This is a genomic window from Priestia sp. TRN 1309 (assembly GCF_050846875.1).
GTDB lineage: Bacteria > Bacillota > Bacilli > Bacillales > Bacillaceae_H > Priestia > Priestia zanthoxyli.
On the sequence record NZ_JBOZGM010000001.1, the window covers coordinates 912,277 to 967,073 of the forward strand.

Sequence of the window (54,797 nt, forward strand, 5' to 3'; positions counted from 1 at the left end):
ATAAAATGTTCCTTGTCTAATGTTCAATATTTTTTATAAAAAACAAGATACATAATCTTTTAATATATGTTAGTTATTTTTATATCAAAAAATCAGGCTGTTCGTTATACAGCCTGATAATTTTACGATTTAGACAACTGGAAATGAAATAGCTTGAATTTTTTCACAGTCAAGAACCATTATAGAGCCTGAGGGGCCTCCAATTGGATCAAAAAAATTCACACAACAAGTATCAAAACAAACACCCGCGAAAACTAATGTTAGTGGTGTGTCTATTCCAAATAGTCTAACCGTTACTAACCTACCTAGTGTGGTGTCACGTAACTGGTCACATACACATCCTTCACATTTTTTCTCATACTGACAATCATCGTCCTTATCGCAATGATCCCATTTTTTTTTAAGATAAGGATCTGGATCACCTTTAAGGTATTTTTTACGATAAGGATCTGGGTTACCTTTAAGGTATTTTTTACGATATCCCATTTTTTCCTCCTTAATTATTAAGAAATTCCTGAGTATTCAGGATAATGTATTATATTAAGTAAACATTAACCTGGCATAGCCTCAAGCCTACCATTCAAAAAAAGTTTATGTCCATCATAGTCATGTATTTTTATAACCAATTCCTCTATAATCATTTTGTTGAAAGTTAATTAATTTTATTAAAGAAGCCAAACTAAGGGGAAAAGTCTAATCGCTCATACAAAGGTTGATAAATAGGAGCTTATAAATACATAAGGATTGAAATTATAGAAGCTTAATAGGAAATTATGTTTTAAACGCTTCATGGACATATTTATAATTTAAGAATATAAAATATGTTCAGAAATCCATCATAGTTTTAAATTTTTATTGTTTGAGATATTTACATAAATCTAATTAAATACTAATCATTTGAATGTGCAATACAGGTCACCTAAAATAGTTGGGTTTATTAATTCTGAAAGATGAGAATAATCAACTACCTTCACTAAGGAATTAGTAACTCGGTCGATAAAATAAATATTCGGATAAGTTGAATTTAACAATGTAAATAATTCTTTTGGATTAACACCTGGGTTAAAAGTAGAAATAGTTACTGGATTGAACTCTATTATCAAATCTGGTTTCCATTTATGAAGTGTATCCATAGCACCGTTTAGAGCTTTAATTTCTGAACCTTCAATATCCATTTTTATAAAATCAATATTTGTAATTCCTTCGCTCTCAATCCAATCATCCAATCTCACGCAAGTAACAACTTCATTCGATGTTAATGTTTCTGAATATTCATCCACATGTGACCAGCCTCCGCCATTACCAGTTTCCATAAACTTGATATTTGAATTTTTGTCGTATAACCCTAAATTTATTGAGACAATGTTTTGAATCTGGTTTTCTACTATCGTTTTTGACAAATAGGAGAAATTAGTATTTGAAGGTTCAAATGAATAAACAAGTCCGTTATTCGCTAAATGGCTAAGTGTAAGGGAAATCAATCCAATATTTGCCCCGATATCTAGACAAACGCTTGTAGGATTGATGATTTTTTTTAAGAAATTCATCATAAAAGGGTCATAGTATCCATTTGCTTTAACTACAGGTTGAAATATGCTAATATCCTGTTCACTTCCAAAAATAGTGAATGACTTTTGATCGAACGGTAAATTTAAAGTGGATTTTTCCAAATACATCAGTCCTATCTTAATTTTAATACGGTAATTAATTGTCTTCTTATATATATGTAAAGATAAGAGAAATGTTAACTCTAGATACTTATGTGCTGACACGTATTTACTAATTTTTATTTTTAACGTTTCCCTCTGTTCTTTATACAACTATTGTTCTTCAATAATAAAGATAGCCGTTAGGGTACATCCTCTTGCAAATAGTTGTAAGGGCTTTGTTAAAGCGTTCATATAAAAGTATACTAACTAACTTCAAGAGAAAGCGTTGAATCGCATGAATTAAAAACAAATGCAAAAGCTAAAAAAGCACTCACCAACGTGAGTGCTTTCCTCATTATTAAATAAACAATCCAACCATAATACCTGTTAAAATCGATCCCATTGTTGCCACTAACAGCATCTTCAAGCCAAACTTCGCAACGCGTGAAGCTTGTTCGCCGTTGATTGCTTGGATCGTACCAAGAACGATACCAATTGAGCTGAAGTTTGCAAATGAGATTAAGTAAGCTGATACGATACCGACTGTTTTTTCAGAAAGGTGAGGCATCATTTTTTGGAAGTCAAGCATGGCAACGAATTCGTTTGCTACTACTTTTGTTCCCATTACGCCGCCGGCTCTCATCAGTTCGTCTGCCGGGATACCCATGATAAAGGCAATTGGGTAGAAGATATAGCCTAAAATGTCTTGAACCGTTAATCCGATGACACCGTTTAATACGTAGTTCACTAATGCTAAAAGACCAACGTACGTTACAAGCATAGCTGCTACGATTAACGCAACGCGTCCGCCGTCTAGGGCACCGTCACCGATTGCTTCAAACAGCGTGCCTTGTTTAGCAGGCGCTTTAATATCGACTTCGTTTTCATCTTCTACTTTTACAGGTGCAACGATAGAAGAAACGATTAAACCAGAGAATACGTTTAGCGGAAGAGCAATTAATACGTATTCCGCCGGAATCATCTGCATGTATGCGCCTAGAATCGAACAAGAAACGGATACTAAAGACGTTGTTGTAACGATAAATAAACGGTTTGGTGTTAAACCTCCGATGTGGTTTTTCACCGCAATTAGTGCCGTTGTATCACCAAAAATCATAGCGTTCACGGCTGTGAAGCTTTCAATTTGGGGAAGTCCGGTAATTTTTGAAACAAGTCCTCCGATATATTTGATCCCAAAGGGTAAAATACGAGAGTAGTTTAAAATACTTAATAATGCTGAAACGAATACAATCATAACTAACGTTTGGATAAAGAAAATGCCTTTTCCTGCAAGATCTCCAAACACGAACGAAATTCCGTCGTTACCAAATGATAAGATCTTTGTAAATACACTTGTGATAAAGTCAAGCACCTTGCGACCAATCGATGTATTCATCATAAAAGCAGAGATAGCAAGCTGGATGACAAGCATAACTGCGATGCCTTTATAGTTGATAAGTTTCCTGTCGTTTGACATGAGGAATGCAACTGCTAAGATAATTACAATCCCGATAATTCCCATTAAAATTGACATTTACTTTTCTCCTTACATGTATCCTATATTTATAAAAGAGGGACGTGCATAGAAATGACTATGTAAATCGGCCTCTATTTTATACAAAAACGGAACTTCTACGCCAATTTTGTTAAAAATGGGCAAAATTTTTTAGGCCATTATAAAAAATGACGTAATTGTAAAATAATATTTACTATGTGCTAATATGTAAAAAAACATGCAGAACTGACATAATAACTTATATTTCGACAGCCTCTACTATCTTAAATCATTTTGAACAAAAGAAAAAGGGGAAATGAAGATATTTTTAATATAATTGTGAAATATTTTTAAAAATTTATGATACTTCCGGTTCTTGGAATTACAGCATGAGAAGTAAAAAAGAGACAAAATCACTTATCATATGCTGTTTAAGAGAAATTTTTCCTTTTTAATGGTAGAATATTCACGAGTAATGACAAAATAGTTGTATAAAGGAGTTAGCAATGAATAGTATTCAAACCTTTTTTTCAAAGCATCCGAAATGGTCGTATACCGGAAATTTTGTGGTAACACTAGCGTGCGTAGCGGTCTTTCCATCTTTATTTATGCCGACCGTTTCAGGAGTGCTGCTTGGATTTGTCGCAGCTACCGCTATTACTTATGCATTAGGACTTAAGTGGAAACCGCTGAGACAGCTCATAAGTACATCCAGTAAATAAAACGCTCTATAAATGTGGTAAACTAGTAAAAATGATAAAAGAGGTGTAAACATAATGACAACACCCGAGAGAAGGCTGATTCATTTAGCAACCGCCATGCCTGAACAAATGGCATACGGCTCTGACAAAGAAATGCGGACAGGTATATGCAAAAAGCAAGTAGACGAAACGTTTTTAGCAAAAGAAGGGTTTCAAGGCGACGGCGTAGCTGACTTAAGGTATCACGGCGGACCGGATCGTGCGGTGTGCGTGTATCCGTATGAGCACTACAAAAAATGGAACGAAGAGTTTGATACGGAGCTGCCAATGTCTGCGTTTGGAGAAAATCTTGTCTTAGCGGGCATGGTTGAAAAAGACGTATGTATTGGAGACGTTTATCAAGTGGGAGACGCCGTTATTCAAGTGACGCAAGGGCGAAACCCATGTGACACGATTACAAAGAGAACGGGCGTTAAAGGGATTTTAAAACGAATGATTGAGACAAGCTATACCGGCTATCTTTGCCGCGTGCTGAAAGAAGGTACGATTACGAAAGACGCGGAAGTGAAATTAATTCAAGCTCATCCGGACCAAGTATCCGTGTGGTTCACGCTTGATTTATATTTCCATCATTCAAAAGATGTAGAAGGAATGCAGCGGGCTTTAGAAGTGGCTGAGCTTGCGGAAGACTGGAAAAATAAATTTCAAACGCGGATTGAAAAGGCGCTTTCTGTCGCGCAGCGATAAAAAGTAAATGCCCTCCAATCGTTAGAACGTATCTAACGATTGGAGGGCATTTTTTTCTTAGAAGCGTCCGTATCCTAAGAAATGATCTTGATAGTAAGAAACATCTAGGTCAGCTACAGCTACACCGTGTGAACCAGCATGAATCATTTGGCCGTTTCCGATGTAGATTCCCATGTGAGATGGGCCGCTTGTGTATGTGTTTTGGAAGAATACTAGATCGCCTGGTTGTGGAGACGAAATTTTTGTCGCCATGTTCCAGTAGTTAGCTACACTTGTACGTGAAATGCTGTGACCGCTATGGTTGAACACGTATGCGATAAAGCCTGAGCAGTCAAATCCGCTTGGTGTGTTTCCTGCCCATTGGTAAGGTGATCCTACTAAACTACGTGCAACATTTACTGTGCTTCCAGAAGCCGTGCTTGTTGTTGGAGCAGGTGCTGGTGTGCTAGTTTCTTTTGCTGCTGATGTAGATGCAGATGCTGTAGAAGTAGAAGGAGTTGATGTGCTTACACCTTTTACTTGGCTTGCGCTTGGTTTACCTGATGCAATTGTTACGTAGCTTGAGCTTCTTGAAATCCATTTGTTTGGTGCAATTTCAACTAAGCCGTTTGCTTCTTTTAAAATAGCAAACTCTTGACCTTGTGTTGCAGTTCCAACAACTGGAGATGAAAAGCTAGCTCCTTGACGAATATTTAACGCACTCACGTTTACGATGACTTTTTGATTAGTAGTAGTTGCTTGTTGTTGAGGTACGCTTGGCGTTACCTTTTCTTGTACGGGTGCTGGTGCAGCGCCTCCGTCATTTGCACTTGCTGAAGTTGTGCTAAATGTTAGGGCAGCGGGAACAAGTAATGCTGCTAACCCCATATTCATAACTGTACGATTTGCTTTCTTTAGCATGTTCTTTCTCCCTTTCCATAACTTGTTTTATTCACAACTGTGAGTCTATCAATCCTGACAGGAAAAGTAAACATCTAATTCCAAATTACGACATTTTGTAACATAGTTTTAATATTAAAGAGCGATATAAGTAGAATTGTCACCTTCTCTGTAATAATTCTGACAATTTATCTAGGTAGAAATGTTTAGGAGATTCATAGATTTATTAGAAAATATGTAAGCTAAATGAAAAAGGGGAGCAGAAACCCAGAAGCTGAATGGCTTCAAGGCTTTTAGGATATATAAAAGCTATAGGTAAAAAATGATATTGTTCACTAGCGATGCATTTTATTTTTTTCTAAATGAACACATAGAGAAGAAAGATACGCTGTCATAAAAGAAGCTCAGTTACTATAACTGTTATACATAAATTACATCAAAAGCATCCAGTTGAAGTGAGTAAAAAAGAAGCGTAGTATACAAGGAGGAATGAACGCGTGAATCATTTACATTCATATATGTAGGAGTGGTTGTTGTATGAAACAGTCATCATCTTTTATTAATGGAATTCTTTTAGCTGCTCTTGTACTGATTTGGGGATTAACGTGGCCGATGTCGAAGCTGGCGCTTGACTATTCATCGCCTATTTTGTTATCTGGACTGCGGTCGTTAAGTGCGGGAATCATCTTATTAGCAGTCGCACTGCCAAGAGCTAAACAGCTTCACTGGAAGCAGAACTGGCGTAAATATATGGTGTCAGGTCTATTTAATTCAATCTTATTCTACGGTCTGCAAACGATTGGACTTATGTTTATGCCAGCAGGGGTCTTCAGCGTGATTGTCTACTTGCAGCCGGTGCTCATCGGCATCATTGCATGGATGTGGATTGGAGAAAGCATGAACGCTGTCAAGATAGGTGGCTTGCTTCTTGGTTTTGTAGGTGTAGCTACTATCAGCATGGGGGAATTATCTGCTAATGCTTCAGCGGTTGGAATTATTCTTGCTGTCCTTACAGCGCTGAGCTGGGCGATTGGAACGGTCTATATCAAACGTATTAGCGACAGCGTAGACGGCATTTGGCTTATTACCATTCAAAGTCTTGTCGGCGGAGTGGTTATGACAGCGACAGGCAGTGGAGTAGAAGGGTGGTCTCATATGGTGTGGAATTCATCATCTGTGCTGCTGCTTTTATTTTTAGCACTGTTTTCCGTTGCCGTTGCGTGGCTCATTTATTTTTATTTAATCAGTAAAGGAGAGGCCAGCAAAGTGGCGTCCTTTAATTTTCTTGTGCCCATTATTTCAATTGTCATTGGCACGCTCTTTTTAGACGAACCGTTTACGTCGTCACTTCTTGTAGGGCTGGTGCTTATTATTATCAGTATTTATTTAGTGAATAAAAAAGCGAAGAATCAAAAGTTAAAGCCCTCTGATGGAGGAGACCAGGCAGCTTGAAATCACCCATAGAAAAACCGTATTCGCAACTCGAATACGGTTTTTCTTCTATTCAGCAACTTCTGTTTCATTTGCTTTTAGCTTTTCATAAAAGACGCCAAGCGAAGTCGTTACATACGGAACAAGCCATAATAACCCGATGCCAAGCGTAATCAAGCTTAAAATTCCCCAGCCGATAAAGCTTAAAACGAGTAAAAAGTAGGTCCACTTGTAGCCGTTCATTAACCGTCTGCTTTCAGTAATAGACTGGTTCACCGAATAATCTGGGTTATCGCGGAATACGTAGTAAGCCTGTGAATAGGCAAGGCTTTTGATGATGCCGGGAATGATTAGTAAAATACTCCACAGCACGGTATAAATAATCGTTAGCAAGTAAAGTCCGAGTGTTCTAAAGTATAATCCCGCAGATGAAAATGAATCAAACACGTTTCCTACACGTACACTTTCTCCTCGCACCAGACGCAATAGTACCCAGTAGTAAGAAAAAAAGAGCGGTACGAGCAGCAGAGATACAATATTAGCTAAGGTAGACTGTGAGTATTCGGTTTCAGACCCGCTTGGAAATCCGTTAACAAGAAAGTCAATAAGTCCTGGAATACCGGCAGCAATTAGATACGTAACGAACGTAAGCAGTACGGCGAATCCCCAGCGGTTTTTCAGCGCTGTGAGTGCACCTTGCTTCACTTCTTTTATTCTCATAACTTGATGTCCCCCTCTAGGTGAGTTTATACAGAGAATTTAACCTGTACATTAGTCAATATATTAGCGATTTTTAAATATATGAATGCTTGCACTAATAAGTTGGATAAAGTTTTTTAGAGACTTGAAATTTATGGAAAGTCCTTTAAAATGGAAGTATAAGGATATTTTAAGTCGGAAGGAGGGACGGAAATGACGCTTGTGTATTTGCTGATTCTGGCAGTCGTTTATATCTTTCTGGATCTTGCCATGCGAAAGAAGCTGAATACAAAGATGAAAAAAAGCTATTGGAGAAGCTTTAAGGGAAGGCGTCCGCTGTTTATCACACTTGAAATGGTGATGCTTGCTGCGTTTTTAGTGCTGATCTTTGTTATACCTCCAGCCTATACCTCCGTTTTTATGTTTCTTTTCTTTTTTTTCCTGTACGTAATTCGAGGATTTGAAGAATGGAAGTTTGAAAGAAAACAAAAAGAGCACTATCACTCGTGGTTTGGTGCAACTTTTTTCTTGTTTGGGACGTTTATATTACTGATGACAGATATGTAAAACAAAATTGTGAAACGACGAAATGAACCGCGGTTGATTTCGGTGCAAGACTTCGCTTTCCGCGGGCGGCCGGTGAGCCTCCTCGTCGCGTACGCTCCTGCGGGGTCTCACTTGTTCCGTTTTTCCCGCAGGAGTCTTCGTCTTGCCCTCCAATCAACCATTAGAAGCACCTACATATATGAAACAAACCTACATGCACCATATCCATAAAAAAATCCGAACGAATTGGATTCTGCATCAAGAATCAAGTTCGTTCGAATTTTTCTTCAATTAAATAAACTACTTATATACAAGCCTCTTTTTTTACGTAAAGCATTGAACAACTGTGCCTTTATTCTTCTCTACGTTAACACGAGCATACGCGCCGTTAATAAGCGTGAGCTGAGGAGGAAGGTGGCCGCAGTCGATGTCATAGATAACTGGAATATGTAAGTCAGAGGCGAGGTCATGATACACGTCTTCAGCAGTGTAGGAATCAACGGGTTCATTAGCTATGCTTCTGCCAAATAAAATACCCGAGCAGTTATCAAACCAGCCCGCTAGCTTAAGCTGAAGAAGCGAACGGCGAAGGTCTACAGTCGTCAGTTCACAGTTGTCAAAATACCAAATGACCGGTTCTGAAGGAATATGTTTTTCTCGAAAAGCTTTGACGTCTCCAAAAGAAGTGCCGGCTAAGTGTCTGATCACGTCGATACATCCTCCAAGCAAGCGCCCTTCGAGGTGAACGTCACGTGACTCTGTATGTTTCCAAGCCGTTTGCTCGGTTAAATGAAACACGCATGGTGACGGGTTATCGTGCTGCCATTCTGTTTGATAGGAATCAGAAGAAACTTGAACCACGCTTTCGCCTTCTTTGGTCGTTAATACCTGCTGCCACATCGCAGTCGTTGGATCCCAGTACTCTCCGCGTAAATCCACAAAATTCGTTCCATGAGCCGTTGCGATTCCCGTATTAAGTGTAATAGCCAGCAAAAGAACGCTGGTGTCAGAATAGCCAAGCACCCATTTTGCTTTCCATTTTGTAAAGTCGAGGTATTCAAGAATTTCAATCAGCAGCTCGCCTCCCCAAGGCGGGATAATGATATCAATGTTTTTATCTTCTATCATGGCTTGAAGCTCATTTGCACGTTTTTTAGGAGAAGCGGATTTTGCTTTATGCTGCGTCCACACGGTTTCTCCGGGTATAACAGAAAAACCTTTTTCCTCCATTCGTTCACACGATAAAGAAAACATGGAGTGAAGAGGCTTCGGTACACCAGAAGACGGTGCGGTTACGCCGATGGTTGGGTTAGATGTAAGAAAAGGATAGGTAATCATAGCGGCCTCCTTCAAAGGTTTTAGCTTATTTTACCAGCGAGGGAAATGCTAAACAAGCTTATTTTTAATTTAGGAAGATTGATAGGTTTTGTAAAAAGAATCCGTATTAATAGATGTAAAAGCAAGGAGAAAGGAGCAATGTCATGGAAGATGACTGGATTGTTGGGTGTATAACGCGTAAAAAAGAAAAAGGATTAGAGCTGTTAATTGATCAGTACGGAGGATTAATTACGGCCATCGTCCGCAAGCATTTAGGCACGTTAAAAAGCTATGAAGAAGAGTGTATAAACGACGTATTATTAGCGGTATGGCACCATATTCACCGCTTTGATTCGGAGAAAAATACGTTTAAAAACTGGGTTGCGGCTGTTGCTAAGTACAAAGCCATCGACTATCAGCGCAAATACATAAAAACGCAGCATGAATCGCTTAGCGAAGCGGAGTTTGGTGAAACATCAGGAGTTCATAACGTTCAAAGGGACGACGTGGAAGAACTTTTAGGTCACTTAAGTGAAGGAGACCGCGAGCTGTTTAAAGCGTATTACTTACAGGAAATCGAGCTGAAGCAAATTGCGAAAAAACAAGAGACCACCATCAGCAATTTATACAACCGGCTGTCGCGCGGACGAAAAAAATTAAAAGCGATTTTTAAATAAGAAATAAGGAGGGACAAAGATGAAAAATGAGTACGACTTTTTAAATGGATCTTCTGTAGACTTTGATGAATATGAAGAAATCGAGCTAACGGCAAGCGAGAAAAAACGAATGAAAAAGCGCTTAAAACGTGAAATAAAGCCCGCGCGGAAAAAAGCGCGTCCGTTGATTGCCGCTGCGGTGCTGCTGCTTGCTGTAACACCTGTGATGATGCAAAACGAAACGGTATGGGCATCGGTTGCGCGAATTGGACAGCAAATTGAGCTGCTTATGAACAAGCCTGAAGGCAGCTTTAGCGGCTATAAAAAAACGGTAAATGAAACCGCAACGGATCAAGGCATCGAAGTAAAAGTAAATGAGCTGATGCTTGATGACGGACAGTTGCTGCTTGGGTTGACGATTAGCGCAGATGAATTTAGAAGAACGGCACTAGGTCTTAACCGAAACACCCCAATTCGACCGGGAGAGCTGCGCGTGAAAATTGGCAATATGTCGTTTTTTGATTCTGCTTCAAGTATTAGAGAGGAACCAATCAAAAACAAAGACGGAAGCTGGGACTATCTGTACGCTTTAAAATTAACGCAAGCGGACACGGACGGAGACGGGGAAATTGATGTTGAAGGCTACAGCGTGCTAGATCACATTGATCCGAATAAAAACTATCAAATCAGCGCGCAGTTCACGAGCCTCGAATTTGAAAAGAATCCTGGTCAGACGAAAAGCGGGAACTACCGGGATTCGTACGGAGAAATTAAAGGGAATTGGACGGTTCATACAAGCGTAAACGGCTCAAAAATCATTGCTGATACTAAAGTGTATCCGTTAAACAAGGAAATTCCGATTAGCGAAAAGGGAATAGAAGGCGTATTGTCTATTAAAGAAGTTCGCGTATCGCCTGTTTCGATTAAAATGCACTATACGTTTACATCATCAAACGGAAGCATCCGAGGCGGAACGGATGTTGGTGTAGACATAAAAGATCAAAATGGAAGAAATCTTTCTGAAAGCGGCAGTGGAGGAGGAACAGACACAGTGATAGAGATGGACGGAGAGTACCGAAATGATAAGGACGTCACTATGCTTCGATTTATTCCGTATGTAAGTGATCACGAAAAAGACTGGTCAAAAGACTTAACTTCAGACGCCTTTAATTTGAAGGTAAATGACAACTAACACAAATAAAAACCAGAGGCCTGCTTAGCGGGCATCTGGTTTTTTATTAAATATCCATTTTATTTAACAAGCGAAGAAACGTTTGTAATTCTTCATCCGTAAAATGGCTAAGCTTTTCACCGTATTCTTTAGTGAGCACTTTTTCCATTTCTTCTGCAAACGCTTTTCCTTTATCCGTAATCGATAAGTAGACAACGCGGCGGTCTTTTTGACTGCGTACGCGCGTGACAAATTCTCTTTCCATGAGACGGTCGCTGACGCACGTCATGCTGCTGTTTGAGATGTGCATATGCTCGGCAATCTCAGAAACGATATGATTGCCTTCTTTATACAGCAGGCGAAGCGCTAAAAATTCATTTAAAGGAATATATGATTTTAAAGTGGGGATAACCGATAGCTGCATTTTTTTCGTTTGGTTTCGCATCGTGGAAACCACATTTTGGATAAGTTGATCTCGTGTATTCATAGAGGTTGCATGCTCCTTTTTCCGTTCAAACAATTCTTTTTCTTTTCTATTGTACCATATTGTACATAAAGAGAAGCGGCAGGTTTTTTAGAGGGAAAAAGAGAAGTAGTAGGTATCTGTTGCGATAGAAAGGGGCTTGAGTGATGGGAAAGGTAATTGAATTTAAAACGACGCTGCTTCCTTTTGATGGAGCAAAAAAGCTTGTGAACGCAAATAATTCGGAAAGTGACTTACTATACAAAGAATATTATGACCTTGGAGACGGCAAGCAGCTGTGCACACTTGTGTTTGAACGCTATTTTTTCCGCACCGGCGGCAGAGGATCACTAACCATTATTCTAGAAAATGTGTCGGGTCCAAACAAAGTTAAGTGTATTCCTTCAGGAAGCGCAGAAGGGGTATTAAATATTGACTGGGGAGCAAGCAAAGATTTTGTACGATGGGTCGAAAACGCACTGTCTGCTTATACGCTAGAAGAACCGCAGAGATAAAGGTAAAGCTGGAGAAGGCAATACGCTTCTTCAGCTTTTTTGTGAAGGAAATGACGATTAGAGAAATGAAAAGATGCAAAAGCTACTGTAGAAATAAGAACTTTATGTGGACAATAATCATTTTTTCTCTTTTTACCGGATAAATGAGTATAATATGAAATTGCAGGAAGACTTCACATTTACATAACAAAGGAGAACAACATAATGAAAAAACTCAGCATCGTATTATTCGTTTTAATGATAGCTATAGTAGGCTGTTCAAAGGCAAATGATTCACGTTCAAAAGAAGTAAAAGGAACGATTGAAGTACCGGAATCCATTCAAGCAAATGAACAAGTCAAGCTTAAAGTCCTTGTGACGCAAGGAGATAAAAAAGTGGAAAACGCCGATGACGTGCAGTTCCAAGTTGAAAAAGAAGGCTACATCAATCAAGAAATGACAAAAGCACCGCACGAAGGAAAAGGTGTATACAGTACGGACTATACGTTTAAAGAAGACGGCGAATATATGATTACCGCTCATGTTACGGTAGATGGTGACATGAAAATGTTTACGAAAAAAGTAGAAGTAGGTAAGTCTAAAGAGTAGTACCTTATATAGCCATTTAAAAAGAGAATGCCTTGTGCATTCTCTTTTTTTCATAAGGTCGCTTCTTCAATGTCTTTTACCGCCAGCACAAAATGGTTTAATTTTTTAATCATTTCGTTTCTTCCTAGACAGTAAACCAAACGTTAGGAAACCTATGTTAAAATTAGGATAATAACAGTAATCTTATTCAACTAACGGGACAGTCAAGTTGAACAAACCCTTTTTTCTAAAAAAGAATATTCTCTTTCCTTAGGGAATTAACAATTGGGGATGAAAAGAATGAACCATTTTCTGAATCAAATTGCCAAGGACTTAACTAATACGAACGTAGAAAGGTATTGGCCAAATTTTGAACTTGTTGCCTATGCATTGTACGACCAAAACAGTGTATTCCTGTTCAATCATCCTAGGTATAATGACATTCCTCCTAAATCATATGAAATTTTAAAACGGGACGAGCAGTTTGTGGGAAATACGCTTATTCTATTTGATGGCTATCCTACGGCTATTGCTGATATGGAACTGTACGATGACTATGAAGGACTTTTTTCGATATTGGTTCACGAATTATTCCACGGAAATCAATATGTAAAAGGGGAAAAACGCTTTCCTGATGAAATGCTGGGAATGACCTATCCCTTAACAAAAGAGAATGTAGAAATTCGAAATCGGGAAAGAAAAAATCTTTATAATGCATTGTTAGAAACTGATATCAGTAAAAAGAAGCAGTATTTGAACGAATTTATCAGCCTAAGGGAAAAAAGGACAGAAGGAATAAAAGAGCATTTAACATATGAAAACTTAATTGAATCTGTTGAAGGACCTGCCTGGTATGTTGAAATAAAGGCTTTTTCAGAAAAATCTTCGCTCGCTAATGATTTGATTTTAAAAAAATATGGGAAAAATCTAATAGACGTAGTTGAATCCACTTCCAATATAAGGCGGAGCTGTTATAGTTCAGGCTTATTTATGTGTTTGCTGCTGGATGAATTGTCACCTGATTGGAAGGAAAGTTTTTTTGATATTAATGTAACACTATTTGATTTAATTAAACGTCTTAATATTGTCCCTCGAAAACAGGCAATTGAAGATGTTCAAATAAGCCATGAAACAGAAGAAGCAGTAAATTTTGCTGTTGAATCAAGGAAGAAAGAACTTGATGAATTCGAAGCACAGATAGGAACCCATCTTTTCATTGAAGGAGAAATCATTGCTGTATCCTTTGATCCAATGAATATCATCCCTTTGGAAGGCAGGTTATTACATAAAAATTATATAAAAGTAAGGATAAATAACCAAGAATACCTTATTCAACAACCATCCCTTGCCTATTGTGCGGTTGGATTGAAAAATATAAATAAATTACTTATCGTATTACAGGATAAACCATTGGAAACGGGTGATTCACTTTTCATCACTGGTATTGGAGAAATAAAGGGTCAGTATGAAATACAAAAAGATACGATCAATTTGGTTGTTAATTAGATTGTAAGGACGCAGTTTATAAGAAGCGGGGTCCCTTATATAATAAAGAAAACTCGCAAATTTCTACTGCGAGTTTTCTTTTGAACCTCTATAACATAGCAATAATATTTATGAAAACAGCCTTTTTTAAGAAGGTCGCCTTAATCTACGTAGTTCGACAGCTCAATCAAATTGTAATCAGGATCTCTTATGTAGACAGAAACGATCGGACCTAAAGCACCTGTACGTTTGACCGGCCCTTCTTCAATGTTTACATTATGTTTTTGTAAATGATGGATTATGCTTTCGATCTTTTCTTCTGTAATAAAACATAAATCAGCGGAACCTGGAAGAGGATGCTTTGCTTTAGGCTCAAATTCATGCCCTGCTTGATGTAAGTTTATTTTTTGATCACCAAAACGAAGCGCTACTCTTCCTTCTCCGAAAGTTTCTTTTTGCATGCCTAAGATAACCGTATAAAAGTGAATGGTTTTTTCAACGTCTTTTACTGTTAACACAAAATGGTCTAGTTTTTTAATCATTTCGTTTCCTCCTAACAAGGTACACTTTTTTCTTCTGACGGTAGGGTAAGTACTGGGTGAGATCTGAGAGGTTTTTCTATACATAAGTATATCATTTGTAAAGTGGAGAATAGCCAGAGACAGCTTTATGTTCATTTTTAGTTCAAAAGAGCGTTTTATAAATAGCCTGTTTTAAAATATTATGGTTTTACACAATTAAAGGTTTGTGGAATTTTATGTTAATATTGGATGAAGAGTAGCATTTATTTTAATAACTTATTCGGGAAAGTTTGTTGATTAAATATGTTAAAAAATTTAAATACATATAAGGATGGAGATGCTCGTATGTCTATGGGGATTCTTTCTTTAATCACTTTTGTTATCTGGTTTGTAGCCATTCAAGAGTTTTTGAAGCCCGAAAAGAATCAGAGTAACCGAAAAATAATGATGTTAACATCCGCAGGCTCCTTGCTGACGTTAGTTTTGACCATTTCACTTTTTCAAACGCTATAAAAATACCTTAAAAAGCGTTTTTTCGTCTGCTACAAGAAGCGTAATACATGCGGCCCTGAGTTCTTCCGTGGTTGTATGATTTGGTTTTCAGAAAATGATGAGGAAGGGGAGAGTAGAGATTGTGAAGAGGAACTACACATTACTGTTTTATTTTCTGTTTGTATTGTCAATGATAGGCGGCCTAGCGTTAAGAGATACGTTTTCCTATTCAATGATGGTTGGAGGCGGAATAGGGCTCACCTTTCTTTTTTGCTCCGCTTATTCTGCAGAAAAAAAGAAAAAGAAGCATGTGAACTGATGGTTCGCATGCTTCTTTTTTTATGTTTTTTTGTACGACTATCTTATTTATAAATGGTGGACGGAATTTTAAACGTATGAATGCCGTTAGAATACGGGCCGTACTCATACTCACCAAATATAATAGCAATGCCGCTACTTGTATAGTAAAACTGATCGTCTTTTAAATTTACAGACTTAAATTCATTAACCCAGAACTGAGCACCTTTTTTATTACGCGCAATCATTTCATTCCGGATATAGTTATTAACTTTATTCAACTTCGTATTATTGTTAATAATATCTTTTAAGCTAATTTGTCGAGCTTTTAACAAATCGTAATTGTAAGTATCAATCCAAGCGTTGCCGTGAACGCCGCCAGCGTACGCATCATTCGTAACAGCAACACTTAAAATATTATCTTGGTTGTAAGGTACAGAGTATGTCATATTACGAGAATAAGGACCTGGCGTCCAGCCGTTTTTGCGGTCTTCCTTTTCTTGTTCTTTTAGCTCGTTATGTTCTTTTTGTGCTTCTTTCGCAATATTTAAGAACTTTCGATTATAGCTAGCTTCAAATGGTTTATTGATAAGAGCAGATACCTGAGGGTAACTAATGTTGCTTGCTAAAGATTTCTTCGTAACTGTTACCCCTAAGGCTTGAATTTTGTCAATAGGGGCTTTTTCATACTTAATACTTGATGACTTTTGAGCATAGGTACCCTTTGATACCCCATAAAGACCACCAAATTTGCTAGATTCAGAATACACGCGGAATACTTGCCCTTTTGTCACTTTTCTAGCCGCTGCTAACTTGTTGTTTTTTATGTTGTAAAGATTCGTGTTCTTTAAAACGGTAACGCGTCCTATTTGCCCTTTAACCAGTTCCTGATTCCCCCACACGACTTTTGCTTCTGCAACTGTTTGCGGAGCAAGCGGTGAAAATAACAAAGCAAAACCTAAAACAACTGCGCTAACCCTTTTGAACCTTTTCATAAAAGCCCCCTAAAGTGATTTTTGTAGGTTTTAAAACTAATACATACTTTATTTTCCAAAAAAGCTCATTCACTAGTATAGCACAACTTTACATTTTTTTACTTTTATTAATTCCTTTTTACGTAATTATTTTTTGACTTACTTTTATTAGAAAAAATAGACCAGCACTTACCACTTTATGCCTTCAGTAAAAAGAAGAAAAAAGTCAGTTATTTACCCTGGACTAAAAAAGTTTCCTGTGGTAAACTTTCGGTATTATTATAAGTGAAAACTAAAATTTTTAAATAATTGATGCAGACAGGTTCACTTTTCTGCTTAAGCAGAATAGCCTATTACAAATCAACGAGTATATTTTTTTACCTTAAAAGTTGGTCTAATGAAAAAAATATAACCTTGTATAAAAAACAAGAAGGGGTGAAAAATAGATGGCTAGTGTAAAAAATTCTCCGCTGTCTACATTTACGACAGGTGAAACGGTGCAGCTAGAGCGAATTGAAATCGAAGGTGCCTTAAAGCGTCGCTTGTTAGATTTAGGGTTTATTCCAGGAGCCATCATCAAAGTGCTTCAAAAAAGCCCGTTGGGAGATCCTGTTGCTTATCAAGTCAGTCATACAACGATTGGTCTCAGAAAAGAAGAAAGCTCAAAAATTTTTGTAAAAAAAGTAGGTGACGACGGTGAGTGAGTATCGCATTGCATTAGCAGGAAATCCGAATACAGGAAAAAGTACGTTATTTAACGGGTTAACCGGTCTTAAGCAGCACACGGGAAACTGGACGGGAAAAACCGTAGCCAAAGCAGAAGGGACGTTTGAACATCACGAGCAGCTCTACACAATCGTCGATCTGCCTGGAACGTATTCACTTTATTCAAATTCGGCAGACGAAGAAGTAGCGCGCGATTATATTTTATTTGAAAGACCTGACGTGACGGTTGTTGTGGTCGATGCAACGGCGATGGAACGAAATCTTAATCTAGCTCTGCAGGTAATGGAAATGACGGAAAACGTCGTGATTTGCGTGAACTTAATGGATGAAGCAAAGAAAAAAGGAATTGTGATTAATGAAAAAAAGCTGGCTGAATCGTTAGGGGTACCGGTTGTGCCTATATCAGCTCGCAATAAAAAAGGGATTACGAATTTGCTGGATGCGATTGAAGGAGTCGTGCGCGGGCAGGTAAAACTTAACCCTTACCAGGTGCAGTACACAAAAGAAATTGAAGCTTCGCTAAAGGAGCTAGAACCTCAAGTTGCTTCTATTGTGGGAAATCAATTTCCTCTCCGCTGGATTGCTTTACGAGTTCTTGATGGAGACACCTCGTTTTTAGAAACAATTCAGCAGCATCAGCAGCAAGATATCAGCCACACAGAAAGGAGGAACAGCGCATATGGGAAATCCGTTAACTCCTGAAAACTCATTAGCGATGGAACAGCTAACGCGCTATGCGCAGCAGGCAAAAGAAAAAGATCATCGTTCAAATATGGTGGCAAGCATTTATCAGTCGTCACAGCAAATATGTAAAAAAGCCGTTGTGTACCAAGACCGCTCAAAGCTTCAGCGCACGGAGAAATTGGATAAAGTCTTCACTTCGCCAATCTGGGGCTTTCCGATTATGCTTGGTATTTTATCGGTCATCTTTTATATCACTATAGCAGGGGCAAACGTTCCTTCTGGATTAATTGCAGAAGGGTTCGGCTGGGCGGAAGGATATTTAACAGCTTTCTTTCAAGCGATGCATGCACCAGAATGGATGCACGGAATTCTTGTATTAGGGCTGTTTCGCGGTACGGGATGGGTCATTAGCGTGATGCTGCCTCCAATGGCCATCTTTTTCCCGGTGTTTGCGCTTTTAGAAAACTATGGCTATTTGCCTCGCGTCGCGTTTAATATGGATCGTTTGTTCAAACGAGCGGGCGCACACGGCAAGCAGTCACTGACGATGGCGATGGGATTTGGATGTAACGCCGCAGCGATTATGTCAACGCGTATTATTGAATCACCCCGTGAACGTATGATGGCGATTTTAACGAATAACTTTGTTCCATGTAACGGCAGATGGCCTACGCTGATTTTGTTAGCTTCTTTATTTATGGCAACAGGCTTTACAGGAAGCGCTAAAACATTCGTAACGGCGCTTGTGGTAGTGGGAACCGTGTTATTTGGAATTGTTGTGACGCTGTTCGTATCATGGGCACTGTCTAAAACGGCGCTGCGTGGAGTACCAACCCACTATACGCTAGAGCTCCCGCCTTACCGTAAGCCAAAATTTGTAGATACAATTGTGCGTGCGACGCTGGATAAATCGCTGTTCGTGTTAAAACGCGCGATTATTGTTGCAGCACCCGCGGCGGTGTTAACGTGGGTATTGGCTAATATCTATATTGGCGATACGAGTATTTTAATGCACTTTGTTCAGTTTCTTGATCCGTTTGCCAAGACGCTAGGACTAGACGGGTATATATTAGCTGCTTTTATTATTGGCTTGCCCGCTAATGAAATTGTTGTACCGGTTTTACTGATGGCGTATTTATCAACGGGCTCATTAATTGAAATTGAAGATGCAACAAGACTCAAACAAATTTTCCTTGATCACCACTGGACGTGGCTAACGGCTCTTAATATGATGCTGTTTTCGCTTCTGCATTTTCCGTGCGGAACAACGCTTGTGAACATTTATAAAGAAACCAAAAATGTTAAGTGGACGTTTCTTGCTTTTGCGATTCCAACAGTGATTGCGATTGGGGTTACGTTTGCGGTTGCTCAAGTGGTAAAAGCGTTTAACCTTATTTAAATATGAAATAAACGTGCAGGGCTTTGCGAAAAGTCCTGTATTTTTTATGAGTAGTCAATGAGATAAAGAGTATGATAGGGTGAACTTGATTGCTATTTGTTAGGTTAAATGGTAATTTGTATGATATAGATTTGCTTAATGCGCAAAAGAGATTAATAGAAAAAAGCGCCAATGAAATGCTAAAAGGAGGCTGACGGTGGGGATATTTTTTAATAAAATAGATTCAAACAAGAGGAGTAAGTATCAAACAAGGCTGTATTCTTGCTTCACTGTTCTCATCATAATCAATGTGATTAACAGCTGGTTTCTCGAGTGGCTGTGGCTTTATATCACCACAAGTAGCGTTCTTGTTATACTAGTGGTATTCCTGCTCAAAACACCTAAACGTGATTTAGAGAAAGAGTGGAAGCAGCTAGAAATAGAGAAAGACGAGGCTTTTGAAAACAGAGTCAATTTGATGATGATGAATGGCCGAAGTGACGTTCAGGCTATTAAATACATACGAAAAGAAAAAAATCTCGGTTTGCTTCATGCGAAGCAGTATCTTGACCGTATTAAAGAATCCAAGGAATAATAAAAACGACTTCTAGAAAGGATAGAGGGCTCGGTTTTGAAGTGAAAAGTAACAAATAGCATATCACAAAAACAGATTTTTTCGCAGGCTTTTCGGTATTAAAATAACCAAAAAGGACTATCAAATGATGGTCCTTTTCGCTTAAATGCCTAATATCGAAATGTACTCGTTATTTTTACACTTTTCAGTTATCCAAGTTTGGAATTCGCTGATAACTTGAACTAAATCACTAACATTTTGGTTGAGGTTTTCTTTGAATTTTTTCTCCGTGCTGTCCAGATAGAAAAAACCGATATGCTTTTTTAATTCATCAGCTTTTGGATTATCCATTAAAAATAATTTAAGGTTTTCTAGTTCCTCTACAATCAACTTCCAAGTCACTCGGCTTATCTCACTCATTCCCCAAAGAGAATATATTTTGTAGTGTTTTTCAATCGCACTGGAAAAGTAAGTGAATGTTTTATCTGTGAAAAATATTGATTCTTTAGTCCAGTGTTCACCTGTGTATTTTCCAGGTTTTATTTCCACATAACAAGTCCCCTGTAAGAAGTCTAAATCACGAATAATTTTAATAGGTTCTGTCAAATTCGTTCCTCCCAATAGTAATTATCTAAGTTAAATAATATTTTTATCACATCAATAGTAGTAACAATTCAGAAGCTTATTCTAGCATGATTTTCAAGTGCATGACATTAGTCCTTTCCAACTTATTAGTATGCTGATTTATAGACTAATTACCGATATATCCTGCAAAATCAGCAAAACTAAAAGGTTCAAACCACATGTAGTTTGAACCTGAAATTATGACGATATTTAAGTTTTTTACTCTTAATCCAATCCTTTATAAGAAGCAGAGGTCGTTTTTTAATAGGCGGTTTACTTTTTCTCGCCAACCGTCACTTTTTTCGTAAACATCTTCATGTCGCCGTCTACCGTCACGTGAGCAGTAATCGTATAGTCACCGTCTTCTTTAAACGTATAGTCCGTGCTGTAGGCGCCGTTACCTTCGTGTTTTGCATCAATCATTTCTTGATTAATATAGCCTTCTTTTTCAACTTGAATTTGTACAGCGTCTGCGTTTTCTATCTTTTGGTCTCCTTGTGTAACGAGCACTTCGATAGAAACTGGTTTATTGGAGTGAATGGTTTGGAGCACTTGAATTTCCCCTTTAACTTCCTTTGACCTTTGATCATTTCCTTTTGAACAGCCGACCACGGCAATGACTAAAATGATCAGCAGCATGCTAAGCTTTTTCATAACTGTCTCCTTTTATATAGCCTAAACAATAGGGTGGATAACCAGCCTCAACTGTTAATAGTACCTTTTTTTGGTTTCTGAATCATGTATAAAATCATTTCAATGATAGCGACTATCACTAAAGAAATACCGAATAGAGGCATCATTATACCTAAAACGACCATAAGCACAATAAATCCAATTGAAACCTGATGGGATGTTTTAGGCGGTGGTGAAAAACTCTTTTTTCTCTGACGCGATAGCCACGTTTTTATTCCCCAAAAAATAACGAATAAAAAGGCTAGACATACGGTTAAATTGATTACTTTATTTGGCCAGCCGAATAAATGTCCTTCGTGCAAAGGGATTCCCCATGTGAACCATTTTGCTAGAATTCCATAATCATCGTAGCTTACTTTTGAAAGCAGCTTTCCGCTATATTGATCAAAATAGGTTGTCATTTCATCATAAGGGCTTACATCTAAACCTGTTACGCCCGTATTGCTTCCTTTTGAAACTGTATAAACACCATCTTGACTCGTTGGGTAGACAATCGAATAAGGTTTTGAAATATGTGCTTTCTCCACTTTGCTCATTAATTGATCAACGCTTAGCATATGTTCATGATCTAGCATTCCCGCCATATTTCCCATATTTTCATGGTGGGCATGAGAATGCTCGGATGCAGGGGCTTCGTTTTTTCGTGTCGCCCAAGGAATTTCACTCATATCAGAAGTTGGTGGCTGCTGCTTTAGAGTCGGAATTCCAATAGAAGGATGATTTTGTGCAGCCGAATAAATAAAGTTCCCCATAAATGCTGACCAAGGCAAGCCTGTAAAGATGATAATAATCATTGGAATAGTGATGATAGTGCCAACTAGTGCATGCAACTTTCTATTTTTCTGCCGCTTACTATCTGCTTTGTTCTTCTTTAATAATTTTCCTTTAAATGTCATATAAATCCCTGAAACCATCAAGAAAATAGCCCAGCATGCAGCTAGTTCTACTAAATAGTTTACAACGGTTCCTCCGACAAACAGGGAGCTGTGTACATTTCGCATAACATTTGAAAAGGTATAGGATGCATTTTGGCTGCCGACGATTTCGTTGTGCTTGTCCAAGAATACATACTTTTGGTCGCCTTCTTTATTGGTCATAGTCAGGCGTTTATTGTAGGGATCATCTAGTACAATGACTTTGGAAACTGAGTAATCCGGGAATTTTTCAGCTGCTTTTTGAATTCCTTCATCGATAGTCAGCTGCACTGCTTTTTCGCCATTTCCAAAGAATAAATGATCGTACGCTTTGTTTTCGACGTTTGTATAAAACAAATAACCAATTCCGCTTAGTGTTAACGTAATCAATAATGGCATAATAAAAAGCGATGCATAGAAGTGCCATCGCCAGAAGCGATTATAGTTGTTCTTCTTCAAAGTATACCCTCCAGTAAACGTATAAATATAGAAAAGGCTATTCCACATGCTGGTCAATCAGCTTTTCTATAAAACTCTATCACTGAAATACTAAAATAAAATCATCCGAATGAGTGATTTTTCAGCAGTGCCCGCTAAGAAGAATTGAACATTTTGTTACAAAGCGGTTTTTTTATAAAAATGCAGCGATTATTTCTATAAATTGTAAAATTAGGGGCGCGAGTATTTCAGGTGTTTTATTTGCTTTTTGATAAAGCGGATGGAAGACGGTGTTCACAAAATATCCCTTTTATTGACAAAAATCACTCGAAGGGGTGATGTAATCAAACGAAAACTATTTCTATACTAAAATTAACTAGACAAAGAAGGTAGCTGAACAATGAATTCTTTGTAGAAGAAAATACTAGATTGCAAAGGAGAAGGAGGAATGAAAAAGCTATACGCAGGTGTTCTTTTTTTTACAGCAGTGCTGTTTTTTAATTCACATCATATTTTCGCACAGGAAAATTTACAGTCTCTTATTGACGAAGCTAAACCGGGTGAAACTATTCATTTAAAGAATAAGGTTTATGAAGGGCCTATTACTCTCACAAAGCCCATCACTCTTACGGGAAGTGAAAAAACGGTGCTTCAATCTAAAGGGAAGAGCCCTGTGGTGACTGTAAAAGGGAAGGAAATTCACCTTAAGGGATTTAACATTAAGCAGCTTACCTCACAAAAAAAAGTTCCGGCTCTTGAAGTGAAAGGCAGAAAAAATTCAGCTACAAAATTAAAAATACAAACTACTTCACTAGGAATAAACTTAGATAATGTACATGATTCGATGTTCTCTCATTTGATTGTTAAAGGAAATCAGCAAGAAAACGGTGTGAATGTTTTAAACTCCACTAAAAACAAAATTGGTAATTTGCGTGTGTCTGAGGTGCTAGACGGTATTTACATTGAAAATAGCGATAGCAATACTTTTGTACAAAACACTGTTCAACATTCTAGATATGGCTTTCATTTGATGTTCTCAAATCATTTGTTTCTGTATCAAAATAGCTCAAAGCAAAATTATATTGGAGCTATGGTTATGGAAACAAGTAGAAGTATTATTAAAGAAAACGCTTTTACTCAAAATGCTCAAAACGTCAATTCATACGGTCTTCTGCTTTTTGATACAACGGATACAAAGGTCGTCAAAAACGATTTATCCAGTAACCGAATTGGAATAAAACTGCAGAGTTCAGCACGCAACAGCCTTACACAAAACAGCATAAAGACGAACTTCATTGGGATTCAGTTTGATGACGCATCTTCTAATATTGCCTCGACTAATATGTTTTTAGGCAATGTAAATGATGTACAGGCTATTGCAAGTAAAAATAATAACATGGATAAGAACTACTGGGACAGCTCTTGGAAGGTAGATGCTAAAAATAATGGTACCAGCATTATTCCATATAAAGCAGATCCTTTCTTTCTTAGCTTAACGAAAGAAACGCCAGAATATCAGATTTTCTTTCAATCTCCTGGAATGGTTCTTTTACAAAAGATGTTAAAAAGCCCGGACCAATTGATTTTATCCGATCGCTTACCGCTAGTGAACATTCCACACAAGCAATTAACACAAAATTTAAATTCAACTAGAGGACTTCTGCTAATGGGGATTGGCATGATTTTATTGAGTGCTCTATGTATCCAAATGGGGAGGAAAACGAAATGAAAAAAATAAGCTTACTTATGGTATTAGCAACAATCTTTCTAATAAGTGCCTGCGGACAAAAAATAGAGCCGCGAGCAATTAACGAAAAAACAGACACGTGTGCGGTATGTAACATGGCTGTAATGGATAATCAGTTTGCGACTCAGGTTGTGTTAGATAGCGGAAAGTCAATGATGTTTGATGATATTGGCTGCATGTACACGTGGATGAAAGAAAATAAAGATCAAAAAATTAAAGCGCAGTTTGTACGAGACTACCGTACGAAGGAATGGGTACCGTCTGAGGAAGCCAACTATGTATATGATAAATCTATTAAAACGCCAATGGCTTATAACGTTGTCTCGTTCGAAAGTGAAAAAGAAGCGGATAAATTTGCTGAAAAGTACGACACAAGTACCCTAACTTATGAGAAGTTAAAATCTCATAAGTGGGAAATGAACAAGAAGCAGATGAGCGATATGGATGGGGAAATGAAGCATTCTCACGATGAAAGCGGAGAAATGACAGAGATGGATGGCCACAGTCATCAATAAACAGTAGCTAGATAAAAGACAACTACCGAAGTTGTCTTTTATCAATTAGACAGCCGGGATTAAAAGGAGTGAGAAGTAGTGTGGAATATTTGGCGTTCTGAGCTGGCAGTATCTTTTCGGCAACGAACATATTTTTCTTTCGTGGTTTTATGGGTGGTTGTGCTCTCATTTTTGTTTTTACTTCAAAGCACTTCACCCGCATTTAGTGGTTATACGAATATCACTGGAACAATTATGAATTTACTGCTCTACATCATTCCGTTATTTATGCTTATTAATGGATCATTTTCGATTGCCAGCGAAATGGAAAACGGGCAGTTCAGGCTGCTTTCTACATACCCGTTATCAACCGTTTCTTATGTAATAGGGAAAATACTAGGGCAGATTACGTCTCAGTGCTTAATGTTTACCTTAAGCTACGGAATTAGTTTGCTCATTGGACTGTTGTTTGGCGTTTCATTTTCAGCCAAATGGGCAATTGCTCTCTACTTTTTTGCGATCAGCCTGCTATTCTTCTTTTTAATAATGGGGGTTGTCATTGGCTCGTTTAGTTCGACTCGGTGGCAAGCACTGTCTATTTCGGTATTTATCTGGTTTTTTTTAATTATGCTATGGCCAACGGCTTTAATTAGCACGTTGAATTTACTGCCTTATCCTATGGTTGGGGCTGCTTTAAAGACGTTGCTTTATATAAACCCAGCAGAACTACTCAGGATTGTATTTGTCATCAAATTAAACGGTGGAGCCGTTTTTGGACAAGCCTATGACGGACTCACCTCTTATTATAATTACGATCAATGGATATCGTGGCTTGGACTATGTTATTACACGCTAGTTGTGATGGTAATAAGCATATTAATCTCTGACAAAAACCTGACTCGAAAAAGGAGGAAATAATGTACGTTTTAAAGGATATTTCAAAACGCTATAAGCAGCATGTGGCATTGGCTCCTTTAAGCTTTCAGGTAAGTAAAGGGGAGTGCCTGGTTTTGTGCGGTGGTAACGGCGCGGGCAAGAGTACCCTTATTGATATACTGGCGGGCATCTCTATGCCTTCAAGCGGTGCTGTCACTCTTGAAGAAGACTCTTTAATAGATCATCGAAAGCAGTATTTAACAAACATTTCTTATATGCCCGATGACTTTCACGCTCAGCGCTATTTAACTGTTAGAGAATTTCTTTTATTCTATGGATCACTAAGAAGCGTTTCAAAGGATAAAGTAAATAAAGTGCTGGACACGATAGGTCTTCAAGAAAAACAGTATGCAAAGGTTAAAGAGCTATCTAAAGGAATGAGGCAGCGTCTTTTGCTTGGTCAAGCACTGCTGCCAGAGGCAAAGGTTATTTTATTAGATGAACCAACTAACGGACTCGATCCCTATTGGATCAATCAGTTTATTCAAATCATAAAAGAAGCAAAAAAAAATGGAACGATCATTATCTTTTCTACTCACATGATGGACGTAGCAGCTGAGTTAGGGGATGAAATCATGTTTTTAGACAATGGCCATGTTGTAAAACAGCTAAAAAATTATTATTTAAATATTCCTGAATTTACGCTGAAGCTTCTGTCTTTACACAGACAATTAAAAAGAAGTGACTAAGGTCAGCTGGTCTACCATCTCTTAAATTTTGATGATTCAGTACGCAAAACAACTTAGATAAAAAGGGGTTATTTGCATGTCTTTAACCAAAATTATCACCTATGACCTTTTACATTCGGACGAGCAGGATTCACCTTTTTTGGAGGTCATTCAAAGGTATAATAATGTCAAAATTACATCGTCCTGTTATGTAGTGGAAACGGCTGACTCACCCCAGGAAATACGGAATAAGCTGTTTCAATATATGAACATAAACGATAGGATATTTGTTAGTAATTTAAAAACGGGAAGTGTAGGGACGAACATTATTGGTAATCCGCAAAAATTTATTGATATGAAAAAAGAATAGACAGAAGTTCACTGTTAAAAACGTGCTGCTATAGAAAAAAGCTTTTCTTTTGTTAAAGGAAAAGCTTTTTTCTATAGCAGCGTCCTTTACATCTATAAAATATGCTATAAATACCTCCTTTGAGTGATTTACCATATTTTTATAAATGATAGGATAAGGAAGAAAGGGTTTTTCATTAGGTTTGTTGTTAGTTATTATAAAAGCGTTTTCAATTAAGGGGAGAGATACATATATGAAGCAGAAAAAATGGCTGGTCTTTATTGGTACGATCCTTCTTTTGGCTTTATCCGCCTGTGATAAGGATGTCAAAGATCCACTCAATTACAAGATGAATACTTTTTCGTATCAAGATCAAAATCAGCAAGAATATGGGCTGAATGAGTTAAAAGGAAAAGTATGGGTAGCAGATTTTATCTTCACTAGTTGTACAACCGTTTGTCCTCCTATGACAGCTCACATGACTAAGCTTCAAGAAGAGGTGAAGAAGAGCGGAATAAAAAATATAGAATTCGTTTCCTTCAGCGTTGATCCGCAAAATGACAGTCCGCAGGCTCTTAAACAATATGTAAAGAAGTTTAATGGTAATCTAGAAAACTGGCATTTGTTAACAGGTTATTCTCAAAAACAAATTAAATCCTTCGCCATGAACAATTTTAAAGTTTTTGTTCAAAAGCCTAAAGATACGGACCAAATTATACATGGAACAAGCTTTTATTTAATTAATCAAGAGGGGATTGTAAAGAAAGACTATAACGGAGTAAGCGATGTGCCGTATGCACAAATCATTGAAGATATTAAAATTTTGCAGCACTGAGAAAGAATTACTATAGGAATATGGATAAAATGAATATATTGTCAGTCTTCGTAAAAAGCTGCTTGTTTTTCAGGCAGCTTTTTTATACGAAAACACCTAATAAACTATACTGAGAGTTTACGATTGATAAGAAGGTGAGAGCTGCTTTACAACATTGTGCCATACGTTTAGGATTAAACATAATAAGTTAGTAAAAGGGGAGAAGGATATTGCCTATACTTAATGATAAGCTGTACGGAAACTTTGAAATAGACGGTGTTCTTTTAAAACTGATTCAAAGTGACCCCGTACAGCGTTTAAAAGGAATTTACCAAGGCGGAGCGAGCCGGTTTGTAAATGAAAAATGGAATACTACTCGATACGATCACTCCGTTGGTGCGATGATGCTTGTACATAGGCTAGGAGGCTCTTTGGAAGAGCAAATAGCAGCTTTATTACATGACGTTTCACATACGGCATTTTCTCATGTGATTGACTATGTTTTGGAACAAAAAGAAGAAAATTATCATGAAATGATTTACGAACAAATTGTGACCGGGTCGTCTATTCCTTCTATTTTAACGAGCGCCGGTTTAAACTGGCGAGATATCTTACTTGATGAAAGCCAGTGGACGCTGCTCGAACAGAACGCTCCGCGCTTATGCGCTGACCGCGTGGATTATACGCTGCGGGATTTGTACGTATGCGGCGAGATTACTTTACAAGAAGTGCATGCGTTTTTGGATCAGCTTGTCGGATTTAAGGGACAAATGGCGTGCTGTAATTTATCAGCGGCAGAGTGGTTTGTGGATGCTTACTACAAAGAAGTCATTGGCTTTTTTATGAATCCGCTTAATATGTTTGGGAATTATCAGCTGACGGAAATTATCAAGCTTGCTTTGCAGAAAGATATAGTGTCTATGGAAGATTTTTTAAAGCAGGATGACGATGTGGTTCGGTTGCTGAAAAACGCTGGAGATAGTAGCATTGAAGGGATGCTATCTGCTCTTTTTAACAGCAAAGCAGAAACAGGAACGGCGTCTTGTTATGATGTTTACCAAACGACAAAAATGCGCTGGGTTGATCCTCTCGTCATTGGTTCAGATGGGGCGGCTCCTGTATCTCAGTTATCACTTACCGCTAAAAGAGCAATAGAGCAAGCGAAACAAAGGATAGAAAAAGGAGTATATATCATCGTTCAGGCTCCGTTATAAAATGAATCGTTACATAAAAAAGGGGATGCAATAATGTGCATCCCCTTATCTTATAAGAAGTTTTATAGACCTCTAAAGAAGCCTTCTCTTAACGAACTTCATCACGCTTTGCAGTTAGTTCTTTAATCGTTTCGCCTTCAACTAACACCGGCTGATAGTAAGTTTCGTTTGGTAACTCTTTTTTGCCCTGCAGCTTTTTAATGATCCAATCAGCCGCGTCGTGTCCCATTTGTTCCTGCGGATGGGTTAACGTTGTTAAATTAATCGTCGCATTTTTAGCGATGTACGAATTATCTTGACCAATAATTGACAACTTGTCCGGAATGGAAATGCCAAGCTGTCTGCATACATTTACAACTTCTAATCCGACTTCGTCGTTATAGCAGACAAGAGCGGTCATTTCGTCTTGATTTTCAGTGAGAAACTCTTTTAAATTAGCGTACAAATCGAGCTTTGTTTCGGTGTTAAAAGACAAAATATGCTCAGGCTGAAAGCGTAGTTTTGCATCACCGAGCGCTTTTATGTAGCCTTTCATTCGGTATTTTCCTTGCAGGTCATCCATTTTGGCAATAAGTCCAATTTGTGTATGTCCTTTTGAAATTAATTCATTTGTGGCAAGGTAGCTTGACTGAACGTCATCTAAACAAAAAAACGGAACCTCTAATTCTTCGTAGTAGGCGTTAATCATCGTAAACGGAACGTCTTGTTCTTTGAATGATAAATAATAAGAGATGTTTGGATTGTACAAATTACTTTTTGTAGGTTCAACAATTAAGCCGTCTACTCCGTAGGAAAGCATCATTTCCAGGGCTTTTTTTTCTTGTTCTACATCATTATTCGTGCTCGCCAGCAGCAGGGAATAATTATCTTTATTTAACCTGCTTTCAATTCCGCGAATGATCGAAGGGAAAATATAGTCGGAAATATAGGTAGTAATTACGCCGATCGTTTTGTTGGCAGAAGCCCCGCTCGCTTTGGATTGATACTGGTTGCTTACATAGGTGCCAGACCCTTTTTCGCTTCTTAAAAATCCTTCATTCGACAGCTCTAAAATCGCTTTTCGAACCGTATGTCTGCTGACACCATACGTTTCTTGCATGACCGATTCAGTCGGGATTTGCTCGCCAATGCTGTAATCGCCTGAAAGAATTTTGCTTTTTATATCTTCAATAATCACCTGATATTTTGGCTTCATGTTTTCACTTCTTTCGTAGTTGTATACATTCAACTTTTTTTATGTATAAAATTTGTATGGACATATTTTATCATGAACGTGAATAAATGAAAAGATTTCCGTAATTTTTAATCAAAAGGAAAATGATTTAAGGGTTGAATACCGATTTTTTAAAAGTTTAAGAAGAGAATAGTAGGGTGTTTTGAGTATTTGTGTGCATATATAATTTTATTATTGACAAATGTACGTACAAATAAATATACTTAAGTTGTTAACAAATTCAAACAGCGTTACATAAAACGGAAAGCGCTTCCTTACTGCTATAGGTATCTTTATAGCTATCAGAAAGGAGATTAAACGTGAAAACAACTCAAGAAACCATAAAACAAGCAATTGCTAAAGGAAAAACGTCCCTTGGAATTGAACTTGGATCTACTCGTATTAAAGCGGTGCTGATTGACGAAAATTTTGAAACGATCGCATCAGGCAGTTATGAATGGGAAAATCTCTTAGAAGACGGTTTTTGGACGTACAACTTACTCGATATTATTACAGGTCTGCAAAGTGCTTACCGTGAAATGAAGCAAGAAGTGGAACGAAGCTACGGGATCACCATTCGAACAGTTGGCTCCATCGGCGTTTCAGCTATGATGCACGGATATATGGCGTTTGATAAAACGGGTGAGCTGCTTGTTCCGTTTCGAACGTGGCGTAATGCAACAACAAGCGAAGCAGCAAAAGAATTAACTGAACATTTTAACTTTAATATTCCTGAACGATGGAGCATTGCGCATCTGTATCAGGCAATCATCAATCAAGAAAAACACCTGCCGCGCATCCATTACATAACAACGTTAGCCGGCTATATTCACTGGCTGCTGACGGGCACTAAGGCGCTTGGCATTGGAGATGCTTCGGGGATGTTTCCAATTGATGAACGCACGCAAAATTACAGTGAAGATATGATGAAGAAGTTTAATGAGCTTATTTCTTACAAAGGATATCCGTGGCAACTATCAGATATTCTGCCTGCAGTTCATACTTCAGGCGAGCAAGCAGGCACGTTAACAGCGATAGGAGCTAGTATTTTAGATCAATCAAAAAATTTGCAGCCGGGCATTCCGTTTTGTCCTCCAGAAGGAGATGCAGGAACGGGAATGGTGGCGACAAACAGCGTAAGAAAACGTACGGGAAATGTTTCAGTAGGAACGTCCGTTTTTGCGATGATTGTACTAGATAAAAAGCTTTCAAAAGTCTATCCGGAAATTGATTTGGTTACCACGCCAAACGGCAGTCCAGTTGCCATGGTTCATGCGAATAACTGTTCAAGCGACTTGAATGCTTGGCTCGGATTGTTTCGTGAATTTTCGGAGGCGATGGGGCAAAAAGTAGAGTCGGATAAATTGTTCCAAGTGATGTTAAATAAAGCGTTAGAAGCTGATCCAGATGCAGGGGGCTTGCTTAGCTACGGCTATTTCTCAGGTGAAAATATTACCGGATTAGAAAGTGGACGTCCGCTATTTGTCCGGTCAGCAAAAAGCAATTTTAATCTAGCAAACTTTATGCGAACGCATCTTTTTACAGCTTTTGGCGCTTTAAAAATCGGAATGGATCTTTTAGTAAAAGAAGAAAACGTAAAGATTCACAGCATTTTAGCGCACGGAGGATTATTTAAAACGCCGGTAGTGGGTCAAAAAATGATGGCAGCGGCAATTAATACCCCGGTTTCCGTCATGGACACAGCGGGAGAAGGCGGCGCGTGGGGAATGGCTATTCTTTCTTCTTATATGCTCAATAAAAGTGAGAATGAAAGTTTAGAAGATTTCTTGGATGATAAAGTCTTTAAAGAAGTGACCGCACAAGAAATTTATCCTGATGAGCTCGATGTAAAAGGGTTTGAAGCATTTATTAAAAGATATAAAAAAGGGCTAGTCATTGAAAAAGCAGCTGCCGAGCATCACAGCGAAGAACGGGAGGAGTTACTGTGCTAGATAAATTAAAAGAAGAAGTATTTCAAGCAAACCTCGATTTGCCAAAACACGGACTGGTCAAGTACACGTGGGGAAATGTAAGTGCAGTTGATCGAGACAGCGGTTTGTTTGTGATTAAACCAAGCGGGGTGACGTATGAAAAAATGACGGCCAAAGATATGGTAGTCGTAGACCTAGATGGCCGCGTGGTAGAAGGTGAGCTTAATCCGTCCTCTGATACACTGACACACGCCGTACTATATAAACACTATCCCGAAATTGGCGGTATTGCTCATACGCATTCAACGTGGGCGACCATTTGGGCTCAAGCAGGACTTGATGTGCAGGCAATGGGAACGACTCATGCCGATACCTTTTATGGTTCCGTACCGTGCGCGCGCTTTTTGACAGAAAAAGAAGTAAATGACGGATATGAAGTGGAAACGGGCAAGGTGATTATTGAAACGTTTGAAAAGCGCGGTTTAGATGTGCTAGCGGTTCCTGGAATTTTACTTCAAGGACACGGGCCGTTTACGTGGGGAAAAGATGCCAAAACGGCGGTAATGAACAGCGTCGTATTAGACGAAGTATCAAAAATGAACTTCTTTACACAAAAATTAAACGGACTGGCTGAAGAGCTGCCGCAGCGTATATTAGACAAACATTATTTACGAAAACACGGACAAAACGCGTATTACGGGCAAGGGAATTAAAAGACTTACATACAGAAAAGGGGATTATCATGTTAAAAACAGCTCAAAAAGAATTTTGGTTTATTGTTGGTTCACAGCACCTTTACGGAAAAGAAGCGCTAGCAGAAGTAAAAGCACACGCGCAAAGTATGACTGATGCTTTAAATGAAAGCGGTGTCTTACCTTATCCGCTTGTGCTGCAAGATTTAGCTGTGAGTGCTGATACGATTACAAGCATGATGAAAGAAGTGAATTACCGAGATGAAGTTGCCGGTGTAATCACGTGGATGCATACGTTCTCGCCTGCAAAAATGTGGATTCGCGGCACCAAACTGCTGCAAAAACCGCTGCTTCATTTGGCAACACAATTTAACGAAAGTATTCCTTGGGAAACGATTGATATGGATTTTATGAACTTGAATCAGTCCGCTCACGGTGATCGTGAATACGGCTTTATCAACGCGCGTTTGAACAAGCAAAATAAAATTGTAGTGGGCTACTGGGAGCGCCCCGACGTACAGCAGCAAATTGCACAGTGGATGGACGTAGCCGCTGCTTATAACGAAAGCTTCAACATTAAAGTTGCGCGTTTCGGTGACAATATGCGCAACGTGGGGGTAACAGAAGGAGATAAAATCGAGGCGCAAATTCAATTTGGCTGGACGGTTGACTACTTTGGAATCGGTGACCTTGTTCAATATGTCAATGCCGTTACGGAAGAAGAAATCAATGATTTATTTGCTGAATATGCCGACGCGTATGAATTTGTTTACGGCGATTATTCTGCAGAAGACTGGGAATCTAGCGTAAAAGTACAGGCAAGCTATGAAATTGCGATTAAACGTTTTCTAGACGAAGGCGGCTACAGCGCTTTTACGACTAACTTTGAAGATCTATACGGCATGAAGCAGCTTCCTGGTCTAGCGGTACAGCGCTTGATGGCACAGGGATACGGCTTTGCTGGTGAAGGAGACTGGAAAACAGCGGCGCTTGACCGCCTGCTCAAAGTGATGAGCCATAATCAGTCAACGGGCTTTATGGAAGACTACACGTATGAATTGGCTCCCGGACGTGAGTCAGTGCTTCAATCACACATGCTTGAAGTAGACCCGACGCTAGCAGTAAACAAGCCAAAACTAATCGTTTCTCCGCTAGGTATCGGCAACCGCGAAGATCCGGCCCGCTTAGTGTTTGACGGTAAACAAGGAGAAGGCGTAGTCGTTTCTATGGCTGACTTCGGCACGCATTACAAGCTGTTAATTAACGAAGTATCGGCATTTGAGCCGGAAGTTCCAGCTCCACATCTTCCGGTAGCGCGCGTGCTTTGGAACATTAAGCCGAACTTCCAAGACGGCGTTAAAGCGTGGATTGAAAACGGAGGAGGACATCATACAGTTCTTTCATTAAATTTAACTACGGATCAAATTGTGAGCTATGCAAAGCTTGTGAATTTAGAGTACGTCATTATTAAGTAAGCATCATTACTTCCAAGGGAGCGCTGCTTCCTTGGAAGTGAAAATATAGCGTCAGTAAAAGAACGCCGTATTTAGAAATAAATGAAAGCGTTTTAAATAAGTGTGGCAGGAAGAAAAACTAAGACAATACAAAGGGGATATAATCATGAGTAAAGTATCAAGTAAGTTTATCTTCTTCTTCGGCTCATTTGCCGGTATTTTATTCGGTTATGATATTGGGATTATTGCTGGTGCAGAAGGTCATATCCGTGAAGCGTTTCATTTAAGTCCGCTGTGGCTGGGGATTGTAGTTTCATCGCTAATGGGTGGAGCCATTATCGGTTCTATTTTAAGCGGATTATTAGGTGATAAGTTTGGACGAAGAAAGTTAATTTTAATTTCCTCTATCATTTTTCTGTTAGGCTCCATCGGTTCAGCGATTGCACCAGAGGAAATTACGTTAACGATTGCGCGCGTCTTTTTAGGTACAGCAGTAGGAACGGCTTCTTCGTTAGTTCCTGCCTATATGTCAGAAATCGCACCCGCTCATATTCGCGGGAAGCTTTCAGGTTTGAATCAGCTAATGATTGTAATTGGATTATTATTAAGCTATATCGTAGCCTTTATTTTTGAGCCGGTTCCAAACAGCTGGCGATTAATGCTTGGAAGCGCCGGTATTTTTGCGATCGTTTTATGCATCGGGATGATCAAGCTTCCGGAGTCACCTCGCTACTTAATTAAAAACGGAATGGCAGATAAAGCGCGTGAAGTGCTGCGCACGCTTCGTTCCTCAGCAGCTGAAGTCGAAGCTGAAGTATCTGAAATTCAAAGCGTAGCTGTGCATGAACAATCAGGCATTAAACAGCTGTTTCAGAAAAAGTTTCGTTTAGCTTTAATTATCGGTGTCGGAATGGCAACTTTTCAGCAGATTCAAGGCTCCAACTCAATTGTTTATTATGCAACAAGCATTGCCCGTCAAGTTGGTTTAGCGCCGCAGGTAGCTGCTGGTTTTACGGTTATTGTTGGGGTAATCTTCGTTGTGACAACACTTATTTTTCTGCAGTTTGTTGATAAATTCAACCGCCGTACCATTCTTACGGTTGGCGGAGCGGGAATGGCTCTTTCCTTTTTTACACCGGCTATTCTTGGAGCAGTAGGCGTTAATGAATCCGTTGTTAACTGGGTTACGTTAATTGCACTTTGCTGCTTTATCCTGTGCTATGCGTTTTCTTGGGCGCCCCTTACGTGGATCATTGTAGGAGAAATTTTCCCGCTTTCTGTGCGCGGAATCGGTGCTGGTATTTCATCTGCCTTTAACTGGACAGGATCGCTTGCAGTAGGGCTTGTGTTTCCTATTTTAGCCGATCAGTTTAGCTTAGGTGTGATCTTTTCAACGTTTGGGATCATTTGTATTCTCGGATTATTCTTCATACGCTTTGTAGTTGTCGAAACTAAAGGGCGCAGTCTAGAGCAAATTGAAACAGACATGGCAGCTCGTTCTGAAAGAAATTCGTTAAGTCCAGTTGAGCGTAATAAATACGTTTAATTGTCGTAAATGTTTTAAATGTAAGGTGCTGAGATAAAAATATTTTAGCTGAAGTGAAAAACGAACCACTAATCAAACACTTTGATTAGTGGTTCGTTTTTTATGGTGAACGCAGGTTTCAGCTGTTTCATTTCTTCTAGCAGTTGATTGGAGAGCAAAGCGAAGCCTTGCACGGAAATCAACTGCGGGGCAACAAGCGGTTCAGCTCATGTCGGCCTTTGCTCGTCTTTGGATTATGCTCCAGCTCTTATTAATAGATACTGAGATTCTAGCTTTTATGTTGTCCTATCCGTGCTTAACAAAATGAAAGAATAGATAGGCTATGGAAACTAATTTAAATGTGCGTTCTTCTTACAAGAAGATAGTGACCTTCATCAGCAAATTTCCATATAAATAAGTAAGCATGTTTACTTTTAACTAAATTTATTTAGTAATAGGGGGATTAACTAGTTGATGAATTTGACGCTTCATGAACGTTCTGAAAAGTTATTAAAGCAAAGAATTAAACAATTAAATCCGAGAGATCCATTCAACTTTGTTTTTATGGGCGACAGTAGAGGTGACGGACCAAACGATAATTGTTACACGATGAGCGGTGAATTTGAGCTTGTGTTAAAAAAGGCGGTGGAATTGAATCCGCTGTTTATTATTCATGGGGGAGACACCGTGTATACAGGAGAAAAGAGGTATTTGGAGCACTTTGTTAAAGTTGTCGAAAAAATAGCACCAAACATTCCCGTGTTTGTATGCGTAGGGAATCATGATGAATTAAACCTTGAAGAAAGCAACCTCGAAAACTTCAGAGCCACTATCGGAAAAGTGCACTGGGTCATTGATATTCCTGTCTTTAACTTCCGGTGCATCGCATTAAATAATATCATCAGTCCCAAGAATAAAATATATGGATTTACAGATAGAGAGCTGAATTATTTAGAGCAGCAGCTAGAGGATGCTCCTCGTAATACCGTTGTAGCCATGCATGCGCAGCCAAATATTGGCCGGTGGTCAGACCTGGGAGGTTTTCCTGTAACGACTCCTCAAAGTCAAGAATTTTTTGATTTAATTCAAGAACATCGCGTGAAAAAAGTGTTAGTCAGCCACGTGCATGCGTATGACGAGCAGTTTATTAGAAAAAACAGAAACGGGTCGTTTACGCTTGGAAGAGGTACTGATTTTGTATTATCAGGAGGCGCGGGTGCACCCCTTGATTTTGAACCGCCTTTAATTTTAAATAATTATAATTTTACGGAGTTTTTTGTTAGCCGGTACGACATTTTAGGACCTCTTCTTTGGAAGGATTTTGGACGACCTCGAAGAAGTTGTTTGTAAAAACAAGAAAGTAGAAAGCTAGGTTCAAAAAAAAGAGGCTGGGAAAAAAGGGTTTTAGGCGAAATGAAAAATGAACCACTAATCAAGCATCTTGATTAGTGGTTCATTTTTTTATTAGGGTAAACGTAGATTTCATGTGTATAGGTCTTTCTAGCAGGTGATTGGAGCACAAGACGAAGACTCCTGCGGGAAAAGCGGAACACGTGAGACCCCACAGGAGCTTATGCGACGAGGAGGCTCAGTGACCGCCCGCGGAAAGCGAAGTCTTGTACGGAAATCAACTGCGGTGTCACAAGCGATTCAGCTCATGTATCCCATTTGCCTTTAGATTGGATTCACTTGGTTATGTCTCAACCTCTTTTGGAAAACCGTACGAAACCTTGTAGCAGAAGGCCCAGTCAAGCGTTATAATAGATAGTGAATGATGATATATTCTCTATATTTGTCATATATTTGTATTACATATGTAATTGAAGAAAAATATTCACTTGATATACTGTTTAATGACTTAACTTTATCTTAACATTCACAGTGAAATGCGTGTTTATAGAGGCTTAAAACATACACAGCAAATGGAGGAGCTATCATGGCAAACGAAAAGATGCAAGAAGGACTCAATCGTTTTATTAAGGAAGATTTAAATGACCTTTTAGGTAGACTGTTCCCCCTAATGGACCGAGAATGTGCGGAAGAAAAGAGAATGCTTATCGAAACGGCGGTAGAGTACATCTATTCTTCAGGGTATCATCAAGGAGCAAAAGACTTGATCGAAACACATCGAAAAGATGATTACAAATTATTAAGGCAAAAATTAGCGTCAACGCCTCCTGAAAACTAATTTTTTTGAAATTTCTTTTGACAACATAAATGTAAGGTGTTAAGATGACTCTACATTCAAAATATTATAAACAATTAAAACTCTTATTGAGAGAGGCGGAGGGACTGGCCCTGTGAAGCCCGGCAACCATTTAACAATCTTGTTAAAAAGGTGCTACATCCTGCAAAGCGTACAGCTTTGAAAAATAAGAGAGGATTTCATAGATACTATGCCTCTCTATTCATGATAGAGAGGCTTTTTATTTTATGTGAATATGTTTTGAATGAACAATTTCATAGAAATGCATCAGGTGCTGTGTAACGAATGTACGCAGCTTAAAAGGGAAGACCGGTGAAAAGCCGGCGCGGTCCCGCCACTGTAATGGGGAGCAACTTATTAACCACTGTTTCATGTTGAAATGGGAAGGGATAGGAAGCGATGAACCTAAGTCAGGAGACCTGCCTGTTGTATGCACTTAAGCTCTACGGGATATAGAGAGGAGTGAGGAATACGTGTTGAGAAAAACAGGCTATCTCAACTTTAGTTAAGTATGCGTATCATCTCTCTTTTCATTTCGAAAAGGGAGATTTTTTAGTTTAGCGATAAAAAAATATATAGGGAGTGGAAAAAATGAGCAGTGTAAAAAGTTCAAATGTAGGTTATCCAAGAATTGGTGAAAAACGAGAATGGAAAAAAGCGCTTGAGCAGTTTTGGGCAGGAAAGCTAGAGAAAGATATCTTTCTTCAGGAAATTGAAGCTCTTCGTCTTGGGCATCTGAAAAAACAGCGTGACGCAGGAATTGAATTAATTCCAGTCGGCGATTTTAGCTTATACGATCACGTGTTAGATACAGCCGCTATGTTTGGTTTGGTGCCAAAGCGCTTTGAATATAGCGGAGGCCCGGTATCCCTTGAAACGTATTTTGACATCGCCCGAGGAACAAAAGGTGCGGTAGCCTCTACGATGACAAAATGGTTTAACACAAATTATCACTACATTGTACCCGAGCTTGAGGAATGTACGCCAGCACTTGTAGAAAATCGCCCGCTTCAATTTTACAAAGAAGCAAAACAAAAGCTGAATATCAAAGGCAAACCCGTTATTTTAGGTCCAGTAACATTTGTGAAGCTGTCAAAAGGATATAAAAAAAGTGAGTTTAAAAAAGTAGTTGAACAATTTGTTCCTCTTTATGCAACAATCTTAGCGGAGCTGCAGGCAGAAGGCGTGGAGTGGGTACAAATAGATGAGCCGGTTTTAGCTACAACGCTATCAAAAGAAGACCTGGCACTGTATAAAGAAGTCTATGAAGCTTTGAAAAAAGCGGCACCGAATGTAAAAGTCATTTTGCAGACGTATTTTGACAGCGTAGATTACTATAAAGAAGTAGTTGCTCTTCCTGTTCACGGAATTGGATTGGATTTTGTACATGACCGAGGCGAAAATCTCACGGCGCTTAATAAATATGGGTTTCCAACTGATAAAGTGCTGGCAGCAGGAGTGATTGACGGACGAAACATTTGGCGTGAAAACTTGGACGAACAGCTTTTAACAATCAGTGAAATTGAAGAAGCCGTATCAAAAGACCGTTTGATTCTGCAGCCTTCATCAAGTTTATTACATGTTCCTGTCACGGTGAAAAGCGAAAAAACCATTGAGCCAATTCTAAAAAACGCGCTGTCTTTTGCAGATGAAAAGCTAAAGGAAATCACGCTTTTAACAAAAGCGGTGCAGCAAGGAAAAGAAGCAATAGAAAAAGAAATAAGTGAAAGTAAACAGGCGATTCAAGCATTAAATGGATCATCTTTTCGAAACCATCAAGACGTGCAAAAAGAGCTGAAGCAGCTGCACAGCTATAAAGCACAGCGCCAAGCGTCGTTTGACGTACGTCAACGCGTTCAGCAAGAAGCGTTTCAACTGCCGCTTCTTCCAACGACAACAATTGGAAGCTTTCCGCAAACAAAAGAAGTGCGAAAAGAGCGTCTGAAGTGGCGTAAAGGAGAGTTAAGCGATGAAGCATATGAAGCGTACATTAACGCTGAAATCAAAAAATGGATTGAAATTCAAGAAGACATCGGCTTAGATGTCCTTGTGCACGGAGAGTTTGAGCGCACGGACATGGTTGAATACTTCGGTGAAAAATTAGGAGGTTTTCAGTTTACGAAGTTTGGCTGGGTGCAATCATACGGTTCTCGCTGCGTGAAGCCGCCGCTTATTTACGGAGATGTCTCGTACGAGCAGGCGATGACGATCAAAGAAACGGTCTACGCACAGTCTCTAACCAATAAGCCTGTTAAAGGAATGCTGACGGGGCCGATTACGATTTTAAACTGGTCATTTGTGCGTGATGATATCCCGCGCTACGACGTGGCAAATCAAATTGCGCTTGCTCTTAGAAAAGAAGTGGAAGCACTTGAAAGTCAGGGCATCTCAATGATTCAAGTAGATGAACCGGCGCTGCGTGAAGGACTGCCGTTAAAACGAGAAAACTGGGAAAGCTACTTGAACGCCGCGGTGTACGCGTTCAAATTAGCCACAGTATCGGTGCAAAACGAGACGCAAATTCACACGCATATGTGCTATTCGGAATTCGAAGAGATTATTGATGCGATCAAAGCGCTTGATGCCGACGTGATTTCCATTGAAACGTCCAAAAGCCATGGTGAATTAATTTATGCGTTTGAAAAACATACGTATAACCAGGGAATTGGACTTGGCGTATATGATATCCACAGCCCGCGCGTACCGAAGCTTGAAGAGCTGACACGAAACATTGACCGCGCTCTAAAAGTGCTTGATCCTGCATTGTTTTGGATTAATCCCGACTGCGGTCTTAAAACAAGAGGAATCAGCGAGACGGTGGAAGCTTTAAAAGTGATGGTTGAGTCTGCAAAACAAACAAGAAAAAATTTATTACAAAACGCTTAATAACAAGAAAGTCAAGACCAAGCAGTGTAAACGCTACACTGCTTGGTCTTATGGGTTTTTTAAAGGCCAAAAATATCCATTGACACTTCCCGTAGATTTTTGTATCTTTTTAAAGGTGTTTTTAAAATCAGGGAGGTACAACATGAGTAACAACAGCACGCAGCACGTTAAAATTGTAACAGCGGATCCATCAGCGCTAGGCCTATTCGGACTTGCCATGGTGACACTTGTTGCATCGTTTCAAAAGCTTGGGGTAACCGATGGTGTTTCATTGGTATTGCCATGGGCAATTTTTTTAGGCGGAATAGGGCAGCTAATTGCGTCTATGCAAGATTTCAAACATAATAATACCTTCGGCGCAACTGCTTTTGGTGCCTTCGGTTTATTTTGGCTAGGTGTAGCTATGACATGGCTTATTCAGCTTGGCGCATTTGGAGAAGCGCTCGCAAAAGAAGCGGATCCGAAGCAGCTCGCATTTGCTTTTGTCGGCTACTTAATTTTCAGCGTTTTTATGACAGTTGGAGCAATGGGCACTCATAAAGTATTATTTATTATTTTTGTATTAATTGATTTCTTATTTATTGGATTATCGCTAAGTACATTTGGTGTGGCATATGAATACACGCACTTACTAGCAGCAGTGTCAGAGCTATTAATCGCTTTGTTTTCATTCTATGGATCTGCAGCGGCTGTATTAAATACTCACTACGGTCGAGTTGTGCTTCCGGTGGGCAAGCCATTTGGTGCATTTATTAAATAATCAAGACGTTCATTAAACAGCGAAGTAGGGTTGAATTCTGTATGATGCAGAGGTCAATCCTTTTTTGTTTGTGCGTTTTTATATATAGTAGAAAGAGAGAAAGAGAATAGTAGCTTTTAATGAAAGGAAACGTTTCAATGATTATAAGACAAGTGGATGAAAAAGATTTAAACCAATTAATTACGTTAGAAAACAAAGGGTTTACACCTGATGAAGCTGCCTCAAAAGATGCATTTATCACGCGGATCAAAACCATTACTGATACGTTTATCATCGCTGAAGAAAATGACGAAATAATTGGATATGTGAACGGACCCGTCATTTCAGCTCCGTTTATTACGGATGATTTGTTTGAAAAAACGATTTCGAACCCTGAAACAGGTGGTCATCAAAGTATTTTAGGTATCGTTGTAAACCCCAAGCATCATCATAAAGGAATTGCCAGTATGCTGCTAAAAGAGTTTGAAAAACAAGCGCGGAACAAACAGCGCGTAACGGTGACTTTAACATGTAAAGAAGAATTGATTCCGTTTTATGAAAAAAACGGATATGTGAATCAAGGAGTTGCGCAGTCCCAGCATGCAGGCGTGCAGTGGTTTAATATGAGTAAGGAGCTTTAATTTTTACGAAAAATAAAATGATATAAAAAAAGCACAAGTTCTCTTTTAATGAATTTGTGCTTTTTTTACTCTTCATTATGTATAATTATTGTAAATATGTAAAAGTGAGGGTGTTTACATGAATAAGTACGGCGTGCTTTCTTTTATACTAGTAATCATCAGCTTTTCATTTTTTATGGTAAGAAGAGGTCCCGGTGTGAATATGTATGTCGATATTGCAGTGCTGGGGATTCTTTCGCTGGTGGGCATTGTTTTTGCGTCTGTGTCGAAAAAATGGTATTCAATTATTGGCGGAGTTGTTTTAAACTTTTGGATGCTTTCATTAGCAGTGTTTTTGTTCGTTGTAGGCATTATAGAAAAGTAAGAAGTGAGGGGTTTTTAACTAATTTTAATAAATGTATAACAATAAGGGGAAAATGGACAGGACAAAAGTATTTTAGTTGAAGGAAGATCCGAACGATGAATTGAGATTCTTAATGAAGAATCAAATTTGTTCGGGTTTTTTTATTGTGATGGTGAACATGTGCTTAATCTATTTCGTTGCTTCTAGCGGTTGATTGGAGGGCAAGGCGAAGACTCCTGCGGGAAAAGCGGACTAGGTGAGACCCCGCAGGAGCGTAAGCGACGAGGAGGCTCAGCAGCCGCCTGCGGAAAGCAACCGCGGGATTCATCCTCAATCATTTATCCCGTTTGCTCGTCTTTAGATTGAATTAATTTTGTTATATCTCAATCTCTTTTTTAGGTAGGTAAGAGACATTAATTTGTCAAACATATTTGACAGTAACAAGGAAGATAATATAAGATATGGATGTAAAAAGTTTTTTACATTTTAGAGATGAGTGATGAATGGTGGAAAACCGAATTAAAGAACTGCGTAAAGTTAAGCGGATGTCTCAAGATGAACTGGCGAAAGTATGCGGCGTATCTAGACAAACGATTAATGCAATTGAAAACAATAAGTATGATCCAAGCTTAGCGCTGGCTTTCCAGCTGGCCCAAGAACTGGGAGCAACAGTAGATGAGCTGTTTTTATTTCATAAATCATAAGTTAGTAAAAAAAGGTAATGTGAAGCAACGATCTTCCTAGTAGGCGTGTTGACGATTCTGACCTATAAGCGAACAATACATAAGTAGGTAGAAGATTAATACTATTTCTATTGCTTCATATAAAAAATTCACCAAGAGATGGCGGTGAAATGAATGAAAAATCGAGCTGCACGAGTAGCTCTTACAAGTACGGGCATGTTACTGTTGATGATAACGTTAATACTTCCTGTTCCGGGATTAATCTATAGTTTACTTGTAGGAAGCAGCATTGTACTAAAAGGATGCGGAACAGGAGGAATAAAAAGGTGTATCACCTGAATGCAGAGTGATGCGGAAAAGGAGGTTCCTTTTGAAAAAAAGAACGATTATTATAGCTGCACTTTTATTTATCATCGTATTTTATTTTACATATACCGGGAAAGCCTATCAGTTAAAAGACGTCATAAAAGTAGATGAAGCAAACGTTACGCGTATTGAAATAGATACGGACGAAGGAAAACGTGTAGTAGATGATAAAAAAGAGATAAAGCAAATCGTACATTCTTTGGCAAAAATAGAAGTGAAAAAAAGCAAGGAGCTGGACCCAAAGTTTGACCAGGCGTACTGGGTAAAAATCGTCGAAAGCGGAAAAGATGCGTACGGCTTAACGATTTACGATAATGACTACATAAAAGCGTTTAACTTTGAAGATAAAAAACAAGCGACGTATACGATTGTTAAAGATCAAAAAGTAGATGTCAAAAAGCTGTTTTCAACTAAATAAAAAACCTACTAAAAAAGACAGCCTGCGCTGTCTTTTTTTATAAAAATAATAGATTGAAAATTTTGACTATTTTAAGTGGAATTAATCCTTGCCTATATAATTAATAAATGATTGAATTAGGTCAATATCAGGGTTAACTAACAGTGCTGGAAGAAGGCCAAATGTTAATAATACAAGGACGTTTGATCCAATAAAGATGCGAAGTGCTTTTTTGATTTTCATGATATTTCCTCCCTTTTTTATATTTTCGTATAAAAAGAGAAAAAAATCAATAGAAATGTGACGAAATTGTGAACTTTTTGTCTGATAGTCCCTGATAGATTATAAAAATTCCCTCTCTATACTAGATAAAGAGGGGATATAGTAGACCATAAAATATGTAGAAACATTAAAAGTACATGCGCAGATTCCCGATAAATTGGTAGAGAAAATAGCATGAAAAGCCAATTAAGATACATCCAGCTGCAATAGAAACCCATTTGATATAAAGCTGATTCAGCACTTTTCTAGTTCCAGAGACAATTGTCATTAAGCCCAGATCATGAATTAAAATTCCCGTTAATATTCCGGCAGCAATCACTAGGAAATGAAACGAGTGAGAGGCTTGAAGCGAATTTGTCAGCACCGTCCCAAACACGCTCAGCCAAAAAATGAGATTGCTCGGAGAAATCGCAACAAAGATTCCGTTCACATAAGAAGAGGCAAACGACTTTTTTACGTGTTCTCCAGGAGCCGTTATATCATGATCCGCGTGTCTAATGCTGTCATAGCCAATATAAAGTAAAAAAAGTGCCCCTACAAGCCACATAACAAGCTGGATAAAAGGAGCAGACAAAAAAGAAGCCAGTCCAGAGTAAAGAAGCACAATTAGCAACAAATCAACCGTCATGCCTCCAAGTCCCACAACCCAGCCGTGAAGAAAACCATTTTTTAAACCTTGCTTCGTCATTTCAATCGTTACCGTACCAACGGGAAGGGCAATCGAAAGACCGAGCAGCACATTTGTTAAAAATAACGTCACCAAAAACAAAACCTCTTTCAATCTCGTATCTACTATCGTTTTCCGTTTAAGTGGTCTTTCATTATATAAAAATATGTAATAAAATTCAATATTATGAATAAAAAAACATACAGTGAAGATAAGAGGAGGAAAAAAGTAAATGAAGTTAATTTGTGAATCGTTAAAAAAAGAAGACTACACGCAAGAACTTCCTGAAGTGAATTTTACACATTCTTTGATTCAACAAAAGGTACGTGAACTCAAAAGCGGTTCGCCTTATTCTCCAATAGCGTACATAAAAAAAGCGTATGAGTTTGTGAGAGATGAAGTTTCTCATTCATGGGATATTCAAAGCAGAATCATCACGAAAACGGCTTCAGAGGCTTTAAAAGAAAAGGAAGGAATTTGTTACAGCAAATCTAATCTACTAGCCGCTTTGCTGCGTGCAGAAGGGATTCCGACAGGCTTTTGTTATCAAAGATTAATCCTTGGGGATACGATAGACACAGGCTACTGTATTCATGCGTTAAATGCTGTCTACATCAAAAGTGAAGAGAAATGGATTCGATTAGACGCGAGAGGAAATAAAGAAGGAGTGCAAGCCGACTTTTCGCTAAAAAAAGAAAAACTGGCTTTTCCAGTAAATCCTACACAGGGTGAAGTAGACTATGCGACTATTTATACAAAACCTCGCAAAGAAACAATGGACGTGTTGTCTCAGCACGAAGACTGCTTGGATATGTATTTGCACTACTTGCCTACCGAGCTATAAAAAGCGGCTGGGATAAACGTATTTTAGTTGAAGGAAGATCCGAACGATGAATGGAGAACCTTAATAGAGAATGAAATTCGTTCGGATTTTTTATTGATAGTTTCATGTATGTGGCTGCTTCTAGCTGGTGATTGGAGGGCAAGACGAAGACTCCTGCGGGGAAAGCGGAACAGGTGAGACCCCACAGGAGCGTAAGCTACGAGGAGGCTCACCGGCCGCCCGCGGAAAGCGAAGTCTTGCACGGAAATCAACAGCGGTGTAACAAGCGGTTCAGCTCATCTCTCCATTTTATTCGTCTTTAACTGAAAAATTAGTATGCCATCTCTTCACCATTTTAAACGCTTTCCTGCATAGTGGTTGACGGTCTTTTAAACGCAGCAACAAACCACACAATATTCGTAATCAGTAAGCCTAAGCAAGAAATCACTACACCTATGATGGAAGCTAAGTTTCCTGAGAAATCTTCCAGTCCAAATAAAAACAGAGCCGGCATTAGTAATAGAGTACTAGCAGCGATTAAAAGTCCAATGCTGCAAAAAGCAGCCATCACAAATTTTAAGAAATGCATTCCTAGCAGATAAAATGCTAAAGGCAACAGATATAAAAATAGAATCATGCCAAGAGATAACCACATCCCAACTGAGCCGAACGTATTAACGTTGGGGCCTGAATCTGCTAAAGGAGAAAGCGAAGCAAGAACTATGATAGAGCAGAAAAATAGGGCGGAAAGCAAAGTGGTGATCGCCACACTATTTTTTGCTGTAGAATTACGCACTGTTTGTTAACCTCCTTTCCAAATTAAAAGTATATGGATTAATTTTACAATATAAAAGTCTGGAAATCACCAATTTTTTACAAAAATGTTCGATAAGCTGAATAATAATGAAGAGAAGATGGGTTGAGATAATACACGTGAACATATTTTTTGTGTGGGCCTGGATAGTGTGTTTCGTGCCAGTATTGCGTCAGTATTGTTTGAATAGGGTGCGAATGAGGGGCCTCTCCGTAATGTCCGTAGTAGATACCGCTGCCTGAATAAGGAGAATACATAAAATCACCTGCCTGCTTAAATGAATGTGTTACACGGTATGTTTTTATACGGATTAACGTTCTTCTAAAGTGTAAAAAGGGCACAAAAAGTTCGTTTGCTGTATAAATGCCTCACTCCAGTAAAAAAGACCTCTAAAAGCACGAGGTCATAAGCTAAGCATCTGTATGTTCTTTACTTGGATTCCTTTGAAAATCCAAAAAACGAGTTCCTTGAAACGTCAGTATTCCTTCATCACCTTCTGCAAGCTTGCCGTATTCGCTGCCTGAAACAGTAAATTCAGAGCGGTCGGTGCTTTCAAATTGAAAGGTTACGTAGTAAGTTGTAGACGTATGAGAGTGGTGATGTTCGTGAGCATGGCTGTTATGGTGCTGGACGTTTGTCCGTTTGCCCGTAATTTTTGCTTTTACAGATAGACGGGGAGACTGCTCATTTTTTCTCCACGTGCTGATTCCTTTAAAAATAGAAAATAAGAAAATACCAATAACAATAACAAAAAATAGCATAACAAACGTAGGCATTCCGTTAAATAACGCATCGTCTGGAAAAAAAGCGCCTCCGCTTAGGTCAGCATCACCTTCAAAAACAATGTCATCTCCGGACGGGTCATCTTCAAATATCATTTCATCTTCAAACATTCGTATTCCCCCTTACTATAAATACGGTTCCTGAATGGAAAAAGTTTCATCTTTATAGTAGTCTTATGATAGGATAGCTAGTTACTATTCATACATATGAGTGAACAAGGAAAAGGAGAGATCAACATGGGGAAATACAAAGTTGTTATGTCTGGAAAGACGTGGCCAAACGCTTACGAAAAGCTAGCGGAACACTGCGATATTCAAATGTGGGAAGGAGAAGGGAAGATTCCACAAGAAACGCTGCGCGACTGGCTTCGTGATGCTGACGGCTTTTTTAATATCGGCCACATTACAGTAGATGAAGAACTGTTAGAAGCAGCACCGAATCTGCGCGTTATTTCTCAATCGGGTGTCGGGTATGACAGTGTAGATGTCGAAGCGTGTACCAAAAAAGGGGTGCCGTTTAGCAATACGCCAGGAGTGCTAGTAGAAGCAACGGCAGACTTAACGTTTGGTCTCTTATTGTCAGCAGCTCGCCGCATTCATGAAGGCTATGAAAAAGTGAAACAAGGAAACTGGGAAACGGTATTTGGCGTTGATTTATTTGGAAAAACGCTTGGTATTGTTGGAATGGGCGATATCGGAAGCGCCGTTGCCAGACGAGCAAAGGCATCGGGGATGAACATCGTTTACCACAACCGAAGCCGCAAGCATGAAGCCGAAAAAGAGCTTGATGCCGTATACCTCTCATTTGAAGAGCTGCTTCACACAGCTGACTGTATCGTATGCTTAGTGCCGCTTTCAAATGAAAGCAAAGGCATGTTTGGAGAAGCGGAATTTAAAGCTATGAAAAACAGTGCGTATTTTGTGAACGCAGCGCGCGGGGGATTAGTGGATACGGAAGCACTGTACGAAGCGCTGAAACATGAAGAAATTGCGTATGCCGCACTGGACGTAACAGATCCAGAGCCGCTTCCGGCAGATCACAAGCTGCTGCAGCTTTCAAATGTGCTAGTAACGCCGCATATTGGAAGCGCTACGTACGAAACGCGCAATCGCATGGCAGATCTAGCCGTACAGAACCTGCTTTTAGGTCTTGAGAAAAAGCCTTTAGTGACGTGCGTGAATGAAGAAGTGAACTACAAGTAAGAAGAGATTTTTTGTTAAAAGCATTACAGCTTATTTTTTCAATTATTACGGTTGGACTGGCTCTTTATATGATGCTCACTCACAATGACCAGTTCCTTTCGCTTTTAAATATACTCCTAGGCTTAACGATGCTAGTTTTAGGAGCAATTGAGTGGCAAAAAAGAAAGAAAACCAGCGCGTGGCTGCTGTTTTTCGTTGCGCTATTCAGCTGGTTTGCCGGTCTTTATCGCATGACGATTTAAAAACGCTTGGCATTTGCCAAGCGTTTTTTTAATGTGCTTTTAGCTGCGTTTCTAACACGTTTTCAATAACGGAAGCTACTCCGTTTTCATCGTTTGTTAATGTAACGTCATCAGCTAGTGCTTTAATTTCTGCGTGCGCATTTGCCATAGCGATTCCTTTTCCAGCTCTTTGCAGCATCGATACGTCGTTAAAGCTGTCTCCAATGGCAATGGTATCGTGAAGAGAAGCGCCAAGCTCTTTTACAACGTAGTTTAATGCGTTTCCTTTTGACGCATCTTTGTGTTCGAGTTCAAAGTTATGATCAGCGGAAGAGACAAGGGTCATGTCGTGCTGCTTGCTAAAGTGATCCCAGCCTTTTTTTCGTTTTTCATCATCAAATGAAAAAGCTAATACGTTATAAAGCTCAGCGCTTGTATTTAAAATATCTTCATACGATGCAACAAAGGCAAATCCCGTTTGGCTGTACTGCTTAGCCGCCGCGTGATGAAGTCTTTGTTCGTCCACGTTTTTGTTGGCGCTTTTTACCCGGTCAATTTCAATGGCGAGCAGCTCACGGCCTGAGTTTGGTGTATAAATCGCATGTTCAGCAAACACTTCATAATAAAATTCGTTTGCATCCAGCCACTGAAGCGCTTCTTTTACGTGCTGGTCATCAATTGGAACAGAATGTCTGAGCTGTCCGTCCGGGTCATGAATAGTCGCTCCGTTTGCGGCAATCACCCAAAGGTTGGAAAGCTCAGCTTTTTTTAAAATTTCCTGCACGTCGAAATAAGCGCGCCCTGTAGCAACCACGACTTCAACTCCGTGTTTTTGCGCTTTTTTAATTGCTTCTGCATTAATTGTGCTAATTTCACTGCTGCTATTTAAAAGAGTTCCATCTAAGTCTGTAAAAATCATCTTCATAAACTATCTCTCCCTTTGACTATTATTACTTGTTTTTGCATGTTTTATCTTGTTTATCCTACAATAAACGAAAAAACACTGATAATCAAGCGTTTTTACATTGTTTTTACAAAAGAAACAAGTATAATAAAGTAAAAAGCAGAAAGAAAACAGGTGAACAAGCAATGTTAAAACAAGAAAGACGCAAACAAATTATGAATTTGCTTGAAAAAGAAGGGCGCATTGTAGCTACGACGCTTAGCCAAACGCTGAACGTTTCAGAAGATACAATCCGCAGAGACCTTCGGGAAATGGACGCGCTCGGTTTGCTGCAGCGCGTACACGGAGGAGCACTTCCGCGTTCCACGTCTGCGGTTGATTACAAAGAGCGTAAACGTGAATTGATGGATGTTAAGCATTCACTTGCCGTTGCGGCGCTTCCGTTAATTAAAGACGGGCAGGTGCTCTTGATGGACGGAAGTACAACAAATATTCAGCTCGTCAAAGCTTTTCCAAAGAATTTAAACGTTACGGTTATTACAAACAGTCCGTTAATTACCGTTGCACTAGCGGAACATGACTTTGTAGAAGTTGTTTCTCTTGGAGGAACGTTTCGAAAAGAATCGATGGTCACGGTAGGACAAAGCGTGGTTGATACGCTTAAGCAAATTCGAGCGGATCTTTGTTTTTTAGGCGTATACGCAATCGATCCTAAAATCGGTATGAGCATTCCTTTGCTTGAAGAAATGCACATCAAAAGTCAAATGATAAAAAGCGCGAGTGAAGTAGCGGCTATTGTAACAGCTAAAAAACTCAATACGTCTTCAACGTACACGTTCAGCTCAGCCAACTCACTAGATTGGCTCATTACAGAAGAACATGTGAACGAAACCGTGTTAAATGCTTATCGCGAAATCGGCATTGAAGTGATCACAAATAAATAGTAGTTTTGGTAAGGAAGTATATGGTAATGTAGAGTAAAAAGGAGCTTGAGCGATGAGCGAACAAATAGATGTTACGCAGGAATTAGCGAAGCTTCAGCAAAGAGTCGAACACCTAGAGAAAAGAGTGAAAGAAGCAGAGTCTAAGCAAGGCCCTTTATGGTTTCTATGGGAAGCTATACGATCGATTTTAATTGGACTATTTATTGTAGGACCTGTGGTCGCCATTATTTTTGGCGTGTTAGCGGCACTATCCGGAAAATAAAAGACCCGTTTCTTTATCGAAACGGGTCTTTTATTATTATTTTTCTGAATCAGAGCGAAACTTTGTGCTGACAAAAATGATAATGGCTAATAGAATCACAATTGGCAGCCAAATAATTTCAAATTTATAAGCAGGCTCTGCAAGTGCGGCGATAACAGCGCCAAAGCAGTAAAGCACAAGAGACAGCGCGCGAAGAATCGCATCGGTGTTAAACGTTTTGCGGTAGCGAGAGCTGCGAAAACGTGCCGTTACGTCTTCAAAGAAGTTAGCAAGCGTCCCTGTTAATACAGTTGTAGAAATTCCGGCTACGCCAAGCTTTCGAGCAGCCGTTGTTTGAAGACCCATTGCTGAGCTTAATAAGAAAATAAATAAGTAAGTTAAGTGTAAAGAAGGAGAAAACGAAGATAAAAGTGCAAAAACAAGTAAAATCAATCCTTCTATTCCAAGGGCAATCGTTACGGCTTTAGGCCAAAACGTTTTTTCTTTGTTTCCAACTAGGATTGCAGCTCCTACAACTCCTACAATAAAACCTCCTAAAGCTGTGAGGGAATGAAAAACAGTTGTTTCAAGCGAGTTTCCGATTGCTAACCCAAGCAGCACGATGTTTCCCGTCATATTTGCAGTAAAGATATGGCCAAGGCTTAAGTAGCCAATCACATCGACGATACCTGCTGTTACGCAAAGAACGAGCAAAATAATGTTTCGATAAGTAGAATTCGTCACGGTAAGTCATCCTTTCTTTTTATACCAACTAAACAGTTTACCGTGAAGAAAAAAATCTGTCCAGAGAGTTGTCCTACAAATTTTCAAGTGTGTCCCACCCAAAAGCCACTTCAGATAGAGATGTACCATCAATGATAACGTCGGCGCGATCGATTCTTTTTCCGCCAAGCGCTTCATAAAATTGACAGGCTCCGTTTTGTTCAAAAGCCCATGTGAGCATCGCATGTATATCACGGTCTACAAGCTCTTGCGCTATTTTATGCATAAGCGCTTTGCCAATTCCTTTTCGCTGATGCTCTGTGAGTAAATACATGGCATACAGTTCTCCGGTATAGGAAGGATGCTTGTTGGTTCTTTCTTTACCATAAGAAGCAAAGCCTACGATTTGACCGTTTTCTTCTGCAACGAAAACAGAATTTGATTCCAGCTGCTTTTTCCAGATGGCTTTTCGTTTTTCAGCGTTCAACGAATGTAAAAAAGAACCCGGAACAAGTCCTTTATAAGTCGATTTCCAGCTTTCTACATGTACGTGGGCAATGCCCGCTTCATCACCAATTCTCCCTTGACGTATCATCTGCTCACCTCGTTTTTTTCTATATTTTAACATAAATTTAAAGGTGGTATCCCCGCTTTTCCGTTTTCTTTGTATATATATAGTAGCTATTTTACATAACAAAGGAGATGACGTAATGAGTAAATTATTATTAAAAGATCAGCCGTTACTTGTACTGCGGGCTCTTGCAGTCAAAGTAGGGGTGAACGGAGCGCTGTTTCTTCAGCAGCTTCACTACTGGCTTGAAAAAAGCGTAAACGTCCAGGACGGATATACGTGGGTATACAATACCAATCAGCAGTGGCTGCAGCAGTTTCCGTTTTGGTCGCTTTCAACGATTCAACGCATCATTTCAAAGCTTGAAAAAGAAGGGTTAATTATAAAAGGAAAATACAACCGCTCTAAATTTAACAACACGGTTTGGTACCGAATTGATTATGAGCAATTAGAAAAGCTTATGCCAAGCGATGAATTTGAAGAGCTCGAAGATGTCAATTTGACAGAAAGGGCTAGTCAAATTGAAGCAGCGGAGCCGGTCACAGTGAAGGCATCATTAACAGAGACTACAGCAGAAAATACAACTCAAATAAAAAAAGAAGAAGACGCGCATGACACTTACGCTAAAACGTTAGAAGGCGCTTTTATCGCTAGAAGAAACCGAGGGATGTATCCTTCAGCCAGTGATTTAAAGCATATGTACGAAGTCGCAAAAAGCGAAATACCACTAGAAACGGCACTATCAGGACTGCATGAAGCATTCGATCACTACGTGCCTAAATACAGCGGTGATACGATTCGAGCGTTTGCCTATATCAAACAGCATCTTTTTCATAAGCATTATGTAACATCACAGCGTACGCTAGCGAGTCAACAGACTGAAAAGCCGATTTCCTACGTCAATAAAAAGCGTGTAGTTCGCAGAGAATTGACGCCGGATTGGCTAAGAGAAAATGAAGAGGCAGCGCCTTTAGCTTCAGCTTTTAAAGACGATGCTCACTTTGAAGAAGAAAAGAAAAAGCTGGCAGAAAGTCTTCGCGAGCTGGAGCAAGAATTAAAAAATAATTGAAAATACCACTGGACTTTTATAAGATAAAAGATAGTAAACCTTTTGAAGACGAAAGGTTTACTTGGTAAAAGAAAAGCGGCTTTTAAAGAAGGTGCGCCATAAACGTGATAAAATTTTTGTTTTTGCTGTTCATGCCTACAATCTTTGTTTTTTTCGGTTTGTGGCTTATCCAAAATGTGTTGGTAACATTTGTTTGCTTTTACGGCTGGATGTTTATGATTTTATATGCGAATAATAAAATTAACTTTAAGGTAGCGCTTACAAAAAAATCTCTGTATGTGGGAACTCTGAGCGGAGTTCTATGTGCCGGTGTGATAATTGGAAGCAGCCTGCTTTTTTCTGGTAAAATCTTTCATGTGGAAGATATGCAAGCGGTTTTGCAAATATGGGGATTTAGCGGGTGGAAAGTTGCCGTTTTAGCCGTCGTTTTGATTTTTATTAATCCTGTTTTAGAAGAAATGTATTGGCGGGTGTATATACAAAATAAAGTGAAAAAGCATGTTTCTGTACTTGCTTCAAGCTCTATCACATCAAGCTTTTATACGCTTTATCACGTATTCATTATCCTTCCTGTTTTTGTATTTCCGTTTAATGTGATCTCGGTAATAGGCGTCTTTTCAGCAGGTATGATGTGGGCGTATATAAGAGAGCGATATGGTATCAAAGGGGCCATCATCAGTCATGCGCTAGCGGATGCGGCGATTATGATTGTATACGGATTATATGTAAGATAGTGGTATTATATCAAAAAACCATGAATCGTTATTCATTTATAACTTGTTTTCATGGTATAATAACAATAATAGTAAAATTTTATCAACACATTTGAATTGAAATAATGTATACTTGTAATACAAAGATTGAAGCGTTTACATAAATCGGAATACACATAGTTAATCTGGGTCCGATGAACACTAAAAAAAGAGAGAGAGATAATTACTTGGAGGAGGAATAGAAGTATGTTTGTACCTATTGAGCGTAAAAAAGTATCTAGTCAAGTGCTTGATCAATTAAAGAAGATGATTAAAGAGAAAACGTTCCCGCCAGAGTCTCGTTTACCGTCGGAACATGAACTGTCAAAAATGTTTGGAGTGAGCCGCGCACCGATTCGTGAAGCGCTAAGCGTTCTTTCTGCCAGTGGATTGATTGAATCAAGACAAGGCGGAGGAAGCTACGTAAAGCGTGTAAACTTAGTGGGCATGCTTGATCCAATGACGTTTGAAATGGTTGAAGCAGATCAGGTTCTTGAACTAATTGAAATGCGTATTATCATTGAGTCGCAGGCAGCAAGCCTAGCCGCGCTGCGCCGCACAGATGAAGAACTGATTGAAATTAAAGAATCGTTAGAAGCATTTAAAAAGACGGTTCATAACAGTGAAGAAATTGGACATGAAGCAGACTATCGTTTTCACCATGATATCGTGAAAGCAGCTCATAATTCATTCCTTCTTCATGCTGTAGAAGATTTAGGGCATTTATATCGAAAAGCGCTTGCTTATTCGTTAAATAAAAGCCAAAAAGAAAATCGCAAGCAAACGGATGCTGACCATGAACGCATTTTTGAAGCGATTAAAAATGGAGAGCCAGAAGAAGCAGCAGAAGCGGTTCGTGATCACTTA

The 54,797-nt window shown here is 39.0% G+C and carries 67 protein-coding genes and 2 riboswitches (1 of these 69 running past the window's edge); of the genes, 45 read left to right on the forward strand and 22 right to left on the reverse strand.

Translation table 11 applies throughout. From position 1 onward, the window contains the following. Positions 1-129: 129 nt before the first annotated feature. From ACRPLQ_RS04815 to ACRPLQ_RS04825, 3 genes are all read right to left on the reverse strand, one after another. Complete coding sequence (locus ACRPLQ_RS04815) at positions 130-486, reverse strand: hypothetical protein (RefSeq protein WP_432235743.1); 357 nt, start codon at positions 484-486, stop codon at positions 130-132. 407 nt (positions 487-893) lie between these two features. Beyond that, entirely contained in the window at positions 894-1,670 is a 777-nt protein-coding gene (locus ACRPLQ_RS04820) for an FkbM family methyltransferase (RefSeq protein ID WP_432235744.1), read from the reverse strand. A gap of 337 nt (positions 1,671-2,007) precedes the next feature. Continuing rightward, the gene (locus ACRPLQ_RS04825) at positions 2,008-3,183 is read right to left on the reverse strand and encodes a NupC/NupG family nucleoside CNT transporter (RefSeq protein ID WP_025750788.1); all 1,176 of its coding nucleotides are present in this window, start codon (positions 3,181-3,183) and stop codon (positions 2,008-2,010) included. A gap of 467 nt (positions 3,184-3,650) precedes the next feature. Between ACRPLQ_RS04825 and ACRPLQ_RS04830 the strand changes: the two genes are divergently transcribed. Continuing rightward, positions 3,651-3,866, forward strand: a complete 216-nt coding sequence (locus tag ACRPLQ_RS04830; protein WP_176343641.1) for a hypothetical protein — start codon at positions 3,651-3,653, stop codon at positions 3,864-3,866. A gap of 54 nt (positions 3,867-3,920) precedes the next feature. After that, the gene (locus tag ACRPLQ_RS04835; protein ID WP_034267110.1) at positions 3,921-4,592 is read left to right on the forward strand and encodes an MOSC domain-containing protein; all 672 of its coding nucleotides are present in this window, start codon (positions 3,921-3,923) and stop codon (positions 4,590-4,592) included. Positions 4,593-4,649: 57 nt separating this feature from the next. Here the strand turns inward: ACRPLQ_RS04835 and ACRPLQ_RS04840 are convergent, their stop codons facing one another. Next, a complete protein-coding gene (locus ACRPLQ_RS04840; protein ID WP_047750245.1) occupies positions 4,650-5,492 on the reverse strand; it encodes an NlpC/P60 family protein in 843 nt (280 codons plus the stop codon). Between the two features lie 516 nt (positions 5,493-6,008). On the opposite strand from ACRPLQ_RS04840, the gene ACRPLQ_RS04845 reads away from it, so the two are divergent. Further along, a complete protein-coding gene (locus ACRPLQ_RS04845; RefSeq protein ID WP_432235745.1) occupies positions 6,009-6,923 on the forward strand; it encodes a DMT family transporter in 915 nt (304 codons plus the stop codon). A 48-nt stretch (positions 6,924-6,971) separates the two neighbouring features. Here ACRPLQ_RS04845 and ACRPLQ_RS04850 read toward each other — a convergent pair whose 3' ends face one another. Further along, entirely contained in the window at positions 6,972-7,622 is a 651-nt protein-coding gene (locus ACRPLQ_RS04850) for a DUF975 family protein (protein WP_034267099.1), read from the reverse strand. Positions 7,623-7,814: 192 nt separating this feature from the next. On the opposite strand from ACRPLQ_RS04850, the gene ACRPLQ_RS04855 reads away from it, so the two are divergent. Continuing rightward, on the forward strand, positions 7,815-8,168 hold the full coding sequence (locus ACRPLQ_RS04855; protein WP_047750252.1) for a DUF4181 domain-containing protein: 354 nt from the start codon (positions 7,815-7,817) through the stop codon (positions 8,166-8,168). Here the strand turns inward: ACRPLQ_RS04855 and ACRPLQ_RS04860 are convergent. Next, positions 8,143-8,325, reverse strand: a complete 183-nt coding sequence (locus tag ACRPLQ_RS04860; RefSeq protein WP_328153094.1) for a hypothetical protein — start codon at positions 8,323-8,325, stop codon at positions 8,143-8,145. The genes ACRPLQ_RS04855 and ACRPLQ_RS04860 overlap by 26 nt on opposite strands. Positions 8,326-8,471: 146 nt before the next feature. Continuing rightward, positions 8,472-9,485 (reverse strand): S66 family peptidase, encoded by a 1,014-nt coding sequence (locus ACRPLQ_RS04865; protein ID WP_432235746.1) that lies wholly within the window; start codon positions 9,483-9,485, stop codon positions 8,472-8,474. A gap of 143 nt (positions 9,486-9,628) precedes the next feature. Here ACRPLQ_RS04865 and ACRPLQ_RS04870 point away from each other — a divergent pair, with 143 nt between their 5' ends. Beyond that, complete coding sequence (locus ACRPLQ_RS04870; RefSeq protein WP_432235747.1) at positions 9,629-10,141, forward strand: sigma-70 family RNA polymerase sigma factor; 513 nt, start codon at positions 9,629-9,631, stop codon at positions 10,139-10,141. A 19-nt stretch (positions 10,142-10,160) separates the two neighbouring features. After that, the gene (locus tag ACRPLQ_RS04875) at positions 10,161-11,312 is read left to right on the forward strand and encodes a DUF5643 domain-containing protein (RefSeq protein WP_432235748.1); all 1,152 of its coding nucleotides are present in this window, start codon (positions 10,161-10,163) and stop codon (positions 11,310-11,312) included. A 46-nt stretch (positions 11,313-11,358) separates the two neighbouring features. Here the strand turns inward: ACRPLQ_RS04875 and ACRPLQ_RS04880 are convergent, their stop codons facing one another. After that, positions 11,359-11,778, reverse strand: a complete 420-nt coding sequence (locus ACRPLQ_RS04880) for a MarR family winged helix-turn-helix transcriptional regulator (RefSeq protein WP_016765035.1) — start codon at positions 11,776-11,778, stop codon at positions 11,359-11,361. Positions 11,779-11,921: 143 nt separating this feature from the next. Here ACRPLQ_RS04880 and ACRPLQ_RS04885 point away from each other — a divergent pair, with 143 nt between their 5' ends. The 3 genes from ACRPLQ_RS04885 to ACRPLQ_RS04895 all read left to right on the forward strand — a co-directional run bounded on the left by ACRPLQ_RS04885 (position 11,922) and on the right by ACRPLQ_RS04895 (position 14,342). Further along, entirely contained in the window at positions 11,922-12,269 is a 348-nt protein-coding gene (locus ACRPLQ_RS04885; RefSeq protein ID WP_028414741.1) for a DUF6054 family protein, read from the forward strand. A 204-nt stretch (positions 12,270-12,473) separates the two neighbouring features. Then, positions 12,474-12,857, forward strand: coding sequence for a FixH family protein (locus ACRPLQ_RS04890; RefSeq protein WP_028414740.1), 384 nt, complete (start codon positions 12,474-12,476; stop codon positions 12,855-12,857). 279 nt (positions 12,858-13,136) lie between these two features. Continuing rightward, positions 13,137-14,342 (forward strand): hypothetical protein, encoded by a 1,206-nt coding sequence (locus tag ACRPLQ_RS04895; protein ID WP_432235749.1) that lies wholly within the window; start codon positions 13,137-13,139, stop codon positions 14,340-14,342. Between the two features lie 140 nt (positions 14,343-14,482). Here ACRPLQ_RS04895 and ACRPLQ_RS04900 read toward each other — a convergent pair whose 3' ends face one another. Next, a complete protein-coding gene (locus ACRPLQ_RS04900; protein WP_432235750.1) occupies positions 14,483-14,863 on the reverse strand; it encodes a VOC family protein in 381 nt (126 codons plus the stop codon). Positions 14,864-15,187: 324 nt separating this feature from the next. On the opposite strand from ACRPLQ_RS04900, the gene ACRPLQ_RS04905 reads away from it, so the two are divergent. Next, on the forward strand, positions 15,188-15,355 hold the full coding sequence (locus tag ACRPLQ_RS04905) for a hypothetical protein (protein WP_013058248.1): 168 nt from the start codon (positions 15,188-15,190) through the stop codon (positions 15,353-15,355). A 341-nt stretch (positions 15,356-15,696) separates the two neighbouring features. Here the strand turns inward: ACRPLQ_RS04905 and ACRPLQ_RS04910 are convergent, their stop codons facing one another. Next, on the reverse strand, positions 15,697-16,626 hold the full coding sequence (locus ACRPLQ_RS04910; RefSeq protein ID WP_432235751.1) for a DUF3298 and DUF4163 domain-containing protein: 930 nt from the start codon (positions 16,624-16,626) through the stop codon (positions 15,697-15,699). Between the two features lie 425 nt (positions 16,627-17,051). Between ACRPLQ_RS04910 and ACRPLQ_RS04915 the strand changes: the two genes are divergently transcribed. The 4 genes from ACRPLQ_RS04915 to ACRPLQ_RS04930 all read left to right on the forward strand — a co-directional run bounded on the left by ACRPLQ_RS04915 (position 17,052) and on the right by ACRPLQ_RS04930 (position 19,988). After that, positions 17,052-17,309 carry a FeoA family protein gene (locus tag ACRPLQ_RS04915; protein ID WP_033580146.1) on the forward strand — a complete coding sequence of 86 codons (258 nt, stop codon included), beginning with the start codon at positions 17,052-17,054 and terminating at the stop codon, positions 17,307-17,309. Beyond that, a complete protein-coding gene (locus ACRPLQ_RS04920) occupies positions 17,302-18,033 on the forward strand; it encodes a FeoB small GTPase domain-containing protein (protein ID WP_432235752.1) in 732 nt (243 codons plus the stop codon). Before ACRPLQ_RS04915 ends, ACRPLQ_RS04920 begins: the two co-directional genes overlap by 8 nt. Before the next feature lie 13 nt (positions 18,034-18,046). Beyond that, a complete protein-coding gene (locus tag ACRPLQ_RS04925) occupies positions 18,047-19,414 on the forward strand; it encodes a nucleoside recognition domain-containing protein (protein ID WP_432235844.1) in 1,368 nt (455 codons plus the stop codon). A gap of 196 nt (positions 19,415-19,610) precedes the next feature. Then, positions 19,611-19,988 carry a hypothetical protein gene (locus tag ACRPLQ_RS04930; RefSeq protein WP_048019402.1) on the forward strand — a complete coding sequence of 126 codons (378 nt, stop codon included), beginning with the start codon at positions 19,611-19,613 and terminating at the stop codon, positions 19,986-19,988. Between the two features lie 141 nt (positions 19,989-20,129). Here ACRPLQ_RS04930 and ACRPLQ_RS04935 read toward each other — a convergent pair whose 3' ends face one another. The 3 genes from ACRPLQ_RS04935 to ACRPLQ_RS04945 all read right to left on the reverse strand — a co-directional run bounded on the left by ACRPLQ_RS04935 (position 20,130) and on the right by ACRPLQ_RS04945 (position 22,657). Beyond that, the gene (locus ACRPLQ_RS04935; RefSeq protein ID WP_328133046.1) at positions 20,130-20,573 is read right to left on the reverse strand and encodes a hypothetical protein; all 444 of its coding nucleotides are present in this window, start codon (positions 20,571-20,573) and stop codon (positions 20,130-20,132) included. Between the two features lie 291 nt (positions 20,574-20,864). Continuing rightward, positions 20,865-21,245, reverse strand: a complete 381-nt coding sequence (locus ACRPLQ_RS04940; RefSeq protein WP_165636335.1) for a FixH family protein — start codon at positions 21,243-21,245, stop codon at positions 20,865-20,867. Between the two features lie 47 nt (positions 21,246-21,292). Further along, positions 21,293-22,657: a PepSY-associated TM helix domain-containing protein gene (locus tag ACRPLQ_RS04945; protein ID WP_165636336.1), complete on the reverse strand. Its 1,365-nt coding sequence runs from the start codon at positions 22,655-22,657 to the stop codon at positions 21,293-21,295. 427 nt (positions 22,658-23,084) lie between these two features. Between ACRPLQ_RS04945 and ACRPLQ_RS04950 the strand changes: the two genes are divergently transcribed. From ACRPLQ_RS04950 to ACRPLQ_RS04980, 7 genes are all read left to right on the forward strand, one after another. Next, positions 23,085-24,365, forward strand: coding sequence for a right-handed parallel beta-helix repeat-containing protein (locus ACRPLQ_RS04950; RefSeq protein ID WP_367076956.1), 1,281 nt, complete (start codon positions 23,085-23,087; stop codon positions 24,363-24,365). Beyond that, on the forward strand, positions 24,362-24,898 hold the full coding sequence (locus ACRPLQ_RS04955; RefSeq protein ID WP_165636338.1) for a nitrous oxide reductase accessory protein NosL: 537 nt from the start codon (positions 24,362-24,364) through the stop codon (positions 24,896-24,898). Before ACRPLQ_RS04950 ends, ACRPLQ_RS04955 begins: the two co-directional genes overlap by 4 nt. A gap of 78 nt (positions 24,899-24,976) precedes the next feature. Next, on the forward strand, positions 24,977-25,795 hold the full coding sequence (locus ACRPLQ_RS04960) for an ABC transporter permease (protein WP_165636339.1): 819 nt from the start codon (positions 24,977-24,979) through the stop codon (positions 25,793-25,795). Beyond that, positions 25,795-26,502 (forward strand): ABC transporter ATP-binding protein, encoded by a 708-nt coding sequence (locus tag ACRPLQ_RS04965; RefSeq protein WP_165636340.1) that lies wholly within the window; start codon positions 25,795-25,797, stop codon positions 26,500-26,502. Before ACRPLQ_RS04960 ends, ACRPLQ_RS04965 begins: the two co-directional genes overlap by 1 nt. Positions 26,503-26,578: 76 nt before the next feature. Then, a complete protein-coding gene (locus ACRPLQ_RS04970; protein ID WP_165636341.1) occupies positions 26,579-26,851 on the forward strand; it encodes a hypothetical protein in 273 nt (90 codons plus the stop codon). Between the two features lie 232 nt (positions 26,852-27,083). Next, a complete protein-coding gene (locus ACRPLQ_RS04975; protein WP_165636342.1) occupies positions 27,084-27,665 on the forward strand; it encodes an SCO family protein in 582 nt (193 codons plus the stop codon). 209 nt (positions 27,666-27,874) lie between these two features. Next, positions 27,875-28,858 (forward strand): HD domain-containing protein, encoded by a 984-nt coding sequence (locus ACRPLQ_RS04980; RefSeq protein ID WP_325076461.1) that lies wholly within the window; start codon positions 27,875-27,877, stop codon positions 28,856-28,858. Between the two features lie 88 nt (positions 28,859-28,946). Here the strand turns inward: ACRPLQ_RS04980 and ACRPLQ_RS04985 are convergent, their stop codons facing one another. Continuing rightward, a complete protein-coding gene (locus ACRPLQ_RS04985; RefSeq protein WP_034267057.1) occupies positions 28,947-30,053 on the reverse strand; it encodes a GntR family transcriptional regulator in 1,107 nt (368 codons plus the stop codon). Between the two features lie 338 nt (positions 30,054-30,391). Here ACRPLQ_RS04985 and ACRPLQ_RS04990 point away from each other — a divergent pair, with 338 nt between their 5' ends. From ACRPLQ_RS04990 to ACRPLQ_RS05060, 15 genes are all read left to right on the forward strand, one after another. After that, the gene (locus ACRPLQ_RS04990) at positions 30,392-32,023 is read left to right on the forward strand and encodes a xylulokinase (protein ID WP_367077878.1); all 1,632 of its coding nucleotides are present in this window, start codon (positions 30,392-30,394) and stop codon (positions 32,021-32,023) included. Continuing rightward, the gene (locus tag ACRPLQ_RS04995; RefSeq protein ID WP_108674800.1) at positions 32,017-32,715 is read left to right on the forward strand and encodes an L-ribulose-5-phosphate 4-epimerase; all 699 of its coding nucleotides are present in this window, start codon (positions 32,017-32,019) and stop codon (positions 32,713-32,715) included. Before ACRPLQ_RS04990 ends, ACRPLQ_RS04995 begins: the two co-directional genes overlap by 7 nt. 29 nt (positions 32,716-32,744) lie before the next feature. Then, a complete protein-coding gene (araA, locus tag ACRPLQ_RS05000) occupies positions 32,745-34,169 on the forward strand; it encodes an L-arabinose isomerase (RefSeq protein WP_367076959.1) in 1,425 nt (474 codons plus the stop codon). A 145-nt stretch (positions 34,170-34,314) separates the two neighbouring features. Then, positions 34,315-35,694 carry a sugar porter family MFS transporter gene (locus tag ACRPLQ_RS05005; RefSeq protein ID WP_154991905.1) on the forward strand — a complete coding sequence of 460 codons (1,380 nt, stop codon included), beginning with the start codon at positions 34,315-34,317 and terminating at the stop codon, positions 35,692-35,694. A 453-nt stretch (positions 35,695-36,147) separates the two neighbouring features. Continuing rightward, complete coding sequence (locus ACRPLQ_RS05010; protein WP_223546690.1) at positions 36,148-37,023, forward strand: metallophosphoesterase family protein; 876 nt, start codon at positions 36,148-36,150, stop codon at positions 37,021-37,023. 157 nt (positions 37,024-37,180) lie between these two features. Next, positions 37,181-37,351 (forward strand): hypothetical protein, encoded by a 171-nt coding sequence (locus ACRPLQ_RS05015; protein WP_367076960.1) that lies wholly within the window; start codon positions 37,181-37,183, stop codon positions 37,349-37,351. 258 nt (positions 37,352-37,609) lie between these two features. After that, positions 37,610-37,861, forward strand: a complete 252-nt coding sequence (locus ACRPLQ_RS05020; RefSeq protein WP_028414722.1) for a hypothetical protein — start codon at positions 37,610-37,612, stop codon at positions 37,859-37,861. Positions 37,862-37,941: 80 nt separating this feature from the next. Further along, positions 37,942-38,052: riboswitch (SAM riboswitch) on the forward strand. 79 nt (positions 38,053-38,131) lie between these two features. Then, a riboswitch (cobalamin riboswitch) is annotated at positions 38,132-38,320 on the forward strand. Between the two features lie 150 nt (positions 38,321-38,470). Next, complete coding sequence (gene metE, locus ACRPLQ_RS05025; protein WP_165636347.1) at positions 38,471-40,765, forward strand: 5-methyltetrahydropteroyltriglutamate--homocysteine S-methyltransferase; 2,295 nt, start codon at positions 38,471-38,473, stop codon at positions 40,763-40,765. Positions 40,766-40,907: 142 nt separating this feature from the next. Next, the gene (locus ACRPLQ_RS05030; RefSeq protein ID WP_013058231.1) at positions 40,908-41,525 is read left to right on the forward strand and encodes an acetate uptake transporter; all 618 of its coding nucleotides are present in this window, start codon (positions 40,908-40,910) and stop codon (positions 41,523-41,525) included. A 119-nt stretch (positions 41,526-41,644) separates the two neighbouring features. Continuing rightward, complete coding sequence (locus tag ACRPLQ_RS05035) at positions 41,645-42,145, forward strand: GNAT family N-acetyltransferase (RefSeq protein WP_165636348.1); 501 nt, start codon at positions 41,645-41,647, stop codon at positions 42,143-42,145. A 118-nt stretch (positions 42,146-42,263) separates the two neighbouring features. Beyond that, positions 42,264-42,509, forward strand: coding sequence for a hypothetical protein (locus ACRPLQ_RS05040; RefSeq protein ID WP_028414718.1), 246 nt, complete (start codon positions 42,264-42,266; stop codon positions 42,507-42,509). A gap of 189 nt (positions 42,510-42,698) precedes the next feature. Beyond that, positions 42,699-42,854, forward strand: a complete 156-nt coding sequence (locus ACRPLQ_RS05045) for a hypothetical protein (protein WP_165636349.1) — start codon at positions 42,699-42,701, stop codon at positions 42,852-42,854. A 137-nt stretch (positions 42,855-42,991) separates the two neighbouring features. After that, entirely contained in the window at positions 42,992-43,192 is a 201-nt protein-coding gene (locus ACRPLQ_RS05050; protein WP_063247495.1) for a helix-turn-helix transcriptional regulator, read from the forward strand. Positions 43,193-43,345: 153 nt separating this feature from the next. After that, the gene (locus tag ACRPLQ_RS05055; RefSeq protein WP_165573570.1) at positions 43,346-43,510 is read left to right on the forward strand and encodes a hypothetical protein; all 165 of its coding nucleotides are present in this window, start codon (positions 43,346-43,348) and stop codon (positions 43,508-43,510) included. 31 nt (positions 43,511-43,541) lie between these two features. Further along, positions 43,542-43,955, forward strand: a complete 414-nt coding sequence (locus ACRPLQ_RS05060; protein WP_034264365.1) for a DUF5301 domain-containing protein — start codon at positions 43,542-43,544, stop codon at positions 43,953-43,955. Positions 43,956-44,036: 81 nt separating this feature from the next. Here ACRPLQ_RS05060 and ACRPLQ_RS05065 read toward each other — a convergent pair whose 3' ends face one another. Both ACRPLQ_RS05065 and ACRPLQ_RS05070 read right to left on the reverse strand, forming a co-directional pair. Further along, positions 44,037-44,177 carry a hypothetical protein gene (locus ACRPLQ_RS05065; RefSeq protein WP_013058226.1) on the reverse strand — a complete coding sequence of 47 codons (141 nt, stop codon included), beginning with the start codon at positions 44,175-44,177 and terminating at the stop codon, positions 44,037-44,039. Between the two features lie 166 nt (positions 44,178-44,343). Continuing rightward, positions 44,344-44,976, reverse strand: a complete 633-nt coding sequence (locus tag ACRPLQ_RS05070) for a LysE family translocator (protein WP_321202032.1) — start codon at positions 44,974-44,976, stop codon at positions 44,344-44,346. A 139-nt stretch (positions 44,977-45,115) separates the two neighbouring features. Here ACRPLQ_RS05070 and ACRPLQ_RS05075 point away from each other — a divergent pair, with 139 nt between their 5' ends. Both ACRPLQ_RS05075 and ACRPLQ_RS05080 read left to right on the forward strand, forming a co-directional pair. After that, on the forward strand, positions 45,116-45,727 hold the full coding sequence (locus ACRPLQ_RS05075; RefSeq protein ID WP_165636351.1) for a transglutaminase-like domain-containing protein: 612 nt from the start codon (positions 45,116-45,118) through the stop codon (positions 45,725-45,727). A gap of 127 nt (positions 45,728-45,854) precedes the next feature. Then, entirely contained in the window at positions 45,855-45,989 is a 135-nt protein-coding gene (locus ACRPLQ_RS05080) for a hypothetical protein (RefSeq protein WP_255293408.1), read from the forward strand. Positions 45,990-46,061: 72 nt separating this feature from the next. On the opposite strand, the gene ACRPLQ_RS05085 is transcribed toward ACRPLQ_RS05080, so the two are convergent. The 3 genes from ACRPLQ_RS05085 to ACRPLQ_RS05095 all read right to left on the reverse strand — a co-directional run bounded on the left by ACRPLQ_RS05085 (position 46,062) and on the right by ACRPLQ_RS05095 (position 47,413). Next, a complete protein-coding gene (locus ACRPLQ_RS05085) occupies positions 46,062-46,502 on the reverse strand; it encodes a DUF5391 family protein (RefSeq protein ID WP_165636352.1) in 441 nt (146 codons plus the stop codon). Positions 46,503-46,579: 77 nt separating this feature from the next. Then, positions 46,580-46,777, reverse strand: a complete 198-nt coding sequence (locus tag ACRPLQ_RS05090; RefSeq protein ID WP_165636353.1) for a hypothetical protein — start codon at positions 46,775-46,777, stop codon at positions 46,580-46,582. Positions 46,778-46,930: 153 nt separating this feature from the next. Further along, complete coding sequence (locus ACRPLQ_RS05095) at positions 46,931-47,413, reverse strand: DUF2500 domain-containing protein (protein ID WP_432231835.1); 483 nt, start codon at positions 47,411-47,413, stop codon at positions 46,931-46,933. A gap of 126 nt (positions 47,414-47,539) precedes the next feature. Here ACRPLQ_RS05095 and ACRPLQ_RS05100 point away from each other — a divergent pair, with 126 nt between their 5' ends. Further along, a complete protein-coding gene (locus tag ACRPLQ_RS05100) occupies positions 47,540-48,505 on the forward strand; it encodes a 2-hydroxyacid dehydrogenase (protein WP_028414711.1) in 966 nt (321 codons plus the stop codon). 11 nt (positions 48,506-48,516) lie between these two features. Then, positions 48,517-48,747: a DUF3953 domain-containing protein gene (locus ACRPLQ_RS05105; RefSeq protein WP_028414710.1), complete on the forward strand. Its 231-nt coding sequence runs from the start codon at positions 48,517-48,519 to the stop codon at positions 48,745-48,747. 28 nt (positions 48,748-48,775) lie between these two features. On the opposite strand, the gene ACRPLQ_RS05110 is transcribed toward ACRPLQ_RS05105, so the two are convergent. After that, the gene (locus ACRPLQ_RS05110; RefSeq protein WP_165636356.1) at positions 48,776-49,651 is read right to left on the reverse strand and encodes a Cof-type HAD-IIB family hydrolase; all 876 of its coding nucleotides are present in this window, start codon (positions 49,649-49,651) and stop codon (positions 48,776-48,778) included. Between the two features lie 164 nt (positions 49,652-49,815). On the opposite strand from ACRPLQ_RS05110, the gene ACRPLQ_RS05115 reads away from it, so the two are divergent. Beyond that, entirely contained in the window at positions 49,816-50,574 is a 759-nt protein-coding gene (locus tag ACRPLQ_RS05115) for a DeoR/GlpR family DNA-binding transcription regulator (protein ID WP_014458988.1), read from the forward strand. 52 nt (positions 50,575-50,626) lie between these two features. Next, positions 50,627-50,836, forward strand: a complete 210-nt coding sequence (locus ACRPLQ_RS05120; RefSeq protein WP_176343665.1) for a hypothetical protein — start codon at positions 50,627-50,629, stop codon at positions 50,834-50,836. Between the two features lie 36 nt (positions 50,837-50,872). On the opposite strand, the gene ACRPLQ_RS05125 is transcribed toward ACRPLQ_RS05120, so the two are convergent. Together ACRPLQ_RS05125 and ACRPLQ_RS05130 are read right to left on the reverse strand one after the other, a co-directional pair. Then, positions 50,873-51,559 (reverse strand): YoaK family protein, encoded by a 687-nt coding sequence (locus tag ACRPLQ_RS05125; protein WP_176343666.1) that lies wholly within the window; start codon positions 51,557-51,559, stop codon positions 50,873-50,875. 73 nt (positions 51,560-51,632) lie between these two features. Next, positions 51,633-52,133, reverse strand: a complete 501-nt coding sequence (locus ACRPLQ_RS05130; protein WP_367076963.1) for a GNAT family N-acetyltransferase — start codon at positions 52,131-52,133, stop codon at positions 51,633-51,635. 115 nt (positions 52,134-52,248) lie between these two features. Here ACRPLQ_RS05130 and ACRPLQ_RS05135 point away from each other — a divergent pair, with 115 nt between their 5' ends. From ACRPLQ_RS05135 to ACRPLQ_RS05145, 3 genes are all read left to right on the forward strand, one after another. Next, on the forward strand, positions 52,249-53,178 hold the full coding sequence (locus ACRPLQ_RS05135; RefSeq protein ID WP_367076964.1) for a hypothetical protein: 930 nt from the start codon (positions 52,249-52,251) through the stop codon (positions 53,176-53,178). A gap of 104 nt (positions 53,179-53,282) precedes the next feature. Further along, positions 53,283-53,912: a CPBP family intramembrane glutamic endopeptidase gene (locus tag ACRPLQ_RS05140; protein ID WP_367076966.1), complete on the forward strand. Its 630-nt coding sequence runs from the start codon at positions 53,283-53,285 to the stop codon at positions 53,910-53,912. A gap of 225 nt (positions 53,913-54,137) precedes the next feature. Further along, positions 54,138-54,797, forward strand: the 5' portion of a protein-coding gene (locus ACRPLQ_RS05145) for a FadR/GntR family transcriptional regulator (protein WP_013058211.1). 36 nt of this gene lie beyond the right edge of the window; 660 of the gene's 696 nt are visible here — the first part of the coding sequence; its start codon is at positions 54,138-54,140; its stop codon lies off the right edge, out of view.

Bases quoted from the DNA above. Each gene is read 5' to 3' on its own strand.
- ACRPLQ_RS05035 (WP_165636348.1), top strand. From the start codon at position 41,645: ATGAAAGGAAACGTTTCAATGATTATAAGACAAGTGGATGAAAAAGAT.
- ACRPLQ_RS04965 (WP_165636340.1), top strand. From the start codon at position 25,795: ATGTACGTTTTAAAGGATATTTCAAAACGCTATAAGCAGCATGTGGCA.
- ACRPLQ_RS04940 (WP_165636335.1), bottom strand. From the start codon at position 21,245: ATGAAAAAGCTTAGCATGCTGCTGATCATTTTAGTCATTGCCGTGGTC.
- ACRPLQ_RS04925 (WP_432235844.1), top strand. From the start codon at position 18,047: ATGGAACAGCTAACGCGCTATGCGCAGCAGGCAAAAGAAAAAGATCAT.
- ACRPLQ_RS05055 (WP_165573570.1), top strand. From the start codon at position 43,346: ATGAAAAATCGAGCTGCACGAGTAGCTCTTACAAGTACGGGCATGTTA.
- ACRPLQ_RS05130 (WP_367076963.1), bottom strand. From the start codon at position 52,133: ATGATACGTCAAGGGAGAATTGGTGATGAAGCGGGCATTGCCCACGTA.
- ACRPLQ_RS04825 (WP_025750788.1), bottom strand. From the start codon at position 3,183: ATGTCAATTTTAATGGGAATTATCGGGATTGTAATTATCTTAGCAGTT.
- ACRPLQ_RS04950 (WP_367076956.1), top strand. From the start codon at position 23,085: ATGAAAAAGCTATACGCAGGTGTTCTTTTTTTTACAGCAGTGCTGTTT.
- ACRPLQ_RS04835 (WP_034267110.1), top strand. From the start codon at position 3,921: ATGACAACACCCGAGAGAAGGCTGATTCATTTAGCAACCGCCATGCCT.
- ACRPLQ_RS05120 (WP_176343665.1), top strand. From the start codon at position 50,627: ATGAGCGAACAAATAGATGTTACGCAGGAATTAGCGAAGCTTCAGCAA.
- ACRPLQ_RS04815 (WP_432235743.1), bottom strand. From the start codon at position 486: ATGGGATATCGTAAAAAATACCTTAAAGGTAACCCAGATCCTTATCGT.
- araA (WP_367076959.1), top strand. From the start codon at position 32,745: ATGTTAAAAACAGCTCAAAAAGAATTTTGGTTTATTGTTGGTTCACAG.
- ACRPLQ_RS04905 (WP_013058248.1), top strand. From the start codon at position 15,188: ATGTCTATGGGGATTCTTTCTTTAATCACTTTTGTTATCTGGTTTGTA.
- ACRPLQ_RS05090 (WP_165636353.1), bottom strand. From the start codon at position 46,777: ATGTATTCTCCTTATTCAGGCAGCGGTATCTACTACGGACATTACGGA.
- ACRPLQ_RS04845 (WP_432235745.1), top strand. From the start codon at position 6,009: ATGAAACAGTCATCATCTTTTATTAATGGAATTCTTTTAGCTGCTCTT.
- ACRPLQ_RS04895 (WP_432235749.1), top strand. From the start codon at position 13,137: ATGAACCATTTTCTGAATCAAATTGCCAAGGACTTAACTAATACGAAC.
- ACRPLQ_RS04840 (WP_047750245.1), bottom strand. From the start codon at position 5,492: ATGCTAAAGAAAGCAAATCGTACAGTTATGAATATGGGGTTAGCAGCA.
- ACRPLQ_RS04865 (WP_432235746.1), bottom strand. From the start codon at position 9,485: ATGATTACCTATCCTTTTCTTACATCTAACCCAACCATCGGCGTAACC.
- ACRPLQ_RS04875 (WP_432235748.1), top strand. From the start codon at position 10,161: ATGAAAAATGAGTACGACTTTTTAAATGGATCTTCTGTAGACTTTGAT.
- ACRPLQ_RS05065 (WP_013058226.1), bottom strand. From the start codon at position 44,177: ATGAAAATCAAAAAAGCACTTCGCATCTTTATTGGATCAAACGTCCTT.
- ACRPLQ_RS05010 (WP_223546690.1), top strand. From the start codon at position 36,148: ATGAATTTGACGCTTCATGAACGTTCTGAAAAGTTATTAAAGCAAAGA.
- ACRPLQ_RS05115 (WP_014458988.1), top strand. From the start codon at position 49,816: ATGTTAAAACAAGAAAGACGCAAACAAATTATGAATTTGCTTGAAAAA.
- ACRPLQ_RS04975 (WP_165636342.1), top strand. From the start codon at position 27,084: ATGAAGCAGAAAAAATGGCTGGTCTTTATTGGTACGATCCTTCTTTTG.
- ACRPLQ_RS05095 (WP_432231835.1), bottom strand. From the start codon at position 47,413: ATGTTTGAAGATGAAATGATATTTGAAGATGACCCGTCCGGAGATGAC.
- ACRPLQ_RS05110 (WP_165636356.1), bottom strand. From the start codon at position 49,651: ATGAAGATGATTTTTACAGACTTAGATGGAACTCTTTTAAATAGCAGC.
- ACRPLQ_RS05030 (WP_013058231.1), top strand. From the start codon at position 40,908: ATGAGTAACAACAGCACGCAGCACGTTAAAATTGTAACAGCGGATCCA.
- ACRPLQ_RS04885 (WP_028414741.1), top strand. From the start codon at position 11,922: ATGGGAAAGGTAATTGAATTTAAAACGACGCTGCTTCCTTTTGATGGA.
- ACRPLQ_RS04955 (WP_165636338.1), top strand. From the start codon at position 24,362: ATGAAAAAAATAAGCTTACTTATGGTATTAGCAACAATCTTTCTAATA.
- ACRPLQ_RS04870 (WP_432235747.1), top strand. From the start codon at position 9,629: ATGGAAGATGACTGGATTGTTGGGTGTATAACGCGTAAAAAAGAAAAA.
- ACRPLQ_RS05050 (WP_063247495.1), top strand. From the start codon at position 42,992: ATGGTGGAAAACCGAATTAAAGAACTGCGTAAAGTTAAGCGGATGTCT.
- ACRPLQ_RS04970 (WP_165636341.1), top strand. From the start codon at position 26,579: ATGTCTTTAACCAAAATTATCACCTATGACCTTTTACATTCGGACGAG.
- ACRPLQ_RS04915 (WP_033580146.1), top strand. From the start codon at position 17,052: ATGGCTAGTGTAAAAAATTCTCCGCTGTCTACATTTACGACAGGTGAA.
- metE (WP_165636347.1), top strand. From the start codon at position 38,471: ATGAGCAGTGTAAAAAGTTCAAATGTAGGTTATCCAAGAATTGGTGAA.
- ACRPLQ_RS04900 (WP_432235750.1), bottom strand. From the start codon at position 14,863: ATGATTAAAAAACTAGACCATTTTGTGTTAACAGTAAAAGACGTTGAA.
- ACRPLQ_RS04880 (WP_016765035.1), bottom strand. From the start codon at position 11,778: ATGAATACACGAGATCAACTTATCCAAAATGTGGTTTCCACGATGCGA.
- ACRPLQ_RS04855 (WP_047750252.1), top strand. From the start codon at position 7,815: ATGACGCTTGTGTATTTGCTGATTCTGGCAGTCGTTTATATCTTTCTG.
- ACRPLQ_RS05020 (WP_028414722.1), top strand. From the start codon at position 37,610: ATGGCAAACGAAAAGATGCAAGAAGGACTCAATCGTTTTATTAAGGAA.
- ACRPLQ_RS04910 (WP_432235751.1), bottom strand. From the start codon at position 16,626: ATGAAAAGGTTCAAAAGGGTTAGCGCAGTTGTTTTAGGTTTTGCTTTG.
- ACRPLQ_RS05100 (WP_028414711.1), top strand. From the start codon at position 47,540: ATGGGGAAATACAAAGTTGTTATGTCTGGAAAGACGTGGCCAAACGCT.
- ACRPLQ_RS05040 (WP_028414718.1), top strand. From the start codon at position 42,264: ATGAATAAGTACGGCGTGCTTTCTTTTATACTAGTAATCATCAGCTTT.
- ACRPLQ_RS04985 (WP_034267057.1), bottom strand. From the start codon at position 30,053: ATGAAGCCAAAATATCAGGTGATTATTGAAGATATAAAAAGCAAAATT.
- ACRPLQ_RS04850 (WP_034267099.1), bottom strand. From the start codon at position 7,622: ATGAGAATAAAAGAAGTGAAGCAAGGTGCACTCACAGCGCTGAAAAAC.
- ACRPLQ_RS04890 (WP_028414740.1), top strand. From the start codon at position 12,474: ATGAAAAAACTCAGCATCGTATTATTCGTTTTAATGATAGCTATAGTA.
- ACRPLQ_RS05005 (WP_154991905.1), top strand. From the start codon at position 34,315: ATGAGTAAAGTATCAAGTAAGTTTATCTTCTTCTTCGGCTCATTTGCC.
- ACRPLQ_RS05135 (WP_367076964.1), top strand. From the start codon at position 52,249: ATGAGTAAATTATTATTAAAAGATCAGCCGTTACTTGTACTGCGGGCT.
- ACRPLQ_RS05075 (WP_165636351.1), top strand. From the start codon at position 45,116: ATGAAGTTAATTTGTGAATCGTTAAAAAAAGAAGACTACACGCAAGAA.
- ACRPLQ_RS04830 (WP_176343641.1), top strand. From the start codon at position 3,651: ATGAATAGTATTCAAACCTTTTTTTCAAAGCATCCGAAATGGTCGTAT.